The sequence below is a fragment of the Aromatoleum aromaticum EbN1 genome (assembly GCF_000025965.1).
Taxonomy (GTDB): domain Bacteria; phylum Pseudomonadota; class Gammaproteobacteria; order Burkholderiales; family Rhodocyclaceae; genus Aromatoleum; species Aromatoleum aromaticum.
Window position 1 is genome coordinate 3,232,109 of record NC_006513.1, and the last position, 56,678, is coordinate 3,288,786.

Genomic DNA, 56,678 nt, shown 5'->3' on the forward strand with positions numbered 1-56,678 from the left:
CGACACGCGCGGCGGTACCCGACAGGGGTTTCCGCGCGAACACGGCGCAACGATCATGTCGCTGCTTCTCGAGCACGACCGGCGTTTTCCACAGTTCGAAAACGAGATCAGCCCCAACAATCACCGCTGGGGGAACGACGTGCGGCGCAGGGATTATGGTTGATCGGCGGCTTGCCGTTCGGGCGGATTGAAGGGGATCATGACGGGAGCTTCGGGCAGGTGGGCCCGAAGCTCCCGTTTCATTTCGGCATCTGGAGAACGACGATATGGCCGATTTCGAGCCGCTGCCTGCGGACCGGCTGCGCGTGGTCTGTGCCCCGGACGTATTCGAATTCGATTCGACAGCCGGTCTCCCCGATCTGCCGGGAGGGCTGGGGCAGGCACGGGCCGAGGACGCGCTGCGTTTCGGTCTTGCGATGCGCCAGCCCGGGTACCATGTTTTCGTTCTCGGTGAATCCGGCACGGGTCGCCATGTCGCGGTGCAGCGGGTGTTGCGCGAATTCGCGGACCAGGGCGAAGTACCCCGGGACCTGTGCTATCTGCACAACTTCGACGATCCGCTGCGCCCGCGGCTGCTGAACCTGCCGGCGGGGCGAGGTGCGATGCTGCGTGCCGACATGCAGGCGTTCATCCGCGAATTGCGGCCGGCGATCGACGCCGCCCTCGACAGCGACACTTACAGCAGCCGCAGCGAATCCTTGCAGGAAGCGCACAAGTCGCGCGAGGAAGCTGCGCTGCGTGAGCTCGGGCAGGCGTGCGCGGCGGAAGGAATTTCCCTGCTCCGAACGCCCGAAGGCTTCGTCTTTGCACCCATTCGCGACGGGGAAACGATGTCGCCGGAGGGGTTCGAGGCCTTGCAGCAGCCCGAGCGGGATGCGATCGAGGCGAAGGTCGGCGCCTGGAGCGAGCGGCTCACCGATCTGCTCGAGCAATTTCCCGGCTGGCGGAAGGAACTGCACGAGGCCATGAAGCGGGCCGCGCGCGATGCGCTGGCGCCGGCTGTGTCGCACCTGATGCGGGGCTTGCGCGAGCGCTATGCGGACCTGGAGCAGGTGGGGAGTTTCCTTTCGGCGATCAGCGCCGAATTGCTCGACAGCGGCGACGAGTGGGCCGGCGGCGAAAACGAGGAAGACGCCTCCGAGGACGAAGCACGGACGCGGTTCCACCGTTACCAGATCAACCTCCTCGTCGATCACTCGGCGACGCACGGAGCGCCCGTCGTATACGAGGACAATCCGAATTTCGTCAATCTTATCGGCCGCATCGAGCACGTCGCGCAGATGGGCACGCTGGTGACGCACTTCAACCTGATCCGTGCCGGAGCGTTGCACCGGGCCTGTGGTGGCTATTTGATCATCGATGTCGAGCGCCTGCTCGGGCAACCCTTTGCCTGGGATGGACTCAAGCGGGTGCTGCGAGGGCGCGAGATCCGCATCGAACCTCCGGCCGAAGCGCAGGGCTGGACCAGCATCGTGACCCTCGAGCCGGAGCCGGTGCCGTGCGACATCAAGGTCGTGCTGATCGGCGATCGCGAGCTGTTCTTCCTGCTGACCGAGCACGATCCCGATTTCCCCGAGCTCTTCAAGGTGGGCGCCGACTTCGATGACGATCTGCCGCGGACGGCCGAGAACGTCGTGCGTTACGCACACCTTCTGGCGACGCTGGCACGCTCCGCGGACCTGCTTCCGCTCGACCGCAGCGGCATCGCCGGCATGGTCGAACACGGCGCCCGCATCGCCGAAGACGGCGGACGGCTGACGCTGCAGACTCGCCTGCTCGCCGACGTGATGCGCGAGGCGGACTATCATGCGCGCAACGCGAAGCTGACGATCATCGGGCGTGCACAGGTCGATCTCGCCGTGGCTTCGCGTGCACGCCGTTATGCGCGCTACTCCGAGCGGGTGCTCGAAGCGATGGTCGAGGGGACGACACTGATTTCGACGTCGGGCGAGCGTTGCGGCCAGATCAACGGCCTGGTGATCGTCGACCTGGCGGGAGAGCGTTTCGGCCATCCGGTGCGGATCACCGCGACGGCGCGGCTCGGTGAAGGCGACGTCATCGATATCGAACGCGAAATCGAGCTCGGGGGGGCGCTTCACTCGAAAGGCGTACTGATTCTCTCGGCTTTCCTCGCATCCCGCTATGCCCGCCATCAGCCGCTGTCGCTGTCGGCGAGTCTCGTGTTCGAGCAGTCGTACGTGCCGGTCGAAGGCGACTCCGCGTCGCTCGCGGAGCTGTGTGCGCTGCTGTCCGCGCTCGCGCAGCTGCCGATCCGCCAGTCGTTCGGCGTTACCGGATCGGTCAATCAGCTCGGCGAGGTCCAGGTGATCGGCGGCGTGAACGAAAAGGTTGAAGGATTCTTCGACCTCTGCGCGATATGCGGACTGACCGGGGAGCAGGGCGTCGTGATCCCGTCGGCGAGCGTACGTCACCTGATGCTGCGCAATGACGTCGTCGAAGCGGCGCGAAACGGACAATTTCACATCTACAGCGTCGCAACGGTCGATGAGGCAATGACCGTGCTGACCGGGCTGGCCGCGGGTACGCCCGATGCGAAGGGCGTCCTGCCCAAGGAAAGCATCAATCAACGCGTCGCTTCGGCGCTCGCCACAATGACGGCAGCGAAGCATGCGTTTGCCGAAGGGCCTGGGCGTACGCATCGCCACCGCCGGCGGAGCGATCATTGAGGCACGGTCCCTGCCTTGGGGGCAAGGCAGGAGTGGAATTTGCTTCAGGTAGTGTCTCTGCCCATCCTGGAGCCTACGATGATCTCGAGCGCCATTGAATTGTCCAGGCCGGAACGGGTTCCCCATAGATGGCACGTTCTCAAGATATTGCGGGCGATGCGCTCGGGACATCCGTTCATACGCCTTCTGGACGTGTCGTGCCTGATGCACCTCGAAGGGGTTCCGCTGGCGGTGCATTTCTTCGGCTACCTGGAGCGCAACGGTTACATCGCTCCTCGCGCGAGAGTGGGCCTGCTCGCCCACTACTACACGCTCACTTCCGACGGCATCACGTTGTACGAGGAAGGGGAGCGCTGGTGGGGTTCGCTGGGGTGGCAGCAAAAGCTCTGGGTGATCTGGCGGGGGTAGATCTTGCGCAACCGGTCCCGTTTGCCTGGTCCTCGACGATCGACCCCGTTTCTCCAACAGGCTTGAATTCAGGCTACGGCATAGCGATCCGCGACGAGCCGGATACGGCCGGTTGCGAGAAGCGTGTCGAGCCGTTCACCCAGGACGCCGGCAATGTTGGCCGAGGCGCGCCCGAAGCCCAGGGCCTCGAGGGCGCTGGTGATGGCCGCATCCCGATCCATCGAGAAACCGGCCTGGATCGCCTGCAGCAGCGCGGCGTCCAGTTCCTCCGGTGAGACCCATTCGATCCGGCGCTCGCCCGGCGCGAAGGCACTGCGGCTTCTTGCCTGCACCTCGCCGCGGGGCTCGGTATGGAGGAATCCGCCCGCATGGTTGAACAGCCCGGAACGCACGCCGTGTTGGACAGCCCTCGAGACCGCTTGCGTAATGCGACTGCCGGCACGGCTCACGCCGAAGGCCTCCATGAGGCGCCGGGTCACCTCGGCTTCATGGACAGGCGCTTCGATCGCCACAACCTTCTGCATGAGGTCCGCCAGTTGCGGGAGGCCGACCTCATGGATCGCCTCGGTGCCTTTCCAGCGCGGCAGAACGGCTTTGCGGTAAGTCGCGACGCCGGGCGAAGTCGTTTCCGTGTCCGGCTGCGCACGCTCTATGAGCGGCGCGTTCACGGGCTTGACGGCCGGTTGAACGGGGCGGGCCGCCTTGCGTAGTGCGCACGCGGCCTCGATCGCGGCGATCGCGCGGTCGAGTTCACGCCCCGGGTCACGAAACCAGTCGGTGCTCCAGATCCGGTGGAAGATCCAGCCGAGGCCTTCCAGAACGCCCTGGCGCAGGCGGTCCCGGTCGCGAGCCGAACGTGAGCTGTGATAGGCCGCCCCGTCGCATTCGATCGCGAGGACGTAACGACCCGGCAGCTCCGGGTCCTTGACCGCCATGTCGATGAAATATCCGGCCGTGCCGACCTGGGGTTCGATCCGGTAGCCGCGCGCCTGCAGCGCGCTCATCACCTCCAGCTCGAACGGCGAGTCGGGGGTACGCCCCGTTTCCCGCGGGATGTCCAGCACGCGGGTCTCGGCGTACTTGAGGAAGTGCTTGAGCGCCCGCACGCCGTGACTCGCAGTCTCGTCGAGGTCGAGTTCCTCGCCGCGGAAGTTGCTGAAGACGGTCATGCCCATCTTCGCGCGGCTGATGAGTACGTTGAGGCGCCGCTCGCCACCTTCGCGGTTCAGCGGACCGAACTCTTTCGCGATACGTCCGGATTCGTTGCGCCCGTACCCGATGCTGATGAAGATGCGGTCACGCTCGTCGCCCTGCACGTTTTCCAGGTTCTTGACAAAGAACGGCTCGGTCGGATGGGCCTCGGTGAAGAACCGCTCCGGCCCGGGTGATTTGCGTCGCAACAACTCCAGCTCCACCTGAATCAGGTCGCGCTGCGCGACGCTGAATGCCACGACGCCCAGCGACAGGCCCGGGTGCGTTGTCGCATGGTCCATCACCGCCTGTGCGACCGCGCGGGCTTCCTCGCGATTGGTGCGCGTGCGCCCCCGGTCGTACAGCGCATGCGGAAGACAAACCATCTCCAAACCCGTAGCCAGCGCATTCGTGCCCGACGACGGGAAGATCGTGAGCCTGCGCTCGTAGAACTCGACATTGGATACGGCAATCAGCGATTCGTGGCGGCTGCGGTAATGCCAGCTGAGATAGCGCTCCTGGGCGCCGCGCGCGCGAAAGAGCGACAGCACGCTTTCGATGTCGGCGGTCACGTTGTCCTCTTCGTCGACTTCGACGTCGCGCCCGAAGAAATCGGTGGGCGGCATCTGGCGCGTGTCGCCGACGACGATCGCCTGCCGCCCCCGCAGCAGCGCGCCGAACGCATCGACCGCTTTCACCTGCGAGGCTTCGTCGAAGATGACGACGTCGAACTCGACTTTGCCGGGCGGCAGGAAGCTGGCGATGGACATCGGGCTCATCATGAAGACAGGCTTGATCGCCTGCACCGCGCGGCCGGCCTGATCCATGAGCTGGCGGATCGGCATGAGGCGCCGCTTCTTGTTGGCCTCGTTGCGCACGACGGCCATCTCTCCCGGATCGGAAAGACGCGGCTGGATCTCCCATATCCGCTTGGCGAGGCCGGCCTGCGCGTGGCCCAGGGACAGCTGGTCGAGGTGGCGGAAGCGGTCGATGAGGTGCGCCTGCTTGATCCGGTCGAACCGGGCGAGCGCAGGCGAGGCGCCGTAGGCCTGGGCGACGAGCCCCGCGTACCAACTGTAGTCGAACGCATGAACGAGGTCGTCCGCGTCGCGCTCCCAGTCCGCTGCCGCCTGCGCCACCTCGGGCAATCCGAGCGCGGCGAGTTCGTCGTGAAGGGCGTTGAAGCGGATCGTCTCGTAGATCGTCGGCACCGCCTCGAGCCACGTCGAAAGCTGCTCGCGCAGCTCGGCACAAGGGGAGTCGAGGAGCGTGGACGCCGGCCGGTTCCGGGCGAAACCCAGAAGGGCGACGATCGTCGTGAGCCGCGTCCGCAAGTCGCTGGCAGCGGCGAGGATCGTTGCGATCGAAGTGCCCGGACTGTCGGCATCGGAGTGGCCGGCAAGGAAGTCGACGATGCCGGCAGGCAGAAGCCCTTTGCCGATGTCGTCGTGGAGGGCGATGACCCATTCGCTCGACCGCCCGAGGGCTTCCCAGTCGGAACGTTCGCCCACCCATTGGGCGCCGAAAAGCGTTTCACCGAGCGCGAGATGCTGGTCGTAGCTGCGCTTGCCCAGCTGGTAGCCGAGGATGTGGTCTACCAGTGCGAGCGCCGAGGCGTTGTCCTTGGGCGGCGGCTTTTTGCACAGGCCCTGAAGGCGGGCACGGGCACGTCGATAGGCGCCCGAGAAAACGCGCCACCACTTTTCGCCCAGCTGCGCGAGGTGCTGGCGCTCGGTCAGCAGATCCTGCTCCCATGCCTGTTCGATCAGCATCCCGTCGTGCGCGGCGCGCATCGAAGCCATCAGGCGGCCAGCCGCGACGAGCGCCCGAATGGACTCCGGCGCCGCCTTCCACGCTGCGCTATCCAGCCGCATGCCGCTGAGCGGGGGCGCTTCGGCCGCACGCCGCGCCGTGCGACAGATCACGTCGACATCCTGGAGCGTGGCCGGGTGTTCGAGTCCGAAGCGAGCAGCCAGCTGCCCGGCCGACTCCAGCAGGCGCGCCAGCACCGTGACGATGTGCCGGAGCTCCTCCGTGACCTGCGCCTGCTGGACGGGCGAGAACGTCGTGCACGCAGTCCCGTGGAATGTGTTGAGCGACGGCCGGCCGTTTTCCCGCACGTGACGCGCCAGCTCCGCGACCTTCTCGCGGGCGCGGGCGTAGTCTCGCTGGGACCAGGCCTTCATCGGCTCGAAGGACCATGCCGGCAAGCTCTCATGCGTGCGCCTGATGCGCAAATAATGGCCCAGCGCGGTGATGAAGGGGATTGCGCGCGTGCCGGTGGCCGTATTGACTGCTTCGCAATACGCATTCAGCTCGTCGCGCACTGTCTTGAGCGCCGCCAGGTCGTCCGCGCCGTCGGCGGCCAGCGGTCGACCTTGCTGCAAAGTGCGTTCGAGCTCCCGAATCACCGATTGCTTGGTCGCCTTGTGGCTGTGCAGTTCGAGAACCGCGTCGCCCAGGTGACACTCGTCGAGGCGGCGCTTGACCACTTCGAGCGCCGCCATTTTCTCGGCAACGAAAAGCACTTTTTTGCCGCCCGCCAACAGCTCGGCGACGATGTTCGTGATGGTCTGGGATTTCCCTGTGCCCGGTGGCCCCTGGATCACCAGGTTGCGGCCTTCCCGCGCCTCGAGGATCGCCATCGTCTGGCTGCTGTCGGCGTCGCGCACGAAGCGCACTTCGCCCGGCTCGATGATCGTGTCGAGGCGGGTGTCCTCGGCGACGAAAGCCACTTCGTTCGAAAAGCCTTCGCCGAGCAGGCGCCCGAGAACCGGATGTTCGCTGGGCCGCTTGTCCTCGGGCCAGACTGCCTCGTCGAGGTCGTTGAACATCAGGAATTTGCCGAACGAGAAAAAACCGAGGTGGATCTCGTCGCGTACCACTTTCCAGCGGGGCTGCTTCGAGATGCACGCGGAAACGGCCTCGTGGAACGATTCGGTGCCCGGCATCTCGGAGGCGTCGGCGTTCGCATCAGCCATGTACTGCGGCAGATCGAGCGCAAAGTCCGTCTTGAGCTTCGCCGCCAGCGACAGGTTCTGAATGAGGTCGTCGTCGCTGTAGCGCAGCCGGAAGACATCCCGGGTGCCGGTCCGGGACAGCTCGACGGGCACGAGCAGCAACGGCGCCTTGCGAAGCTTGTCGGAGGATTCCGCCTCGTACCAATGCAGGAAACCCAGCGCAAGAAAAAGGATGTTTACCCCTTGCTCCTGGATGAAGGCCTGCGCTTCGGTGTGAATTTTCAGCAGGCTGAGGAATAGCCGTTCCTCGGAAAGAGCCGTCTGCAGCTTGGTATCCGTGTGCTGCGCGGTGATACTGCCGGCGACGTCCTCATCCGGCCAATCGACGCCGTCGAGTTCTGCGACGAGGGCCATCGTCGCCGCGTCCGGGGCCGGCGCATCGACTTCCTCGCGCTCTTCACCCGACTCCACGGCCGGGCCCTGAACGGAGTCTGTCCTGACGACGCTGTTCCCGGTCTCTTTCCCGCCCTTCGTTTTTTTCTCGGGTGCGGGCACGAACGTCATGGCCTTGTTCTGCCGGTACAGGAGCTGAAGGATCTGCTCGGAGCGCTCACCGATGATCGCCAGGCTCCTGGGGCCGCTGCGAAAATTGATCATCGTGTTGCGCAGCCCAATGTCGAGGAGGTCCTTTCGACTACTGGCAAGCTTTCTTTTAATCTCTGCGTGCGACATTTCACGTTACCTATTCACCGTCAGCCCGGGCACAGGATACCGGACCCATAAAGCCGATCAATGGTAAGCGAATACGCGCTGTCTCCGAGGTCCGCTGCCGAAGTCCGGACGACCCCGAAGCCATCGATCGGGCGAAGCCGCGGCAGCATATCAACGTGAGTCGGCCGGAAACGGGCCGCGGAAAAAGAAAAAGGCCAACCGGTGAAGGCTGGCCTTGTCCTGCTTTTTCTGGCTCCCCGACCTGGGCTCGAACCAGGGACACACGGATTAACAGTCCGTTGCTCTACCGACTGAGCTATCGGGGATCGGTAAGGTGTCCGGCGAAAACCGCCGGACCGAATTTTTGGCTCCCCGACCTGGGCTCGAACCAGGGACACACGGATTAACAGTCCGTTGCTCTACCGACTGAGCTATCGGGGAATTGAGCGGCGCAGTATAGATATCCGACGCGGACCCGTCAATATTTGACCAGGAGGATTTTCACGCCTTCGCGACCGACGCGATCGCCTTCGCGACGTAGCCGATATTGCGCGAGTTCAGCGCCGCGAGGCAGATCCGTCCCGTCGACACCGCGTAGATGCCGAACTCGTTCTTCAGCTGCTCGACCTGAGCGGCGGACAGGCCGGTGTAGGAGAACATGCCGCGCTGCTCGATGACGAAAGAGAAATCCTGGGCGACGCCGGCGCCTTTGAGGCTCTCGACCAGGCCAACGCGCATCGCGCGGATGCGATCGCGCATGCCGGCGAGCTCGTCTTCCCACATCTGGCGCAGTTCGGGGGCGTTGAGCACGGCAGCGACGACTGCGCCGCCGTGGGTAGGCGGGTTCGAGTAGTTCGTGCGGATGACGCGCTTGACCTGCGACAGGACGCGACCGGCTTCGTCCTTGTCCGCAGTGACGATCGACAGCGCGCCGACGCGCTCGCCGTACAGCGAGAACGACTTCGAGAACGAACTGGAGACGAAGAACTGCAGGCCGCTGGCGGAGAACAGGCGCACCGCGACTGCATCCGGCTCGATGCCGTCGGCGAAACCCTGATACGCCATGTCGAGGAAGGGCACGAGGCCGCGCGCGCGGCAGGCCTCGACCACTTCGCCCCACTGCGCTTCGGTGAGGTCGGCGCCGGTCGGGTTATGGCAGCACGCGTGCAGCACGACGACGGCGCCGGCAGCCAGTTCGCCGAGCTTCGCTTTCATGCCCGCGAAGTTCACGCCGCGCGTCGCCGGATCGTAGTACGGGTAGGTGTCGACCGCGAAACCGGCGGACTCGAAGATCGCGCGGTGGTTTTCCCAGCTGGGATCGGAAATGTAGACGGTTGCAGCCGGATTCAGCCGCTTCAGGTAGTCGCCGCCGACTTTCAGCGCCCCGGTGCCGCCGAGCGCCTGTATCGTCACCACCTGACCGTTTGCAATCAGTGCGGAATCCTTGCCGAACAGCAGGTTCTGCACCGCGTTGTTGTAGGCCGGAGCGCCTTCGATCGGCTGGTAGCCACGCGGCGGCATGGCCTCGAGGCGCGCCTTTTCGGCAGCCTTCACTGCGGCCAGCAGCGGAATCTTGCCGTTGTCGTCGTAATAGACGCCGACACCAAGGTTGACCTTGTCGGTGCGGGTGTCGGTGTTGAAGGCCTCGTTCAGGCCGAGAATCGGGTCACGAGGCGCCATCTCGACGGCGGCGAAGATCGAAGGCATATACAACTCCAGGTTGGGCGGGCGCGCGGTCCGGCCCGAAGCCTCGTCTCGAGATCCGGGTCCAGTGTGCCGTGCTTTGAGCCGCGTTTTGGGAAATAATAGGCCTCTTGTCGCGGCCATTCCGTCCTGGACGGCAACCCGGCAAGCGCCTGAAACAGCCGGAAATTTTAGCATGACGAGTTCGACCGACAGCGTTCCGGTGATCACTTTCGCGGATAGCCCGTTCCGCCTTCACCAGCCATTCCCGCCCGCCGGTGACCAGCCTGCGGCGATCGAGCTGCTCACCGAGGGCATCGGCGACGGACTGATGTACCAGACCCTGCTCGGCGTCACCGGCTCGGGCAAGACGTACACGATGGCGAACGTCATCGCCCGTTGCGGCAGGCCGGCGCTCGTGCTCGCGCCGAACAAGACGCTGGCCGCGCAGCTCTACGCGGAATTCCGCGAGTTCTTCCCCGAAAACGCCGTCGAGTATTTCGTCTCGTACTACGACTATTACCAGCCCGAAGCCTACGTGCCGTCGCGCGACCTCTTCATCGAGAAGGATTCGAGCATCAACGAGCACATCGAGCAGATGCGCCTGTCGGCGACGAAAAGCCTGATGGAACGGCGCGATGTCGTCATCGTCGCGACCGTGTCGTGCATTTACGGCATCGGCGACCCCGTTGACTATCACGCGATGATCCTGCACTTGCGCGAAGGCGAGCGCATCGCGCATCGCGACCTCGTGCAGCGTCTCGTCGCGATGCAGTATACGCGGTCGGACATCGATTTTCGCCGCGGCACTTTCCGCGTGCGCGGCGACGTCATCGACGTATTTCCGGCCGAGAACGCCGAACTTGCGGTGCGCATCGAGATGTTCGACGACGAAGTCGAGCACCTGACGCTGTTCGACCCGCTCACCGGGCACCTGAAGCAGAAGCTCGTGCGCTTCACGGTGTATCCGTCCAGCCACTACGTGACGCCGCGCGCGACGGTGCTGAAGGCGATCGAGGCGATCAAGGACGAACTGCGGGACCGGTCGGCCTGGTTCCAGACTTCGGGCAAGCTCGTCGAAGCGCAGCGCATCGAGCAGCGCACCCGCTTCGATCTCGAAATGCTCAACGAGATGGGCTTCTGCAAGGGCATCGAGAACTACTCGCGTCACCTCTCGGGACGCGGGCAGGGCGAGCCGCCGCCGACGCTGATCGACTATCTGCCGTCGGATGCGCTGCTGTTCGTCGACGAGTCGCACGTGTCGATTCCGCAAGTCGGCGGCATGTACAAGGGGGATCGTTCGCGCAAGGAAAACCTCGTCGGCTACGGTTTCCGGCTGCCGTCCGCGCTCGATAACCGTCCGCTCAAATTCGAGGAATTCGAGCGCCTGATGCCGCAGACGATTTTCGTCTCGGCGACGCCCTCGACCTATGAAGCCGAACACCAGGGACAGGTGGTGGAGCAGGTCGTGCGTCCGACCGGGCTGATCGACCCGGCGATCGACGTGCGGCCGGCGACCACCCAGGTCGACGACCTGCTGTCCGAAGCGAAGCGCCGCATCGCAGTCGGCGAGCGCGTGCTGGTCACGACGCTGACCAAGCGCATGGCGGAGGATCTGACCGACTATCTCGCCGAGAACGGAATTCGCGTCCGCTACCTGCACTCCGACATCGACACGGTCGAGCGCGTCGAGATCATCCGCGACCTGCGCCTCGGAAAGTTCGATGTGCTCGTCGGCATCAACCTGTTGCGCGAGGGGCTGGACATCCCTGAGGTGTCGCTGGTCGCGATCCTCGACGCCGACAAGGAAGGCTTTCTGCGCTCGGAACGCTCGCTGATCCAGACGATCGGGCGGGCCGCGCGGCACATCAACGGCCGTGCCATCCTCTACGCGGATGTCGTGACTCGGTCGATGCGCGCGGCAATCGACGAGACCGAACGACGGCGAGTCAAGCAGATCGCGTTCAACCAGGCAAACGGCATCGTGCCGAAGACAGTGAGCAAGCGGATCAAGGACATCATCGACGGTGTCTATGGAGGTGACGTGGAGCGCGACGGGCGGAGCGTGGCCGAACCGCCGCCCGAGTACTTTTCGATGAACGAGAAGACCGTGGCAAAATCGATCCGTAAACTGGAAAAGGAAATGCAGGAGCACGCCCGCAACCTGGAGTTCGAGAAAGCGGCCGCCGCACGCGATGAGCTGTTCCGCCTGCGGCAGCGGACGTTCGGTGCCGACCAGCACGGCACCCCATGAAGGAGAAAAGATTGACGAAAGTCCTGTTTGTCTGCACGGGCAATATCTGCCGGTCTCCGACCGCCGAAGGCATAGCCCGTCACCGGATCGAAGCTGCCGGACTGTCCGCGACAATCATGGTGGACTCCGCCGGAACCTACGGCGCCCATGTCGGGGAGCTTCCCGACCCGCGCGCCCGAAAAGCCGCAGGAAAGCGCGGCTACGATCTTTCCTCGCTGCGGGCGCGAAAACTGGAGATGGCCGATTTCCAGAATTTCGACCTGCTTTTGGCAATGGATGCGGCCCATCTGGAGACCATGCGCGGCCTCTGCCCGGAAGTTTATCGGCCGAAACTGCAGCTGTTCATGGACTACGCCCGCAAGCACCAGCTGAGCGAAGTGCCCGATCCCTACTTCGGGGGCGAGAACGGTTTCGAGGCGGTGCTGAATTACTGCGAGGATGCCGTCGAAGGTCTGCTCGAGGAGATTGTCGGGCGTTGAGGTGAATCAGAGCCCGCCTGCCGCTTCCGGCATTGCGGTATTCCCGGGCTGCAGCGCGAAAAAATGGGGCCGTCCGCGAGGAGGGCCCCATTTGCGCCAAACGCCGCAAGGCTTATTTGGAGTGGGTTTCGACCTGCTGCAGCGGTTCGTTGACGATGACCGGTGCCGGACGCGGGCGGCGTCCCAGCGGCCGGGCAGGCGTCTCGTCCGCCGTGCTCGCCAGCTCCTGGACCTTGTCGCGGCTGGTCTCGATCATCACCAGGCCGCTTTCGGCCAGGTTCACCCCCAGGTCGATCGGAGCGGAGGACAACCGGGACTCGGCCGTCCTGACTTCGGCTTCGGTCACGGCGACTTCGGTTTCCGGCGCGACGACATTTTGCGCGGGAGCCGCAGTAGGCGCCTGCTCGGCCTCGGCCTCGGCCTCGGCCTCGACCAATTCCTCGCCCGCGGATACCTGTACCGGTTCGGTGTCTGCATGGACGAGAGGTTCCATGAGGCCGGCCTGCAGCGATTCGCGCGCACGCTCGGCAGCTTCGATCGCTGCTTCCGGTGCAATTTTCGCTTCGAGTGCCGGTTCAATTGCAGCTTCTCTTTCGGCGACCGGTTCTGCGGCAGTTTCCAGCGTCACCGGCTCGGCTTCCGCCGGCGATTCAGCCTCGATGCTGGTTGCCGGATGCAACGAGACAGGCAACGGTGCAGCTTCGGCGGTGACCGCAATGGATTCCGGCGAGGTGACGGCGACAGGCAGCGGGGCGGTAGTTTCCGCGGCAGCCAAGGGCAGCTCGGCAGCCACTTCGGCAACCGGCTCGGCACTGGTGGCTTGTGTCGTTTCCGGTGCTGTTTCGATGCTCGGCACAGCCGTTTCGGCCCAGGTATCTCCGGTTTCATCGCCCGATGCAGCGACTTCTGCCTGCTGTTCAGTCCCGCGCCGGTCGCGGCGGCCACGGCTGCGGCGACGGCGCTTCTCGGGGGTGCCGTCTTCGGCTGCGGGAACGATGGCGGCAGCCTCCATCTGTGCGAGCGGGGCGGGGGCGATTGTGATAGTACTGGCCGGCGATTCCACGACGTTGTCCACTACCGCGGCCTCACCCTGCTTCGGCTGGGTGCGCTGACCACGGCCCTGGCGTGTACGCCCGCCGTTGTCACGCTCCGGACGTGCCGGCCTGTCGCCGCGGTCGACGCCGGTGTCGGATCGTTCCGTACGCTCGGACCGTTCGGGCCGCTCCGCGCGTTCGCCGCGCACCGGCCCTCTTGCAGTTTGGGCGGCCGATGTCGACTCGTCACGCTCACCCCGTTCGGTGCGTTGCTGGCCGTCGCGACGGTTGCGATTGTTGCCGCGGCGAGTATCGCTGCGCTCAGCCCGCGGACGGGACTCCGGCTTCGGGGCAATTTCCGGAGCCATTTGCGGCGTCACAGCAGGCTTCTCGCTGCGCAGCCAGCCGAACAGCCGCTGGAACAGTCCGGCGGGCTTTGGGGCGAGGCCGGGCGCCACCACCGGCTCGGTTTTCGGTTCGACGATCGGGGCAGGCTGGGCCGGCGAGATTCCCTTCACGACCGCTTCCGCGCGGGGCGGCTTGGTGTCCTCCTTCGACGGCAGCCGCAGATCGATTTCCGCAGGTTTGCCGACCATCTGGTAGCTCGCCAGCGCGACCTCTTCCTGGTTCAGCTGGTCATGGCGCAGACGAATGATTTCGTGGTGCGGTGTTTCCAGGTGGCGGTTCGGGATGATGATCAGCTGGATCTTGTGGCGAACCTCGATATGAGCGATGTCCACGCGCTTCTCGTTGAGCAGGAAGGTCGCGACGTCGACCGGGACCTGCAGATGCACGGCGCCGGTGTTTTCCTTCATCGCCTCCTCTTCCAGGATACGCAGGATGTGCAGTGCCGACGATTCCGTGCTGCGGATGTGGCCGGTGCCGTTGCAGCGCGGGCACGGGATATAGCTGGTTTCGGCAAGCGCCGGGCGCAGGCGCTGGCGCGACAGTTCGAGCAGGCCGAAGCGGCTGATCTTGCCAGTCTGGACGCGCGCGCGATCGTGCCGCAGCGCGTCCCGCAGCAGGCCTTCGACTTCGCGCTGGTTCTTTTGCGACTCCATGTCGATGAAGTCGATGACGATCAGGCCGCCGAGGTCGCGCAAACGCAGCTGGCGCGCGATTTCCTCGGCCGCTTCGAGGTTGGTTCGAAACGCGGTTTCCTCGATGTCCGCGCCTTTGGTCGAGCGCCCGGAGTTCACGTCGATCGATACCAGCGCCTCGGTGTGGTCGATGACGACTGCTCCGCCGCTTGGCAAGGTGACCTGGCGCGAGTACGCGGATTCGATCTGGTGCTCGATCTGGAAGCGCGAGAACAGCGGCACGTCATCGCTGTAGCGCTTGACGCGGTTTACGTTGGCCGGCATCACGTGTGACATGAACTGCCGCGCCTGTTCATACACGTCGTCGGTGTCGATCAGGATTTCGCCGATCTCGGGCTGGAAATAGTCGCGGATCGCGCGGATCACGAGGCTGCCTTCCTGGTAGATCAGGAACGCGCCGGATTGTGACTGTGCTGCGCCATCGATCGCGCGCCACAGTTGCAGCAGGTAGTTCAGGTCCCACTGCAGCTCTTCGGCATTGCGCCCGATCGCGGCCGTGCGTGCGATCAGGCTCATGCCGGAAGGAATCTCGAGCTGATCCATGACGTCACGCAGCTCGGTGCGCTCGTCACCCTCGACGCGGCGCGATACGCCGCCGCCGCGCGGGTTGTTCGGCATCAGGACAAGGTAACGGCCCGCCAGCGAGATGTAGGTGGTGAGCGCCGCGCCCTTGTTGCCCCGTTCGTCCTTTTCGACCTGGACGATGAGTTCCTGCCCTTCCTTCAGGGCCTCCTGGATTCGGACCTTGCCAGCATCGGCACCGGGGGCAAAATAGGTGCGGGAAATTTCCTTGAACGGCAGAAATCCGTGTCGTTCGCCGCCATAATCGACGAATGCCGCTTCAAGACTCGGTTCGATGCGGGTGATGACGGCCTTGTAGATGTTGCTCTTGCGTTGCTCCTTCGCGGCCGATTCGATATCGAGGTCGATCAGTTTCTGACCGTCCACGATCGCGACGCGCAATTCCTCGGCCTGCGTCGCGTTGAAAAGCATGCGCTTCATTTATGTCGTTCCCCCGCGCGGAACCCACGGGCAGGACGAACGGCGCGCACCATCGCGCTTACTACGAGATCAGGAGCGGGTAGTGATGCCTACTTTTTTCTGGTCGGTAATGGGCAGTGATGGGTCGGCTGGTCGAATTCTCGCGTGTTCCCGCCGAAGGCCGGAACCCTTGATCCTGCGTGTGCGTTACGCGTCTAGATTCAATCAAATGGATCGAAGTTTGTCGATTGCGTTACCATCAATGCCTTTTTTGGCAGCGCTGGCACGTTTTGGTTGCCCGGGAGCTCGCATTCGGGCTCGTTGTCGTCCGTCCGCATCCGCTTTCGTGCGCGAGGGACTTCGACTGCAACCGGGGCTAACCGGGACCAAGTATATTTCAGGATGATGGAACAAGGCAAAGCGATTGCGGTGCGGCGCGAGCGGGTGGACGAGGCAGCTGCCGGCCAGCGTATTGACAACTACTTGTTGCGGATCTGCAAAGGCGTGCCGAAGAGCCACGTCTATCGCATCCTGCGCAGCGGCGAGGTCAGGGTGAACGGCGGGCGAGTCGCCCCGACGTACCGTCTCGCGGAGAACGACGAAATCCGTATTCCTCCGATCCGTCTCGCGGAGAAGACGACAAGCGGGCCCGCTCCGGCCGGAGAACCGCTGCCGGTTGTATTCGAGGATGAAGCGCTGCTGGTGGTCGATAAACCGTCGGGCAAGGCGGTGCATGGCGGCAGCGGCGTGAGCTTCGGCGTCATCGAGCAGCTGCGCAGCCAGCGCCCCGACGCGCGGCTGCTCGAACTCGCGCATCGCATCGACCGCGAGACCTCCGGTTTGCTGGTGATCGCGAAGAAACGCTCGGCGCTGACCGCCCTGCACGACATGATGCGCGAGGGGCGCGTCGAAAAGCGTTACCTGACGCTCGTCCCCGGCCGCTGGGCGAACCCGCTGCAGCACATCAAGGAACCGCTGTTCAAGTACCTCACCGCCGAAGGCGAACGGCGCGTGAGGGTGAGCGGCGACGGAAAGGCCTCGCACAGCATCGTGCGGTTGGTCCGGCGGTGGTCGCGGTTCAGCCTCCTCGAAGTCGAACTCAAGACCGGACGCACGCACCAGATCAGGGTCCACCTCGCCCATCTGGGTTTTCCGCTGTGCGGCGACGACAAGTACGGGGATTTTGCGCTGAACAAGTCCCTCGAAGCCGAAGGCCTGAAGCGGATGTTCCTGCACGCCGCACGGCTGTCCTTCGCCCACCCGCTGACGGGCGAGGCGATCACGCTGACAGCTGATCTGCCCGCCGAATTGCAGTCCTTCCTCGTCCACCTCGACACCACGGAGCCGCGCAAGCATGCCTGACCGCTACGACCTCATCGTTTTCGACTGGGATGGTACGTTGATGGATTCGGCGGCGGCGATCGTCGCGGCAATCCTGGCCGCATCGCGCGACCTGAACCTGCCCGAGCCGTCGGAAGAGCGTGCACGCCACGTGATCGGCCTCGGTCTGTCGGACGCGTTGCGCCATGCGGTGCCTGAACTGGCCGAAAGCGACTATCCGCTGATGGTCGAACGTTATCGCTTTCATTACCTGTCACGCGATCACGAGCTGACGCTTTTCCCCGGCGCCGCCGCGATGATTGCGCAGCTTGCGGCGATGGGACGCAGCCTTGCGGTTGCAACCGGCAAAAGCCGGCTCGGGCTCGGGCGGGCGCTGGAGCAGACCGGCTTGGGACCGTATTTCCACACCACGCGTTGCGCCGACGAATGTTTTTCGAAGCCTCATCCGGCAATGCTCGAAGAGATCATGGACGAACTCGGAATTGCGAAGCACCGCACGCTGATGGTGGGCGACACCACGCACGACCTGCAGATGGCGAAAAATGCCGGCGTCCAGTCGCTGGCGGTGGCGTTCGGCGCCCATCCGCGCGCGGCACTCGAGGCGGAGGCGCCCGTCGAGGTCCTCGCGACTCCCGAAGAGCTGGCAGCATGGCTGCGGGACAACGCCTGATTTACTGATCCATGCGTCGGCGGAGTTGCTCGAAGGGGGGCGGATCAGCGGGCCAGAATGAGGAAGAGAGCAGGGCGCCGCGCAAGATCCGGCTTCGGCGCGCGCTGCCATTCAGCGATGCTGCGGGTGCGGATCCATTCGTCGTCGGTCGTCAGGTTGCGTGCGACACAGAGGCGCGAAGTGGGGTGGCAGACCGCGAGCAGCGCTTCATGGAGCCGCTCGTTGCGGTAGGGCGTCTCGATGAAGATGTGCGTGCGCTGCAGCCGGCGTGACTCGTCTTCGAGTTGGCGAATGCTCCGGTCGCGCTCGCCTTCGGCCACCGGGAGATAGCCGTTGAACGCGAAGCTCTGGCCATTGAGCCCCGAGGCCATCAGCGCGAGCAGGATCGACGAAGGCCCAACCAGCGGACGGACCGGGATCTCGAGCGCATGCGCGCGGGCCACGAGCCGCGCTCCCGGATCGGCAACGGCCGGGCAGCCGGCTTCGGACATCAGCCCGATGTGTTCCCCGGCAAGCGCCGGCTGGAGCAGCGCGTCGAGCTCGGCGTCGCTGTCCCGCTCGGGCAGGACGCGGATGTCGAGCTCGCGCAATGGTGTCGGATGTTCGAGGCGCTTGAGTTCGGCTCTCGCCGTCTTGGCGTTTTCGACGACGAAGTGACGGATGCCTGTCGCGATGCGCTGCGCTTCGGCCGGCAGGAAGCGCGTCCACGACGTGTCGCCGAGGCTCACGGGCACCAGGAACAACGTTCCCGATGGCGGCTTCATGGCAGCAGGAGGCCTTCGGCCCGCAGCATGCGCGACAGCGCGATCAGCGGCAGGCCGACCAGCGCCGTCGGATCGTCGCCGGACAGCGAGTCGAGCAGCGTGATTCCCAGCGCTTCGGACTTCGCGCTGCCGGCGCAGTCGAGCGGACGCTCCTTGTCGACGTAACGAACGATCTCGTCGTCGGACAGCTCGCGAAACTTCACCCGCGTCGGCACGTTCTCGCAGCGGACCTGTCCAGTGCGTGCGTTGACCACGGCCACTGCGGTATGGAATATCACCGTCGCCCCGCGCATGCGCTGCAGCTGTCCGATGGCGGCCGCGACCGTTCCGGGCTTGCCGAAGATTTCGCCGTTCAGGGCGGCGACCTGGTCACTGCCGATGACCAGCGCATCCGGATGGCGCACCGCGACCGCGCGCGCTTTCTCGACGGCGAGGCGATTCGCAGTATCCGGCGGCATCTCGTTGGGCAAGGGCGTTTCATCGACGTCGGGGCGGGCCGTCTCGAACGGTAGCTGGAAGCGCTCGAGCAGCAGGCGCCGGTACGCGGAGGTCGAGGCGAGGACGAGTTTCGAATATCGCACGGCTGCGTCAGCTATTTTGACAGGGCAAGCCGAAAATAATATCATGCGCGCCTTATGTCGCAACGATGCCTTATCCCGGATCCGTTCAAGTTTGCCGCCGAGGGGCGCAAGCTGTCCGGCACAATCCCGTCTGCGGATCTGGAGCGGCTCGTGGATGTGATCGTCGACACCTCCGGGGAAGTCGCCTATGAACTGTCCGGGGAGCTGGGAGTGGATCGCAAGTCGCGCCTCAGGCTGCGCGCGAGCGGTGTGTTCCCGTTGCGGTGTCAGCGGTGCCTGGGGCGGATGGATTGGCCGTTGAACGTCGAGACGCTGCTCGAACTGGTCAGGCCGGGGCAGGCGATCCCGGAAGGCGAGCTGGAAAACGATGAATTCGATGCGATCGAAGCGACGCCGGATCTGGATGTCCTGGCGCTCGTCGAGGACGAAATCGTACTCGCGGTGCCCATAGCGCCGCGGCATGAAAAGTGTGACGTGCCACGTCCGTCGGACGGGGCGGAAAAGAAATCGCCTTTTGCTGCGCTCGAGAAGCTTCGCAAGAGCGATAGCGCAACTTAGGCGCGATATTTGTATTAGGAGCGTTTCATGGCTGTTCAGCAGAACAAGAAGTCCCCTTCGAAGCGTGGCATGCACCGTGCGCACGATTTTCTGACCGATCCGCCGCTGGCGGTCGAGCCGACCACCGGTGAAGTGCATCTGCGTCACCATATCAGCCCGAGCGGCGTGTATCGCGGCAAAAAGGTCGTCAAGGCCAAGGGCGAATAAGTCCGGTCACCGGAAACGGCGCGGCGCCTTGTGCGCCTGCGCCGTTTTTTCATCCGAATCAATTGTTTGAGCCACGCGAGAAGCCGATGGGTGTCACCGTTGCGATCGACTGCATGGGTGGCGATCATGGCCCGGCCGTGACCGTTCCTGCTGCGCGGGCGTTTCTGCGCAATCATCCCGAAGCCCGCATCGTCCTCGTCGGGCGCCAGGATGCGCTCGAGCAGGCGATGGGCGCCATCGGGAACGGATTCGGCGAGCGGCTTTCGCTCCGTGCCGCGTCGGAAGTCATCGCAATGGATGATCCTCCAGCCATTGCGATGCGCTCGAAGAAGGATTCGTCGATGCGCGTCGCGATCGACCTCGTCAAGTCCGGCGAGGCGCAGGCTGCAGTGTCGGCCGGCAACACCGGCGCGTTGATGGCGATTTCGCGCTTCGTGCTGAAAACCTTGCCGGGAATCGACAGGCCGGCGATCGCGACGATTCTGCCGACGCGCAAGGGACAGACGTACGTCCTCGATCTGGGTGCCAACGTCGACTGCCTGCCCGAGCATCTGCTCCAGTTCGGCATCATGGGCGCAATGCTGGTGTCGGCTGTCGAGCATCTCGACCGGCCAACAGTTGGCCTCCTCAATATTGGCGAGGAAGCGATCAAGGGCAACGAGGTGGTGAAGCGGGCCGCGGAGTTGCTGAAGACGAGCGGCCTGAATTTCTACGGCAACGTCGAAGGTGACGACATCTACAAGGGTACGACCGACGTCGTGGTGTGCGACGGATTCGTCGGCAATGTCGCGTTGAAGACCTCCGAAGGCCTGGCGCAGATGCTCGCGACTTTTCTGCGCGAGGAATTCAGTCGCAATCTCCTCAGCAAGGCGATGGCACTGATCGCGATGCCGGCGCTCAAGCGCTTCAAGCATCGTGTCGATCACCGCCGGTACAACGGGGCGGCGCTGCTCGGATTGCGCGGCGTAGTCGTCAAGAGTCACGGCTCGGCCGATGCGTTCGCGTTCGAGCAGGCAATCCACCGCGCCGCCGAAGCGGCATCGAACCGCTTGATCGAGCGCATTACCGAACGGATGACGGCTATGGGGGTAGCAGCATGATCTACGCACGGATCGCCGGAACTGGCAGCTTTCTGCCGGGCGAGCCGATAACCAACGATGACCTGGTGGCGCGCGGTATCGATACGTCGGACCAATGGATCATCGAACGGACCGGAATCCGCAGCCGACATCTGGCGTCGGCGGAAATGTCGTCGAGCGATCTGGCCAAGACGGCGAGCGAGCGCGCCCTCGACGCGGCAGGAGTGCGGCCCGACGACATCGACCTGATCATCGTCGCGACCTCCACGCCCGACTGCATCTTTCCCAGCACCGCCGCACTGCTCCAGTCGAAGCTCGGCATTCGCAATGGCGCTGCCGCGTTCGACGTGCAGGCGGTTTGCAGCGGTTTTGTCTATGGGCTGACGATCGCCGAGAAGTTCATCCGCTCCGGTAGCCACAAGCGCGCGCTGGTCGTCGGCGCCGAAGTGTTCTCGCGCATTCTCGACTGGTCGGATCGCGGCACCTGCGTCCTGTTCGGTGACGGCGCCGGCGCGGTCGTGCTCGAAGCGGCCGAGGCGCCGGGAATCCTCGCGAGCGCGCTGCATGCCGACGGAAGCCATCATCCGATTCTCTGCGTTCCGGGTGCGGTGGCGGCCGGCCAGGTCGTCGGCGACCCGTTCCTGCGCATGGACGGCCAGGCCGTGTTCAAGTTCGCGGTCCGGGTGCTGGGCGACGTCGCGCTGGAAGTGCTCGATCAGGCAGGTGTCACGGTGGACTCCGTGGACTGGCTGATTCCCCATCAGGCGAATATCCGCATCCTGCAGGCGACTGCGCGCCGTCTCGGCGTTTCGATGGACAAAGTGATCACGACCGTCGATCACCACGGCAACACTTCCGCGGCATCGATTCCGCTGGCGCTCGACCTCGCCGTCCGCGATGGCCGTATCCGGCCGGGGCACCGCTTCATCATCGAAGGGGTAGGCGGGGGCTTCACGTGGGGCGCGGCGCTGCTCCAATTCTGATACAGGACGGATACGATGGTTTTTGCGCTGGTTTTTCCGGGACAGGGGTCGCAATCGGTCGGCATGATGTCGGCCTACGGTGAGCGGGCCGAGATTCGCGACACCTTTGCCGAAGCATCGGATGCTCTCGGCGAGGATTTGTGGCAGATGGTGAGCGAGGGGCCGGCAGAGCGGCTCGCGCTGACGGTGAATACCCAGCCGCTGATGCTCACCGCCGGGGTCGCCGCGTACCGCGCGTGGCTGGCCGCCGGCGGGCCGAAGCCCTCGCTCGTCGCCGGCCACAGCCTCGGCGAATATTCCGCGCTGGTCGCCGCCGGAGCGCTGAGCTTCAAGGACGCTGTGCCGCTGGTGCGCTTTCGCGCGCAGGCGATGCAGGAGGCGGTTCCGGCAGGCGAAGGGGCAATGGCAGCGCTGCTCGGCCTCGACGTCGATGCGGTCCGCGAAGCATGCGCCGAGGCCTCCCGCGGCGAGGTCGTCGAAGCGGCGAACCTGAACGCGCCGGGGCAGATCGTCATCGCCGGAGCGAAAGGTGCAGTCGAACGCGCGATCGAGGCAGCGAAGGGGCGCGGCGCGAAGCGCGCGATGCTGTTGCCGGTCAGCGCTCCGTTCCACTGCGCGCTGATGAGGCCGGCAGCCGAGCGGTTGGCCGAGCGCCTCGCGACGGTCGCGATCGCGTCGCCCGAGATCGCGGTGCTGAACAACGTCGATGTCGCAGTGTGCAACGATCCGGCAGCAATCCGCGACGCGCTGGTCAGGCAGGCGTTCTCGCCGGTGCGCTGGATCGAGATCGTGCAGGAAATTTCCCGTCGTGGCGTCGGCCACGTCTTCGAATGCGGCCCCGGCAAAGTGCTCGCGGGGATGACCAAGCGGATCGCAGGCGATCTCCAGGGCGGCTCGATTCACGACGCCGCCAGTCTCGAACTCTCGATCGCGGCGGTCAAATGAGCGCAACAAATTCAACCCTGAACGGGGCAGTGGCGCTGGTCACGGGCGCTTCACGCGGTATCGGCCGCGCAGTCGCGCTCGAACTCGGTCGTCTCGGCGCCACGGTCGTCGGGACCGCGACTTCGGAAGCGGGCGCGGCGGAAATCGGCAAAAGTCTGCGCGAAGCCGGCACCGAAGGCTGCGGTCTGGCGCTCGATGTGACCGACGGCGCTGCCTGCGAGGCAGCGGTCAGAGAGGTCGAAAAGCGTTTTGGCGCGATCGGCATTCTCGTGAACAATGCGGGCATCACGCGCGACAATCTCGCGCTGCGCATGAAGGACGATGAATGGGAGGTGGTGATCGACACCAATCTCAAGTCCGTTTTCCGTATGTCACGCCTGGTCATGCGCGGGATGATGAAGGCGCGCGGCGGGCGCATCATCAACATCACTTCGGTGGTCGGCAGCGCCGGCAATCCGGGACAGGCAAACTATGCGGCAGCAAAGGCCGGAGTGGCCGGCATGAGCCGCGCACTCGCGCGCGAACTGGGCAGTCGCAACATCACAGTCAATTGTGTTGCCCCCGGATTCATCGACACCGACATGACCCGGGCACTGCCAGAAGCCGCGCGCGACGCGCTGTTGGGCAACATTGCGCTCGGTCGTCTGGGCCGACCGGAGGAGATCGCCGCGGCGGTCGCCTTCCTCGCTTCACCCGCCGCTGCTTACGTTACCGGGACGACCCTGCACGTGAATGGTGGTATGTACATGTCGTGAGCGCCGGCCGCGATAGCGGTTGCCATCCTTTTTGGTAGAATACGCCGGCTTTTTTATTCATATCTGGATCATTCAGGGAAGGAGTTTGTTCATGGAGAACATCGAACAGCGCGTCAAGAAGATTGTCGCCGAGCAGCTTGGCGTGAACGAATCGGAGATCAAGACCGAGTCGTCTTTCGTCGACGATCTGGGCGCGGATTCGCTGGACACCGTGGAACTGGTCATGGCGCTGGAAGAAGAATTCGAGTGCGAAATCCCGGACGAAGAGGCCGAGAAGATCACCACGGTTCAGCAGGCGATTGACTACGTCACCGCTCATCTGAAGAAATAAATCTGATTACCGGAGCGAACATTGACCCGTCGCAGAGTCGTCATTACCGGTCTCGGAATCATCTCGCCGGTCGGTAATACCGTTCCGGAGGCCTGGGACAACATTGTCAACGGCCGCTCCGGCATCGGCGAAATCACGCGTTTCGATGCTTCCAGCTTCCCGGTCAGGATCGCCGGCGAAGTGAGGGGTTTCGACATTGGCGCCTACCTGTCTCCGAAGGAGGCGCGTCGTATGGATGTTTTCATCCACTACGGCCTGGCCGCAGGCATCCAGGCGTTCAGGGATGCCGGGCTGGACGTTACCGCCTCCAATGCGGAACGCATAGGGGTCAACCTCGGGTCGGGAATCGGCGGCTTGCCGATGATCGAAGCGACCCACGACGATTTCCTCAAGGGCGGGGCACGCAAGATTTCCCCTTTCTTCATTCCCGGCACGATCATCAACATGATCGCCGGCAACCTGTCGATCATGCTCGGACTGAAGGGTCCGTGCCTGGCGATGGTTACCGCATGCACCACGGCGACGCACTGCATCGGCGAGGCAGCGCGGCTCATCCAGTACGGGGATGTCGATGTGATGGTGGCCGGCGGCGCGGAATCCACCGTCACTCCGCTCGCCGTTGGCGGCTTCGCCTCCGCGAAGGCGTTGTCGACGCGCAACGATGATCCGCTTACTGCCAGCCGTCCATGGGACAAGGGGCGCGACGGTTTCGTGCTCGGCGAAGGGGCCGGCGTGCTGGTCCTCGAAGAGTACGAGCACGCGAAGGCGCGGGGCGCCCGGATCTACGCCGAAATATCCGGCTACGGCATGAGCGCCGATGCCTATCACATGACTGCACCGGCCGAGGACGGTGACGGCGCCGCGCGCTGCATGGCGAACGCGATGCGCGATGCGCGCATGACGGTCGAGGAGATCGACTACGTCAACGCCCACGGCACTTCGACGCCCCTTGGAGACTTGGCCGAAACGACCGCGGTAAAGCGCTGTTTCGGCGATCGGGCAAGATCGATCGTGGTGAACTCCACCAAGTCGATGACCGGCCATCTGCTCGGCGCCGCGGGAGGTGTCGAAGCGGTGTTCACCGCGCTGGCCCTGCACAACCAGATCGCTCCGCCGACGATCAACATTTTCGAGCAGGACGAGCGGTGCGACCTTGATTACGTCGCGAACAAGGCGCGTCCGATGGAGATCCGGGCAGCGCTTTCGAATTCGTTCGGCTTCGGTGGCACGAACGGCACGCTGGCGTTTCGTCGCATCTGAACGGACGGGATAGCGCTGCGCATGCGCTATCCGCTCGAACTGCCGCTCAGGCCATCCCGGCAGGCACTGGTCATGATCGCCGCGATCCATACGATCGCGGCGATCGCGTTTCTGCGTTCATCGCTTTCGGCGCTGGCTCTCTATCCTGTTCTTTTCGTGCTTGCCGTATCGCTCTTCGCCGGCCTGCGCGTCGAGTGGCGCAAAACGGGCCGAGTGCTGACCCTCGAGAACGATGGAACGCTTCGCGACGGCTGCGAAGTGGCGACGCTGGCGCCGGAGACAGGCTGCACCGATTTCGGATGGGCAGTGTGGCTGCAGTGGCGACGCGACGAGGCGGAGGGGGTCGGTTCGCGCTGTCGCGGGTCGATCATGCTGCTACCTGATAACCTGCCTCGTGGACACTGGCGTGGGCTGCGTATCTGGTTGCGGCAGAAGATTCGCGCCGCCCCGGAAGGGGCGCAGGTGCGCGAAAACCCGAGCGGTCGATCGTAGGATCAGGTTTTCTGGGGCTGCAGGATCGTCGGGAGAGCCTCGTCGAGCATTTCCGGATAGTCGCGCGAGAAGTGCAGGCCGCGGCTTTCCTTGCGCTCGAGCGCGCAGCGCACGATGAGATCGGAAGTGACGACCAGATTGCGCAGTTCGATGAGATCGTTGGTCACGCGGAAGTTCGAGTAGAACTCATTGATCTCGCTCGTCAGCAGGCGGATCCGGTGCTGAGCGCGCTGCAGGCGCTTCGTTGTCCTGACGATGCCGACGTAGTCCCACATCGCTCGCCGCAGTTCTGCCCAGTTGTGGGCAATCACGACCTCTTCATCGACGTCGGTGACCCGGCTCTCGTCCCACTCGGGCAGTGCCGCGATCGGGTCGCGGGGACGCGCCTGGATGTCTTTCGCGGCAGCTTCCCCGAATACCAGGCATTCGAGCAGCGAGTTGCTCGCGAGCCGGTTCGCGCCGTGCAGGCCGGTGCACGCTGATTCGCCCACGCAATAGAGGCCGGCGACGTCGGTACGAGCGGCGAGGTCCGTGACGACGCCGCCGCAGGTGTAATGGGCCGCCGGGACGACGGGAATGCCTTCGTGCGTCATGTCGATGCCGAGTTCGAGGCAGCGCGCGTGGATATTCGGGAAATGTTCCCGCAGCCAGTCGGCCGGCTTGTGGCTGATATCGAGATAGACGCAGTCGAGGCCGCGTTTCTTCATCTCGAAGTCGATTGCGCGGGCCACGACGTCGCGCGGGGCAAGCTCCGCCCGAGGGTCGTGCTCCGGCATGAAGCGTGTGCCATCAGGGAGCCTCAGGATCCCCCCTTCGCCGCGGACAGCCTCCGAAATCAGGAACGACTTGGCTTGGGGATGGTAGAGGCAGGTCGGATGAAACTGGATGAACTCGAGGTTCGCGACGCGACAGCCGGCGCGCCAGGCCATCGCGATCCCGTCGCCGGTGGCGACGTCCGGATTCGTCGTGTAGAGGTAGGCCTTGCCGGCGCCTCCGGTCGCGAGTACCGTGCTGCGCGCCGCGATCGTGATCACGCGTCCGTCGGCGATGTCGAGCACGTACGCCCCGAGACAGCCTTCGCCACTGCGTCCGACCTTGTCGCCGAGGATCAGGTCGATCGCGATATGGTTTTCGAGGATGTGGATGTTCGGATGGGCGCAGACGCGTTCGGTGAGCGTGGCCTGGACGGCGGCTCCGGTGGCATCGGCAGCATGGATGATGCGGCGATGGGAGTGCCCGCCTTCGCGCGTCAGGTGGTATCCGATCGCGGACTGGTCTTCCCGGGTGAAGGGAACGCCCCAGCGTATGAGCCATTCGATCGCAGCTTTGCCGTGTTCCACGACAAAGCGGGTCGCAGCCGGGTCGCAAAGGCCTGCGCCCGCCGTGAAGGTGTCCTGTATATGAGCTTCGATGCTGTCGGTGGCGTCGAGTACCGCCGCAATGCCGCCCTGGGCCCAGGAACTCGCGCTATCCGCGATGGAACGTTTGGTCACCAGCGCAACGCGCAGGTGGTCCGCAAGGCGCAGCGCCAGCGATTGGCCGGCAGCGCCACTGCCGAGAATGAGTACGTCGTATTGTATTGACAAGGTCGTGAGCATCCAGGATCGGTCGCGCGCCGAAATATAGCACGTCGCAGGCAGAGGCCGGAATCCGCGCTTACATCGGATCCGCCCGAATCACAAGACCCCTTCACCGTCTGAACTATTCCTGGAAGGCTGTGTCTCTTGCAATAGCTTCGGCTTTGCCGGACTCATGGGCGGTCGTTATACTGGCGCGGATTTTGCCCAACCTAGAGAAACGACCCGCTCATGAGCGATCGCGAAATTGATCAGCAGCTTGTCGAACGCGTTCAGCGCGGCGACAAGCAAGCCTTCGGCTTGCTGGTAACAAAATACCAACGCAAGCTGCACAGGCTGCTTTCGCGGTTGATTCGCGATTCTGCCGAGGTGGAGGACGTCGCCCAGGAGACGTTCATCAAGGCTTACCGGGCCTTGGGTTCTTTCAGGGGCGACAGTGCTTTTTACACTTGGCTTTACCGGATCGGAATCAACACCGCTAAGAACTACCTGGTCTCCCAGAGCCGTCGTGCCCCGACTTCGACCGGATTCGATTCGGAAGAGGCGGAAACCTTCGAGGAAGGCGACAACCTGCGCGACATCAATACGCCCGAACGGCTGATGATGACGCGCCAGATCGGGCAGACGGTGGACGAGGCGATGGAGGCGCTGCCCGAGGAACTGCGCACCGCGATCATGCTGAGAGAACTGGAAGGCCTTAGCTACGAAGAGATCGCGAGCATCATGGACTGTCCCATCGGGACGGTTCGGTCCCGGATTTTCCGGGCGCGCGAGGCAATTGCTGAACGACTGCGGCCGCTGCTGGATACGGCTCCTGACAAACGTTGGTAGGTGGGTGGTACTCATGAAGGACAAACTGTCGGCACTGCTGGATGGCGATCTGGACGAACAGGCGATGAGCCCGGTGTTTGACTCGATTCGTCGAGATCGGTCTTTGCGCTCCGACTGGGAAACATACTGCCTCATAGGCGACGTCCTGCGCGGGGACCGGAACACTTCTCCGGGCCTGGTCGCCCGGGTGATGGCCGGGATCGAAGCTGAGCCGACCGTGCTTGCCCCTCCCGCTTCCGGCTCCGCCAGTGCGCCGCCGGGGGCTGCACAGCCTCGGGCGGGACGGTCGCTGATGCCGCTTGCCGCGTCGATCATGGGCGTCGCCGTTGTCGGGTGGGTCGCCTACACACTGAATGCCGAGCCCGAAGGAGACGTCCGCACGGCGAGCGCCGCCAGCGGCCTTCAGGCAGTGGAGAAGGTTTCCGTTCCGGGGGGGGCCACAGCTCCCTCACCCCAGGTCGACCGCCAGCGCGAATATCTCTTCGCGCATCAGGCGATGACTTCCGGCGGACCGCTTTCGGGCGTCATTCAGCACGTCCGGACAGTTTCGGATGTGAGACAGGACGTCAATCGATGAGAGGTTTTGCCGCTGCGTTGAGTCTGTGTCTGCTGTTCGCCCAGACCCAGGTTCTGGCGCAGGCACCGAGTGACCCGGTGTCCTGGCTCGAGCGCATCGCCACGGCGGGACAACGTCTGACCTACTCCGGGACTTTCATTTATCAGTCGGGCAAGAATTTCGAAACTTCCCGGATCTCGCACATGGTCGACGCAGGCGGGACGGAGCACGAGCGGCTCGAAGTACTCGACGGAAGTCCTCGTGAGGTGATCCGGACCAACAGCGAAGTGCGGTGCGTCCTGCCCGATCAGAAGATCGTCATAATCGATCAGCCGGGCGGACAGCGCGCGTTTCCGGCCCGGCTTCCCGCGTCGTTCGGCAGCCTCACCGAAAATTACCGCATCCGCAAGGGCGAACCGAGCCGCGTGGCGGGACTCGACGCGCAGCTCATCATCCTGGAGCCGAAGGACGACCTGCGCTACGGCCATCTGCTGTGGGCCGAAGTCCAGTCCGGCCTGTTGCTCAAGGCTCGCACGGTTGACGAGCGCGGCGAGATCATCGAGCAGTTCACTTTCAGCGATGTGAAGATCGGCGGCGAGATTGCGACTGAGGCCTTCAAGCCGCGCTATGTCAAGGACGACCGATGGCGCGTCGTCCGTGCCCATGGGGTCGAGGTGGGAAAGGAAGAGAGCGGCTGGGTGTTGACGACGCCGTTGCCCGGGTACTCGATGATGTCGATCGTGCGACGCCCGATAGGGCGTGACCGCGCTGAAGTTCTCCATCTCGTATTCAGTGACGGCCTTGCCGCGATCTCGGTATTCGTCGAACCGCTGCCTCCCAATGATGCTGTCAACAGCGCGGGGCCGCTGGCACCGAGCGGGGCGATCAACACGTACAAGCGCGTCGTTGCCGGCCATCTGGTCACGACGCTCGGCGAGGTTCCTCTGCGGGCAGTCCAGAGGGTGGGCGACGGGATCGAGCCGGTCGCACGATGATCGAAGCCAAGGCTGTGGTAACCCGCGCGGAAAGTGGCGAGGCGTGGGTGCGCATCGATGATCGTCCGGGAGGATGCGGTCGCTGTGACGAACCGGGCGGGTGCCGCTCGACCGGGCTTGCCTATGCGCTGAAAGCGCCTGACAAAGTGTTCAGGCTGCCGAACCGGATCGGTGCCGAAGCGGGCGACGCCGTACGCCTGCGTATCGACGACGCTGCTCCCCTGCGCGGTGCCTTGCTCGGCTATGGCCTGGGCGTCGTGCTGCTGATCGCCGGTGCGGCGCTCGGGACAGGCCTGGCGGCCGAAGGGCAGGGCGATCTGTTCGCGCTGACTGGAGGCCTCGGCGGTCTCGCTGCCGCCGTGGGGTTGAATCGCTTCGTGCTGCGCAGTTCTAGGTTGCGCGAGGCGTTCGACGTCGAGATGGTGCATGAGCCGGCGTCCTGCAGGCACTCGGCGGGAACGTCCTCATGACGTCGTGGAGCACGGTGTTTCGTTGTCTGGTCGCGGTCCTGATGGCATCGCTGATGCCGATCGCCGCCGCCATGTCGCTGCCGGACTTTACCGAGCTGGTGCAGCGGCAGGGCGCCGCTGTCGTGAATATCAGCACGAGCCAGTCGCCGAAAGAGGGTACGACGTTGTTTCCGGGTTTCGACGAAAACGATCCGATGTTCGATTTTTTTCGTCGCTTCATCCCCCGCAAGCCCGAGCTGCCGAGGGCAGATCCCGAAAACCGCTCGCTCGGCTCGGGGTTCGTCATCAGCCCCGACGGTTACATCCTCACCAATGCACACGTCGTCGATGCGGCAGACGAGATCCTCGTCCGGCTCGTCGATAAGCGCGAATTCCGCGCGCGGGTGATCGGCGCGGACGCGCGCAGCGATGTCGCTCTGATCAAGATCGAGGCGACGGACTTGCCGAAGCTGGTGATCGGCGATCCGGACAAGCTGAAGGTGGGCGAATGGGTCGTCGCGATCGGATCGCCGTTCGGTTTCGATCACTCCGTGACGGCAGGGATCGTCAGTGCGACCGGCCGCAGCCTTCCTGACGAGAACTTCGTCCCGTTCATCCAGACCGATGTCGCGATCAATCCCGGCAATTCCGGTGGCCCGTTGTTCAATCTCCAGGGCGAGGTCGTCGGCATCAATTCACAGATCTACAGTCAGACGGGCGGGTTCATGGGATTGTCGTTCGCGATCCCGATCAACGTCGCGATGGATGTCCAGCAGCAGCTGCGCACCACCGGCCGCGTGCAGCGCGGGCGGATCGGGGTCGCGATCCAGGAAGTGACGCGGGGACTCGCGGAGAGCTTCGGCTTGCCACGGGCTGCAGGGGCGCTCGTGAGCGCGGTCGAGCCCGGTGGCCCGGCAGCCAGTGCCGGGGTGGAACAGGGCGACGTCATCGTGAGTTTCGCCGGCAAGAGCGTGGAGGCTTCGGCTGATCTGCCTCGTATCGTTGCAGCGAGTCGGCCTTCCACGCGCGTCAACGTGCGGGTGTACCGCAATGGCGAACCGCACGAACTGAGCGTGACAGTCGGCGAATGGCAGGACGACGCGCCGGCCCGAACACGGCGCAGCGAGCGCCCGCAGGTGGCGCCGAACAAGCTGGGTCTGGTGGTTGCCGAGCCGACGCCCGCCCAGCGGCGCGAGCGCGAGGTCGAACACGGCCTGATCGTCGAGCGCGTGCAGGGGGCTGCCGCGCGCGCCGAATTGCAGCGCGGCGACTTCATCCTCGCGCTGGTGTCGGGAGGCCGGCAGGTCCCGCTGAATTCGGTCGCGGCCTTCACGCGCGTCGTTGGGGGACTCAAGGACGGCCAGCAGGTGACGCTGCTCGTGCAGCGCGGCGAGGGGATTTCCTACGTGACACTGCAGGCGGGCGAGTGAGCGTGCGCGAGCTCGTGGTCATGAGCCGCGAGTGGTGCCACCTGTGCCACGATCTGCTCGATGAGCTCCGGCCGCTGGCGGCGGAGCTCGGCTGGACGCTGCGCGTTCTCGACGTCGATGCCGACCCCGAACTCGAGGCACGCTGGAACGAACTGGTCCCGGTAGTGCTGGGCGGCAACACCGAACTGTGCCGCTACCGGCTCGACGCAGCGGCCGTTCGTGCCTATTGCCGACGTTTTCCGCTAGAATCCGCGCCTTAGCCAGGTCAACCAATTCATTCAAGGTGCCGCACGGCACCTTTCTTTTGTTGTCGCTGCAACATATCCGAAATTTCGTCAAGCACGTTCAGCAGGGGCGCGGGTTCTAGCCCGATTTCGGAAGTTGCGAGTTCCAGGATACCCGCAAATCTACCCGCATTCGCGGGCGCTACCCGCAGCCCTCAAGCCCTCAACCCACCTCAGAATCCAGGGCGCGACTGATGCCGGCAAGAGAGGCTGAAGCGTTCTGCAGTTGCATGCTGGCCATGCCCAGCCCGCTTACGTCCCCGGACAGCTCCGAGAGCAGGGTTCCTAACTGCTTCACTGCCGCGCTCAGATCGACGGCCGCTTGCTTCTGCGCGGCGACGGTGGACTCCGCCGAAGCCTCGACGGACGGCAACGGTGCGACGCTCAGACGGGCCTGCGCCCGTGCTTCGGCCTCATACAAGCGATTAATGAACCCCGTGGCCTTGGCCTTCTGCCCGTCCGCGTCGAGCAGGTTGAAGGCCTGCATGGTCTTGCTGTTGATCTGCTCGAACAGCCCTTGCACAGTCGCCGGGTCGAACGATTCGTTGAGTTGCGTCAACAACGACTCAATCTCGTTGTCGAGGTAGTCGTACTTGCCCGCGTCGTCCAGTATCGACATCTCGATATCGCGCACGGACGCTGCCGTGGTCTTGCTGATCGAGGCGAAAGTTTGCTCGACAGCGCCGGCAACGGACAAGAAGGCGGGGGCGATGTTGAGCAGGCCGTTGTACAGCGTCGCCCCGGCGTCGGTCGTCGCGTCGATACCGGAGAGCAGCGAGACGAATGCATCCGTGCTGCCGGGCATCGCCACGCCGAGCTTGGCGAACTGTTCCTGTAGCGACTTCTGCGCAAGCCCGAACCGCTCGCTCTCGTCAATCGACGCAGCGAGGACCGTGTTCAGGCCGGCGACGACGCCCTCCCAGGTGCCGGACTGGTCTACGAGCTTCGCAATGGTTTCAGCGGTCAGGCCGAGTTCAGGCCCGGCGACCTTCGCCGCGTCCTTGATCGCGCCCATTGCCCTAGCCGCAGCGTCGAGCGCCTGCATGCTGGGCTTGTCGCCCAGGCTTGTAAGGATGTTGTCAGCCCAGCCCGGCAGGTCGGCAGCGACGAGGGCATCACGCAGTTCTGGAGCCACGTCCGCAGCAAAGTCCGCAAAGCCCTTTTGCGCATCCTTGGAGAACTTGCGGACGAACTCGTTGACCTCGTCCCCGGCGTTGTCGAGGATCGACAGGCGCCCCCGCGATTTGTCGGTCCCATCCGCCGAGAAGGCCATCCCGACTTGATAGCGCGCCTCTTGCCCGAAGTCGGCAAGGATGCCGTTGAGCATCCCCGCTGCGCCTTCGGCGAGCGGTGCGAGCGCATCCGCCGTACCTTGTTGCCGGCGCCGATAAAAATCCTTTGCACCGAAGCCGTTCGCGTCGAGCGGGTCAGCATAGATCGCTTGAGTCTCTTCCCACGACTTGGGTTGCTTGACACCATCTGGCCCGCCAAACACTGCGGCCCCGGCGTGCGGCGTCCCTGCTCCGCCCGCTGCCGTCTTGTCGACCCAGCCGCCGACCTCGCCCCCGACCCAGCCGCCGACCGGCCCACCGAAATACGTGCCGACAGCCGTACCAATTGCCCGTGCCCATTGCCCTTCGGTCGCGGCATAGAGCGCGTTGGCGTAGGACATGTAGGTGCCGGCGGTGTTCAGCGTGCTACCCATGCTGTTACCGGCGTTGATGCTGCTACCGATGTCGGTGTATCCGGCAGCGTTGTACGCGTTCGCGGCGGCCGTGGCTTCGGCTGAGGTCATCGTCATGCCCGAGCCGTAGGCGCTCATCGTGGCCGATCCGGTCACGTTGCCGAATGCCGAAATGTAGGAGCCGCCCGAGCTCAGGTTGTACTGTTGCAAGCTGCCGAAGCCGGGACCGTTGCTTGGTCCGTTCATGCCGAAAGCGTTCGTTACCGTGCCCGCTGCGCTCTGCGCGACGGTGCGAATCATCGGTTCGAGCACAAGAGCCTTGAACGTGCGCTTGAGCACGTCCCCGGCGTCTTCACCGCCCGAGACGATCGCGTCATAAATCGACTGCTCGATGAACTTTGAGGTGTCTTCCCAATCGCGTTGCGCTTGCTCTGCTGCGGCTTGGTTCGCTTCGAGCGATTCCATGCCTCGTGACGCTTCGGCGATACGGCGACGCTGTACGACTTCCTGCTCCAGGGCCTCGATATAGGCCTTCTCCACGCCCGTGGATTTGGCGACCTGCAGGCGCTCTTCGGCGCGGGCAAGGGAGAGCCGCGCGAGCTGCGCGTCGCTTTTGCCGAACAGCTTTACTTGATTCTCCAGCGCTTCGGCTTGGTCCCACAGCGTATCAAGGTGCGTTGCCCACGCGTCGTTGTACGCGTCGACAGCCTTTGCCGCTTCCTCAAGTTCCTTGGCTTCCAGCTTCTCGATCAGGTCGCCGATGGCGTCCCCGGCCTGCTTCGCCCTCTTGCCCGTCTTCTCTAGCGCTTGATTCAGCGGGGTCAGCGTCGGCGTGGTCGCCGTAACGGCGACGGCAAGCGGGCGTATCGTTTCCCCAGCCTTGCCGACGCGCTCCATCGATGCGGCGGCGGAGAGCGCGATACGGTCCAGGTCATCGACCAGCATGCTGATGATGTCCTTGGCCTGTCCCAGTTCTCCACTTGCGACGGCGGCAGCGGCAGCGGCCACGCCCCCGATAGCGGTGCCTGTGAGCTTGAACGCGGTCGCTGCGCCGAGCGCAGTGTTGAACACGCCGACGAGGGCGGAGTTAAGGCCATCGGCGATGCCGGCGAACCCTTCGGCCTCTTGCGACGCGCGCAGGATCTCGCCCGCCATCGCGGACACGGTCGGAATAACGGCGTTGCCCAAGGTCACGCCCAAACCTTGCGACACGGCATTGAGCTGCTTCACGTTCCGATCAAGCTCGGCGGTCGCAGCGAGCAGGGTGTCGTTCATGACGAGGCCCAGCCGCTCCGCTTCCTCGCCCGCTTCCTTGAAGCCCTTGGCGTTGTCGCGCAAGAGCGGGACCAGCAAGCTCGCGTCGCTCGCCAGCGCTTCCATATAGAACGTCGTCTCGGCGTGCGAGAGGTTCGCTTTCTGCAAGGTCGAGTGGTACAGGCCCAGGGCTTGCGGCCCGGAGAGGTTGCGGAAGGCTTCGGCGGTCACGCCGACTTTCGGGGCGACCTTCTCGAAGAAGTCCTTCATCTCGCCCCCGCCCGTTGCGGCGAATTCGCCGAAACGCTCGTTAACGTCCTTCATGATGCCGGCGAACTTGTCGGTCTCCAAGCCCGCTTTCGTCGCGCCGTAGGCGTACTTCTGGAACTCTTGCGCGTTGCTGCCGGCCATCTTGGCGAAGCGGTCGACTTCGACGGCGGCGGTGCGGATGTGCTGGACAAATCCGGTGACTGCAGCCACGGAGAAGGCGGCGGCGATGGGCGCGGCGATCGACGAGGCCATGTTGCTGAACGCGTCCTCGATTGCTTTCGTGCGCTGCTTCGCGGCGAACTCGATGGCGCGTAGCTTCTTGTCGGCTACGCGCTCGGCCTTGGTCATGCCGTCTTCGAATCCGCCGACGTTGGCGACGATGTCAAGGGTCAGTTGACCCAACGATGAACTCATTTCCTAATCCCTCTTGAACAGAGCCATCAGCTCATCCATGAACTGCTCCTCGCTCATGGGTTTTTCTTCTACCGGGATGAAGTCGGAGAGCTTCGCTTTGCCGCCCGTGGCCCGATTGACTTGCACGCACAAGGTCGCTAACAAGCGGTCCGTGTGACGTAGTCCCTTGCGGCTCAGGTAGTCGAACCAGCGCAGCGCCTCTGGATAGCTCAGATTCGCTTTGGCTTCTGCGATGGTTCGACCCCCGACACCAGCTAGAACTAGTTCGTGCCAGAGGTCGTCGCTTTTGGGTCGGCGGCGTCCCCCTCTTGCGCGCGCATCACGGCGGCATACAGCGCGTTGGCCAGGGCAGGGTCCAGCTTGAACGCGTCGTCAAAGCTCAATTGGCCGTCGCTGAACAGCACGCATTCGGCGATCAGGCGCGTATTGAACGCTTGGCTACCGGCCTTGTGCAGGGTCTCGATGGCGCCATAGGACAGGCGCTTGATCTGTACTTCAAAGGTCTGCTCTTTCCACTCGATTTGCGCGGGGACGGGCTCGTTGTTGACGATGCCGCCTTGGCTCTTGATGGTGTAGATGTTCATGGTTCAATCCTTTCTAGTTGGTGGTAGTGCAAGGTGATGCGGTACAGCCGGGCTTCGTGATCGAACGTGTTCTGAAAGAACGTCACGATGCCTACGGAATCAATGGCGCGGCGAATGGCTTTCCCAAGTGCTCGGGCTTCAGTCGCCGTCGTGCTCCAGAGGTCGATCTGGTACTTGACGTGATCGGTGCTCGGCGCGCCTTCCAGCACGTTGGCAGGGCGCACGTAGAGTTCCTGATACGTGGCGTAGGGCAGGGTCTGGAGTTCGGGCGCGGTGCCGAACTCGAACAGCCGGACCGGGTTCGCGCCGAGCAGGGCCGTGCAGGCGGGCGAGGCTTTGACAAGGGCGAAGAGGCTCATAGCTTTTCCAGCCTTTTCTTGAGTTCAGCAGTGATCGCGTCGAACACTTCCTGAGCGTTGGATTCGAGGGCGGGTCCCATGAACGGGCGGGCGGCGGTGTCCTTCGAGCCGAACTCGACGAAGCGCCAATGGGCCGTGCCCTTGCCGGGGTTCTTCTCGTCGCCGGGGTCTTTCTTCGCGCCGCCACGGATGCCGACGCGGTACATGATTTCGCCCGTGGCCTTGTAGCGTTTCGGGCTGAAGCGCACGGCGACGTTCTTCTCGATGTCGCTCGGGGTCGCTTCGTCATCGATGGCGGCGGCGCCTTCCTTGATGGCGTCCGCGACGATAACCGCGCCCTTGCGCACGGCGCCCATCACGGCTTTCTTGCCGACCTTCTCTTTGAGCACGTCGAGCTTCGTCTTCAGTGCGGCGAGTTCGACGGGGTTGAACTTGACGGCCATGTTCAAGCCTCCACGCTGCAAGGGATGGTCAGCCACTCTTTGCCGCTGTTCGGGTCGGGCAGGAAGCCTTGCGGGATGTAGAGGGTTCCGTCCGGGCCGATCAAGCGCATGTCGTGCTTGAGGTCGGCGCGGTAGCGGATGACGATTCTCACAGCGACCTTGCTTTTCAAAGTCTGCGCGGCGATGTAGTCTTTGACGCTCAGCGGTTCGATTGCAGCGGCGACCGTGGCAAGGGCCGTCCACGTCGTCGTCATGGCGCCGGTCTCCGGGTCTTGCGTGCGGGTCGGGGCTTGGATGGTGACGCGATGGCGCAGGCGTCCGGCGTTCAGGCCCATGACGGCCCCCGGATCGTGTCGAGGATATTGCGCACGGACGGGCTCAGCGGGTTCCCGGTGCTGCTCTCGCGGTTCGCCCACAGTTCGCCGAGCACGAGCAAGGTAGCGGCGTCGCGGATCGGGTCTTCCGTCGACGGGTAGGCGTCGACGAATCCGCGATACGTCCTCACGATCATCTCGGCGTGGTTCAGCTTCGTGTTCACCTCGGCGTCTTGCTCGCTGCCGTCGATTCGGAGGTGATACTTCGCGTCTGCAAGGCTGATAGTCATTGCGCGTCCTCCTTGAGGTCAGCGTCCGGGGCAAGCGGTACGTCTTGCATCTGGCGGAAGATTTCGTCCCCGCCATCAACCGGGGCAAGGTTCAGCTCGGCACGCGCTTCGTTGATCGTCCGCAGGCCGGATTTGACGGCGGTGCTCAGGACGTTGATGCGGGTCGCGCTGTCGAGACGGAGCAGCGAGCTTTCGTCGAACTCAGTCCGCACGTCGGGGGGCAGGTCCAGGCCATCGTCGAGGGCGAGTTCCAGCGATTCGATATGGACTTGCAGGCAGTCGCTCAGGTACTGCAGGTTCGTCGCTTCGGACGACGTGTAGGGCGCGGTCGGGCCGGCGCCGATTTTCCACGCCGGAACGTGGAATGCTCGGGCCACGTCTTGGGCGCTGAACGCCAGTTGCTCGATCAGTTGCGAGTCGACGGGCGTTGTGCTCATCGCCTCATAGCGCAGGCCGTCGCCGAGCACGGCGGTCTTGCCTGCGTTCGCTCCGGTATAGTTGGCGTCCCAGTGCGCTTTGAGGCGTTCGGCAGTCTCGGGGCTGATTGCGCCGGGTGCCGTCAGGATGCCGCCCGGCTGTGCGCCGTTCTGGAAGAACTTGGCGCTGTTGTGCTGGATCGCAAGCCCTTGGGTCGTGGCAGCGGCGGCGGCTTGCAACGGGCTCAGGCCAATCAGCGGATGGAACGGGGCGATGCCTCGATCATGGATGATCTCGCGAGCGGGAACCGTGACATCAGCGGCGATGCCCGACAGTTGCGACGCCTTCAGTTCGTAGAAGACCGCGCCATCGTCCGCGATCATCGGGCGGACGGTCTTCGCGTCCAGGACGTGGAGTGCGGTAATGCGGCCTCGGTTGTCCCGGACCTTGAGCACGTAGGTGTTGCCGAAAATCAGTTTCGACGCGATCCACTGGCTTATAAATTGAACGCGATTTTGGAAGCCGTTCGGCTTCCGCAAGAGGCGCGAATATTCGTGCGTGATCGGCGACCAGTAGTCTGTGCGCCGGCTGATGCTGATAGGCAGCTTCGCCACGTCGGACGCGATCAAGTTCACGCACGCGAACACGGCGCTATGTGCAAGCGCGGTCTCGACAACGATAGGCTCAGAGCGTTGCCATGCGCCCGAAGTCGGCTCAGCGACGATCGGAAACCAGCCCCGATTGCTTACGGGCTGCAAGGCCTTCTTGGTGATCTCGAATCCGAATAGCTTCATAGTGCTGCCTCTTCTTGTTCTAGTTGGCGCCCGCCTCGTGAGCGGGCGCCCGCACTACGCCGGGTTAGGCGTATTTCGCAGCGGAGATGCGGTAGACGGCGGTCGGGCGGCGGGTGGTCCAGGTGATGCCACGGATCACGCGAATTGCGACACTGCCGGTCTGCCACAGCGAGACCAGCGAGGCAGCGGTCGGCGTCTTCGAGTCATGAACCGGTGCTCCATCCATTTCGAGCGAGGCCTCGCGCGATGCGTCGATAGCAAGGCCGCCTTCGGCAAGTAGGATTTCGTTCTGCACCGCGAGGACCAGGTCGTATCCGGCGGTCGCGTCGCCCGGAACGTTGGTGCTCAGGACAACGGGCAGGCCTTCGAAGGTGCCCCCGTTCATCGAAATGCCGGGGAATTCGCGCTGGCCCGACGTGATGGTGGTGACGTCTTGAGTCACCGAATCAACGTTGGTGGTGAAGCTGAACGGCACAACCATCATCGACAGCGACAGGGCGGTGCTCGGGTGCATAATCCAAGCCGCAGAAGCGAGCGGCTGATTTGCGAGCACGGCGTTTGCATAGGCCTTCTTCACGTCGGCGCGCACGGCATCTGCCGAAGTGCCCGAAGCGGCGGCAGTGGTCGCGCCATTGGCGATCGATGCGGGCTTGACGCCAGCCACGCCGGCGTTCGTCGAGGTGATGAATGCCACGTCGATGGCGTTGGCCGTGACCGCGATCAGGTCATCGCGCACGAGGTTTTCAGCGGCGGGTTCCGAGCGACGCAAGAGCTGCTCAGTGAAGACTGCGATTGCGCCCAGCTTGTGATCGCCCAACTCCAGGTCACCGAACGCTGCGTTGGTGACCGCAGCAGGGCGGCCTTCCCCAATCCAGGACGCCGACGTGCCGGTGGTCTGGCGCGGGATGCGGATGTTCGAGGGGACGTGGCGCACTTGCGTCAGCTTCGACACGATGAGCGACGGGCGCAGCAAGTCGATGAATTCTGCAGTCATCATCTGCGGTTCGATCAGCGAGGCGAAGTCCGCGCTCGTGGTCGTGCCGGCAGCGACAGCCGCTTTCAGGACGGTCTCGACGCGGTTACCGTAGCCCAGGTGCTTGGCCATTTCCACGGCCTGCATCGGGTTGCCACGGGCAAGGGCAAGCGCCTTGGTGAAGCGGACGAAGTCCGAGCCCTTCGGCGCGTTGTCTTGCACGGTCACGTTCACGCCTTGGACCGGGCGAGCCGATTTCGCTTGACGCGCTTCGGCGGCTTTCAGTCGTTCGATGTGTTGATCCAGCGAAGCGACTTCCGTTTCGGCGGCCTTGTATTGCGTGTCCTCGTCCTGCGACAGGGTCGCGCCCTTGGTCACGAGAGCGTCCATCTTGCCCAGGGCTTCGGCGCGGGCGGACTCAAACTGCTTCAGTTGTTCAGCGATGGTCATGGTGTTTCCTTCAATGTGAATAACGGGATTTGCTGCTTGGTGCTGCTTCGTGGTCAGGATTCGTGCATCCTGATGTGCTGGAACAGTCACCAGTGACAATTCCAAAAGCTCGACTTGCTTGTAGTGATACCCACCGGCAGCAAGTGGGGCGTATTCGAGTGGGCGGAATCCGATGGACAGGGACACGGCGCCCGCCTTGACGAACTCCCAATAGCTCTTTACTTCGGCGCTCGCGTCCTTCAGGACACGACACACCACAACAAGGCCCTTGGCGGTCGGGGTCATGCTCTCGACGATGCCGGCGGGTTTATCGTGGTCGTGCTGCCACAGGAGCGGGACGGGTAGGTGCTTTGCCGTAATGCCTGCGGTCTCGACGATGTCGCCGACTCGGTCCGTAGACGGCGTCGAGGCGATGCCCGTAAAGACGCCTTCGTCCTCGTCGAAACTCTTTACCGTCAGGGTGCTGAATAGCTTGTTCATGTTGTTGTTCTCAGAGAAAGATCATCTGGTATTCGGGTTCGCGCTCTTCTTCTTCAACCTTGAACGCGGCGCTGAAGCACATCGCAAGGGAGACAATTCCGTCTATTCGGGCCGTGGCTTTCCGCTTCGAGAAGCGGCGCTGCCCTTCGGAGTTGATCTCGGTCACCGCGCCCGCTGCGGCCATCGTCAGAACCGGGTGCATTCCGTGGCGCAGGCGCTTGTTCAATAGCTCGGCCTCAAGGTTGCAGATGCCCGGATTCACGCCGTTGAACCCTTGGTGACACATCAGCAAGGGGACGGAGCAGCCGATCCGCTCGAACTCTTTTTTCAGGAAGTCGATACGGTGCGGGTCAAAGGCAATGGCCTTGATGTCGAGCCCGTCGCAAATCTCGGCGATGTCGCGGGCCACATATTCGTAATCGACCGTCTTGCCCGGTGTCGCGCGCAGGAAGCCTTGGTCGCGCCAGAGGTCATACGCGACGCGGTCGACGCGGGCCCGGTCCATGATTCCCTCTGCCGGGGTCCAGAAGAAACTCTTGACGTGCCAGATCCCGGACGAATCGCGGCCGGTAAGCACAAGGCTCGTGAGGTCCGTACGCGTCGATAGGTCGAGCCCGCCCCACACTTCCAGGCCTTCGAGGCTATCGGGCATGGCGCCGCAGGACTCCCACACGGAGCGCGACACGAACGGGTTGCCGACTTCACAGCGCTGGTTCAGGCGGAAATTCCGGTGCGCAGGCTCGGCAGAGGGCATGCGCATGGCCTCTTCCGCCGAGTGCTTCAGGTCGTCGAAACTGGAAAACACGCCGGCTGCAGGGTTGGCGGCGCGCATCGCGTCTTCGTCATCAAGCGTGCAGTCTTTCGGCGCTTGATGGACGTGGCAGACTACGCGCGGGTCTTGGCTCTTTTCGGCGTCGTCGATGATGATTGAGAGCAAGTCAGCGTCGCTTGCCGCTTGCGTACTGATGATGAACGTGAGCGGGTTCTCGTACGCGGCTTGAGCAGAGAAAAGGGCTTCGGCAAATTCGGAGCGGGGTCCGCGCACGCTGCCCAATTCATCGAACAGGACGAATACCGGGGACAGGCCCAGGGCGGTCGAGCCGACAGCGGCCAAGGCCTTGAAATGGGTTCCCATCGGCAAGCCGAAGAGTTCCTTGGTCGAGTCCTTGATGCGGACGAGGGCCGCCAGTTCGGGATTCAGCCGGACCATTTTGGCGGCGAGCTTGAAGACTAGCGACGCTTGATCGCGCGAGAGAGCGCCCGACACCAGTTGGGAATTTTGGACTGCTTCAGGTCCCACCAGATGCACCAGAATAAGAGCAGCCACCAGCGCAGATTTCCCATTCTTTCTCCCAACACTTAGGATCGCGCGGCGGGTTCCTACCGGATTGTCATAAACGGCCCTTACCCAGGCGGTCTGGAAAGGTTGAAGTTCCAGGCGATTGCCCACCAACGAACCCTCGGGCACGCGAATGTGTTTCTCGATGAATGCAATGGCGAGGTCGGCGCGAGTCATGGTCAATGTCTCGGACGGGCAAACAGCGGGTCGGCCGCTTCAAGTTGCGCGGCGATCTCTCGGGCCTTTTCGTTCTTCTGGCCTTGGTGATCGCTCTTGCCTTGGGTGGCCACGCTATGGATCTGGAGACCGCGCGTTGCAGCCAGAATGCGGCGCTGTGCTTGGTCGAGCAGGTTGTACGCGGGGTTGCTGTAGCGGCGGTTCTTGTCCCCGACCAGGACCGGGCCGTGGTCCGCGATTTCCTTCTGCAGCACTTCGACTGCGGATTCCGACCCAACGTGACCGCTGACTCCGAAATAGTGTGACCGGTGAATCCGCGGTCGTGACCGCGGATTCCGATTTGATCGTGACCGATTTCGGCGAGTTGTCGGAATGGGCGGTCACGATGTCGGAATCAATGGTCACGATCAAATCGGAACGGGTTTGTGAGGCCAAGCGTGGCAACGTCGTTTGTCAGGCCGGCTACCCTCGCGCGCTTTGCGCGGAGACCGAGGATGCCGGCGGAGCGGATTGCCATGCACAAGATCAGGGAGCTGTTACGGCTCAAATACGACTGCGCGCTGTCGCATGAGCGCATTGCCCGCGCGCTGTCGATTTCCAAAGGCGTGGTCGCCAAGTATGTGAAGGCGGCCGAGGAGTGCGGCCGTAAGCGGTAACTGACGAGCGTTCTTGACTACTTCGAGATCCCGAAGAGATCGGATCGCAGCGGGTTGGCAGCGAAGTGCTGCTTCCACAGACGGGGGGTGAGTTGCGCGACGTCGGCAGCGGGGTGTTGGCCGACACGCTGCAGCACATCGACCAAATATTCGTACGGATCGATGTCGTGCAGCCGGCAGGTGGCGATCAGGCTCTGCGCGATGCCGACGTATTTGGCGCCGACCTCGGTCCAGCAAAAGAGCCAGTTGCGACGTCCCATGGGCACCACGCGCAACGCCCGCTCGAGATGGTTTGTGTCGATCGACACTTCGGGGTCGCGCAGGTACACCTCGAGGGCGGCACGGCGCTCCCGCACATAAGCCATGGCGGTGGTGAGCGGCGAACTGGGCAGCAAGCCGTGGGTGTCGAACTGGGCATCGACCCAGGCGAAGAACTCGTGGACCACGGGCTGTGCATGCTCGATCCGGTACGCCCGGCTCGCCTCGCCGACGAGCGTGGCCTCGCGGATGCGTTTCTCGACTGCATAGAGCTTGCCGATCATCTCCAGCGCCCGGCCCGCACGCTCGGGCTCGACCGACTGGGCGTCGAAGAACTTCCTCCTCGAATGCGCCCAGCATTGAGCGTGCGTGAGTCCGCACTTCTCGGCATAGCGTTCGTAGACTCCATAGCCATCGGTGAGGAGCACCGCCCCCTCGGGGGGCGGGTCAGTGCCCAGGATCTGCTCGATGTGCTGCGCCTTGCGGCTCTCGTGATAGACGAAACAGATCTCGTCACGTTCGCCATAGACCGGCCAGAAATAGCCGCCTTTCATCTTGCCGGGGCCAGCACGGCCGGCCTTGATCGGGGTCTCGTCCATCGCCTTGACCCGCGACAGCCGAATCGAGCCGAGCTGTGCGGTGAAGACGGGTTCGAGCAGCGCGAGCGCGCTATGGGTGAGCTGCGTGAGCCACGGGCGCGACACCCTGATGCCATTGTCCCCCAGTCGCTGGTGCTGGCGGTAGAGCGGCTGGTGATAGCAGAACTTGTCCGTGATGAGCCCGACGACAAAGCTCACATCAGCGCGGCTACCCTCGATGACACCCCTGGGCGCCGCGGGGCAGGAGATGAGCTGCGTGTTGCGAAGCTTGATCACCGGGCGCACGTATTTGAGGATGACGTAGCTGCCCGGGCGCTGCGCGAGCCGGAAACTCGTCTTCTCACCGATCACCTCGAACTGACCGGGAGCGAGCCCCTCGGCCTCGGGGTTGGGCACCTCGATCGTCTCGACCGGCACCCGGGCCTCGTCGAAGAACAGCGCCGACTCGTCGCCCTTGGCGCAGTCGCTGGTCCGGGCCCGTCGGGTATGGGCGGCAATGTCCTGGGCGGGGGGCGGCGGCGAGGATCCGGGCACCGGCAACTCGCCCAGACTCATCTGATGTGGGTTGGCGTCCACGATGCGCTTCTCGCTCTTCTGGCCGAAGAGCTGCCGACGGAACCAGTCGAGCTGGTGGCGCATCGCCTCGAATTCGCCTTTGATGACCTCGAACTGGCGCTGCTGCGCCAAGTGCGCGCCCGCCAGTTCGACGACCTGATCGGCCGTCCACTGGGCGGCTTCTTCACGGGTCGGCAGCTGCGTCAAAGGCGTCTGAGGCATGGCGTCATTTTACCAAAAACGCCAGCATTCATACGGGTTTGCGGTTACTTTCTGGAAGCGCAAAGCGCTTTTTGAAGCGTGCCGGCTCGATGCCCTCGAGCAGCAGTTTCAGCCCCGTCCAGTCCATCTCGCGGGTGGCCACCCGCGACCAATCCGACACGAAACGGCCCGACTCGAGCCGCTTGGCCCAGATGCAAAAGCCGCTGCGATCCCAGTACAGGACCTTCATCTGGGTCGCGCGGCGGCTGATGAACACGAACAGATGCCCCGACAACGGATCCTGTCCCACGCCGTGGCGGGCGAGCGCATACAAACCGTCGAAGGATTTGCGCATATCGACCGGGCGCCCGTACAGATGCACCCGCACCGCGCCTTCGGGAAAGAACATCAGCCGCGCACCAGATGCAGCACGACGCCGTCACCCAGATCAAGCTTCAACTCCCAGCGCGAAGTACCGCCCGACCCCAGCACTCCCAGATCAACGAAGGCCTCTTTCCGAGTCGCCCCGCCAGCGACTGCCTTACCGCACACCGGACCGACCGTCGCTCGCCAGCGCTGAAAGCTCGAGACGCTGATCGACTCGCGCGCGCAGAATGCCGTGACGCTCAGCCCACTCGAACCGTGTCGGGCGAAAACCTCCTGCCACTCCTCTCGGCTGCGCCGGCGCCAATTGCGCTTGAGCACTCCTGCCATGAACGATCCCTCCATTGCTGAGCCTGGAGGCAATTGTCCACGTCGATCACGGGCCCAGGAATAACGCCGGTCAGTTACCGCTTACGTGCGGCCGGCCGTGGGCCGAGTTGTCGGCGGCCGACGAGGCCGAGTTGCGCCGGGTGCTGGGGGTCGCCCGGCGTGGACGTGGCGCGAGCGTCGCGAATGTGCCGCCGGATCTGGCGGCGGTGCATCAGGGGCTCAAGCGAAAGAACGTCACGCTGGCGCTGCTGTGGGAAGAGTACGTGCAGACGGCCGACGGGCCGAGCTATCAGTACTCGCGCTTTTGCGACCTGTACCGCGCGTTCGCCCGCACGCTCAAGCGCTCGATGCGCCAGGTGCACCGCGCCGGCGAGAAACTCTTCATCGATTACGCGGGCGACACGGTGCCGATCGTCGACGCCGACACGGGCGAGATTTCGCGCGCGCAGATCTTCGTCGCGGTGCTCGGCGCCTCGAGCTATACGTTCGCCTGCGCCACGGCGACGCAGTCGCAGGCCGACTGGCTGGGCTCGCTCGCGAAGGCGCTCAGCTTCATCGGCGGCGTGCCCGAGCTCGTGGTGCCCGACAATACGCGCTCGCTCATCGGTCAAGCCGACCGCTACGAGCCGCAACTGCAGCGCACCACCGCCGAGTTCGCCGCGCACTACGGCGTGGCGATCCTGCCCGCGCGCCCCTACAAGCCGCAGGACAAGGCCAAGGTCGAAGTCGGCGTACAGATCGTGCAGCGCTGGATTCTGGCGCGGCTGCGGCATCAGCGTTTCTTCTCGCTGGGAGAGTTGAACGAGGCGATCGCCGCGTTACTCGAGCCGCTGAACACGCGTGCCTTCCGGCGCCTGCCAGGCTCGCGCCACGAAGCGTTCGAGACGCTCGATCGGCCGGCGCTGCGCCCGTTGCCCGCCACCGCGTTCCAGTTCGCCCAGTGGAAACGGGCCAAGCCCAATATCGATTACCACGTCGAGTTCGACGGGCATTACTACAGCGTGCCGTATGCGCTCGCCGGCCAAGCGGTGGAGTTGCGCATCACCGCGAGCAGCATCGAATGCTTTGCCGCGGGCCGTCGCGTCGCGGTGCATGCGAGAAGCCACCGGCCCGGCGTCTACTCCACGCTCACCGAGCACATGCCCGCATCGCATCAGGCGCACCGTCAGTGGTCCCCGGGCAAACTCATCGCCTGGGGCGCCACGGTCGGGCCTCACACCGAGCAGGTGGTCAGCCACCAACTCGAACGCATGCCGCACCCCGAGCAGGGCTACCGGGCGTGCCTCGGGCTGATGCGCCTCGGTCGTCAATACGGCAACGAACGCCTCGAAGCCGCGGCGACCCGCGCCGTCACCCTCGGGGCGATGCGTTACCGCAACGTCGCCTCGATCCTCAAGAGCGGGCTCGACCGCGCGCCGCTCCCCGCATCCACTGCGCAGCAAAGCGAGCTCGCGCTACCGGCCGCTCACGAGAACCTGCGCGGGGCGCGCTACTACCACTGATTCCACCCACCGGAGAACATCGATGCTGATGCAACACAGCCTGCAACAACTGCGCACCCTGCGCCTGGAAGGCATGGCCCGCGCCTTCGAGGAGCAGCTCACCCAGCCCGCCATCACCGCGCTCAGCTTCGAGGAGCGTTTCGCCCAGCTCATCGATCGCGAGATCCTGCTGCGCGACGGCAAACGCATCGATCGGCTGCTCAAGGCCGCCCGCATCAAAGCCGCTGCCGCCTGCCTGGAGGACGTCGACTACCGCGCCGGCCGGGGCCTCGAGCGCAGTCAGATCGCCGCGCTCGGAACCGGCCAGTGGATTCGCCACCACCAGAACTGCCTCATCACGGGCCCCACCGGCAGCGGCAAGACGTGGCTCGCCTGCGCGCTCGCCAACGCGGCGTGCCGGCAGGGCCTCGCGGCCTACTACGTGCGTCTGCCGCGGCTCTTCGAAGAGCTGCGCATCGCGCATGCCGATGGCAGCTTCAGCCGACGCCTGATGCAGCTCGCGCGCATGGATCTCATCGTCATCGACGATTGGGGCCTGGCCGCGCCGTCGGCGCAGGAGCGAAGCGACCTGCTGGAGCTGCTCGACGACCGCGTCGGCACGCGTTCGACCGTGATCACCAGCCAGCTGCCGATCGAGCACTGGCACACCTACCTGGGCGACCCGACCTTCGCCGATGCGATCCTCGATCGCGTCGTGCACGCCGCGCACAAGCTCGCCCTCAAGGGCGAGTCGATGAGGAGAAAGGAAAAGGCATGAGGCCGTGCGCGCGAGACGCCTTACCCACAGGCGCCCGCCCGCCAGCGTATGAGGCGCGCTGGCGGCCGCCTGTGGATAAGCCTGCGCCGTGCCCCGAATTGACCGTGATCGTGACCGACACGGTTAGAATCTGAACCCCACGCTTGCGCGCGCCCCCCCCGGTCACGTTCGTCGGTGCAGGCGGTCACGTTCGTCGGAATGCGCATTCGACTGCAGCAAGGTCGCGGCAGAGCGCAGCGGCGATATACAGGTCGCTCGGCGTCCAGGCCGTGGCGCGCTTGGAGCGGATGACGTCATCCCAGAAGAGGAGGGCATCGTCATCGAGCGGGACCGGCGACACGGGCAGGGGCAAGCTCGCTTCCTGCGCGGCGGCAGCGGCGAACTTCAGCGAGTTGGCGTCAACCTTGCTCATTTTTTCAGCCTTTTTTTCCGAACGAAGAAAAAGACGACTCCGGGCGCGCTTGACAAATCATAAAAAGTGTGGAACATTTTTCGCCCCCCTAGGAGCGGACACGTCGGCCACGCGCAGGTTCTCGATGCGGTCGTCAAGTACATCGTCATTCCGGCGACCGAGCACGCGGTCAGGCCATACGCCGTAGTGCCAAGCCCAGGTCAGTTGTCCGCGTGTGTAGCGCACGCGCTTGTACTGAATGACGTGCTGCTCGCGGCCTCGATCGCACGGGCGGCGACGTTGAACTGCTCCGGCAAGGGTTCCCGCGCGGGTGCCCTTGCTCGGCTGGATGCGCCAGTACAGGGCGCCGTCGCGATAGTCGAAGATGTCGCGCACTTCGGCGGCGTTCAGGGCATAGCTCATTCCCATCCCCTTTCCGCGCCATGCGGTGCGGTCCACGCAAGGTTGCCGGCAGTGAATGACGGCTCGCGCTTGACGATGCTCACGGCCTCGTCCGCGCCGGGCCACTTGATCGGATGCCCGAGCTGGCGCTCAGCGATCCCGCGCAGGTGCGCGAGCTTGTCGGCGTCGCTCTTACCTTCGAGTCCGGGCAGTGCAGCTTCCAGGCGCTCGGCAAGGGCCCGCAGGCGGGACTGGCCGGTGCGGGCCTCATCACGTCGCTGCGCAATGCGCGTGCGCTGGTAGTGTCACCGATCGCCGTAATGGCGCCAAAGCGGGATCGGCGTAAAGGCGCCACGTGGTGATCGGCGTTATGGCGCCAGTGCCGGATCGGCGTAAAGGCGCCAGCCGGTGATCGCCGTATAGGCGCCACCGCAAGATCGCCGTAAAGGCGCCAGGAGGCGGCGCCGAGAGGAAGAAGTCAGCGTTTCGAACGTCCACCCACCGGGCTTAACCTGCCGAGTTTTTTCGGCCGGAAGAGTCCATGAGCAAACGGAGGTTCGAGATGTATCAATACCGACAGGTCCTGGTGCGCATGCGCCAGGGAGACGCCGACCGCGACATCGAGCGCTCGGGGCTGATGGGGCGCAAGAAGCTCTCACGACTACGCAAGACCGCGCAGGATCACGACTGGCTGGCGGCGGAGCGTCCGCTCCCCGAGGACGCCGAGCTGGCGGCGGTGTTCCAGGAACGGCCGCTACCGGCGAGCTGCGTATCGAGTCTGGTCGATCACCGCGAGCGGATCACCGCATGGGTCGAGGCTGGCGTTGCCGGCACTGCGATTCATGCCGCATTGGTCAGGAACCACGGTTACGCGGGGAGCTACTCCTCGGTCCGCCGCCTGCTTCAGTCGATCGACGCGAGCACGCCGCCGGCCTCGACTTGTCGCCTCGATTTCGAAGCGGGTGAGGCCGGCCAGGTCGATTTCGGCGCCGGCCCGGTGATGACCGACGTGATGACTGGGGCCAGCTTCAAGACCTGGTTCTTCGTCATGACACTTGCCTGGAGTCGCCACCAGTACGTCGAGTTCGTCCGCGACCAGACGGTCGAGACCTGGCTGGCCTGCCACCGCAATGCGTTCCAGTGGTTCAACGGCGTCGTCAGAGCGGGCCCCGGAAATTCGGACAGCCGGATAGGTGGTAGCCTTGCCCCAGCGATGGCCGCGTGAGCGGCCCTGAAATGGAGCAAGAGCATGACGAGAAGGAAACGGCGAAACCACTCGCCGGCGTTCAAGGCGCAAGTGGCGGTGGCCGCGCTCAAAGGAGACAAGACGCTGGCCGAGCTGGCGCAGCAGTTCGACGTCCATCCGAACCAGATCGCCGACTGGAAGAGCCAGTTGATGGAGCGCGCCGCGCACGTGTTCGGTGACGCCTCGGCGACCGCGACCGCCGCACCGGATCTGACGAAGCTGCACGCCAAGATCGGGCAGCTGACGCTGGAGAATGATTTTTTAGAAAGCGCGCTCACCAAGGCGGGCCTGCTGAGCGCAAGAAAATGATCGACCGCACCCATGAACTGCCGCTGACGCAGCAATGCCGGATTCTGCGTCTGGCGCGCTCGTCGATGTACTACACGCCGCGAGAAGTGTCGGCGCACGATCTGGCGCTGATGCGCCGGATGGACGAACTGCATCTCGAGCACCCGTTTGCCGGAGCGCGGATGCTGCGGGATTTGCTGCGCGCCGAGGGGCATGCGATCGGGCGCAAGCACGTCGGCACGCTGATGCGCCGCATGGGCATCGAGGCGCTCTATCGCAAGCCCAACACGTCCCGGCGCCGCCGCGGTGACGAGATCTATCCGTACCTGCTGCGGGATCTGAAGATCGAACGCCCCAACCAGGCGTGGGCCGCCGACATCACCTACATCCCGATGCGCAAGGGTTTCGTGTATCTGTTCGCCATCATCGATTGGTCCTCGCGCCGAGTGCTGGCGTGGCGGCTGTCGAACACGCTGACCACCGACTTCTGCCCATGTCGTTATACACAACTCAGGCCGCCTCATCGCGTAGCGCCTGTATGGTGGCGGCGGCATCCATGACGCGCTGCAAGCCCAGCCAGATGGTCTTCACACCCGGCTCGCCGTCGCCCTTGCGCGCCAGGAAGCCGCCGAGGGTGGCGATCAGGCGCAGCACTTCGTTGATGGTGGGCGGGGTGGCGGGCGGTTTCTTCTTCGTGAGCAGATACGCGCCGCGGATCTCGTCGGGGTCGAAGAAGAGCGTGGCATCCAGCTCGGGGCAGGTTCGGCCGGTGCGCATCAGATGCGCGATGCGCCAGGCGACGACCATGAACAACGCCAGCGCGCGCTCCAGGCGCTCGATGGCGGACAGTTGCAGCGCTTCGATCCGACAGCCGTTCTTGAGCACGTGAAAGAAAGTCTCGATCTCCCAGCGCGCCCGATACCAGTCGATCAGCTCGACCACGTCGGCAGCCGTCGCAGCTTCCCGGTTGGTGAGCAGGCGCCACTCCACGGGCTTGGTGCCGGCCGGCGCGCCGATCTCGCGCGCCACGATGCAGGTGGCCGATACCGTGCCCGCCTTGCCCGCAGGCAGGCTGACCCGTCGGGCCCACAGTTGCTGGCGCACCTCGCGCGCCTTCTGGCCGTGGCGCGAGCCCATCGTGAACACGATCTCGCCCAGCGGCTCGCCTGCGCAGGTGTGCGACCACAGCTTCGCGCCCTCTGGCAAGCAACGGTTGTGCTTGGCCCGCACCAGCCAGTCGGCCGGCGTGCCCAGCGTCTGGGCGCGCAGCATCATTTCCATCAGATCCGCTTCGCGGTCGGCTACATACACCAGGCGGGTGGTCGCCATCCCCGTGGCCAACTCCGCGACCCGCTCGTAGCCTTCGGGCCAGCGCGCGCTCTCCTTGATGCTGGTGCGCTCGCCTGGTTCATCGACATCCTCGCGCGCCCACATCCACGCATCGAGCACGCCCAGCGGTTCGCGCTCGGGCGTCACCGCATAGGTCGGGTGCAGGTACATGCCGCGGCGCGCCTCGTAGTTCAGCCGCCCCAGACCCGCGATGCCCTGCCCGTTGAAGTCCAGCTCGGTCGTGTCCTGCAGGCACAACACCACCGGATGGGCACGCATGCGGCTGCGGGTGCGCTCCCAATGCGGCGCCAGGATCGCCTGCCAGTCGACCTCGTCGTTGCCCAGGAAGCGGTACGCGCCAACCGTCTCGCCCCAGCCCCGGCACGCCATCGGAATGCCCGCCGTCGGCTTCGCCGACAACCGCTCCATCAGCACCTTCGCCCGCTTGTTCAGTCTCTCGTCGCCCAGCGCCATCCCCGCAAACTCCTCCACCACCCAGCTCTTCGTCGCCAACAGGTCACCCAAATTGCAAAAGTAGACGCGTTTTTATATGGGTTTACAAGCACTTCGTGTAAGTCATTGAAGGTCAACGATTATTCAGATCGGCGTGCCGGCGGTGCGGAGTTGTGTATAACGAGATGACTTCTGCCTCGATGCGGTGCGCGAAGCGCTGCATCGCTACGGCCGCCCGGAGATCTTCAACACCGATCAGGGATGCCAGTTCACCAGCACCGATTTCACCGACCTGCTCAAAGACAACGGCATCCAGATCAGCATGGACGGCAAGGGCTGCTGGCGCGACAACGTCTTCGTCGAGCGGCTGTGGAAGAGCGTGAAATACGAAGAGGTGTACCTCAAGGCCTATGACAGCGTCGCCGAGGCCAAGGCCCACCTGGGCGCCTACCTGCGCTTCTACAACGAACGCCGGCCGCACCGCGCTCACGACGGGCGCACCCCCGACCAGGCGTACTTCGGCGCGCTCCGCGATGAGACGCCGCTGGCGGCATGACGGCACAAAGGCTGGCTCCGTGGATTTATGGACGATGCGCTTCGCGCACCGGGCCGCTTGCCGTGGAAAAGTCTGACGACTTTCCCACCGCGCAGCCCTTCGCCCACAAGCTCCACCGAGCTCGAACCGATTTTTATAAAATATGAGAAAGTCAAAACCAACCCAGACCTCGGGCCCCCGGCCCTAACCGGCAAGGCTCCACTTATCGAACCGGATTCCCTGTCCAGACAATCGGGGCCACCTCTGTCGCCCGGGTCATCATCGACAACCCCAAGTGCGCGATCACCCGCGCCTGCACCCGCGACCCGCAGGTGCAGCGCGCCTACGCCGAGTGTGCCGAAGGATTCGGTTTCAGGATCTCCCCGTGTCCGCCGGCCGATCCCCGTAAAAAAGGGATCGTCGAGTCGGGAGTAAAATATGTCAAACGCAACTTTTTGCCGCTGCGCGAGTTCAGGAGCCTCGCCGACGCCAACCGGCAGGTGGCCGACTGGGTCATGGGCGAGGCCGGCAACCGCTGCCACGGGACGACGCGCGAGAAGCCGCTGACGCGCTTTGCCTCGGTCGAGAAGGCGCTCCTGCTGCCGCTGCCGACGGTGCCGCCGGTCCTGGCCACTTGGGTGAAGGTGACGGTCCATCCCGATACGCACGTCAAATTCGGACTCTGCCTCTACTCGGTGCCGTTCCGCCTCGTCGGGCAGGAACTGTGGCTACGGGCGACGCACACCTCGGTACAGGTGTTCCACGAGCACCAGCTCATCGCCAGTCATCCGCGGCTCAAGGATCCGGGGCGCCGCTCGACGGTGCGCGACCATCAGCCGCTCGAGGCGCAGGCCTATCAGCTGCGCGATCCGCAGTGGTGCCTCGAGGCCGCGACCCGGATCGGTTCGGCCTGCGCGGCGCTGATCGAGGCGCTCTTCGCCGACCGCGTCCTCGACAACCTGCGGGCCGCCCAGGGCATCGTCCGCCTGGCCAAGACCTACGGCAGCGCGCGCCTGGAGGCCGCCTGTGTCCGGGCGCTGTCCTTCGGCAGCCCGCGCTACCGCACGGTCAAGACGATCCTTGCCAAGGGGCTCGACCAACAGGCGGCGCAGAGCTCGTTCGATGCGCTGGCCGAGACCTATACCCGCGGCGGGCGCTTCTGCCGCGATACCAAATCCCTGCTGACCCACTAAAGGCGCATCATCATGAATCCGATTCCCGAACTCACTGCGTTCCTCAAGCAACTGCGCCTGTCCGGCATCCTCGATTCGCTCGATCTGCGGAACCGCCAGGCGATCGAGGGCAAACTCGCCTACACCGAATTCCTCTCCATCCTGATCGGCGACGAGGTCGCCCGGCGCGACCAGAAGAAGGTGGCGATGCGCCTGCGGCGCGCCAATTTCCGCGGCGAGAAGACGATCGAGGCGTTCGACTTCGACCGCCTGCCGAACCTCAATCGCAGCCTGATCCAGGATCTGGCGACCGGCCGCTACCTGAGCGAGAAGGTGGCCATCCTGATCGCCGGCCCGTGCGGCACGGGCAAGAGCCATCTGGCGCAGGCGCTCGGCCATTGCGCCGTGCGCCAGGGGCATGACGTCGTGTTCACGATGCAGACGCAACTCGTCGGCTCGCTGCACGCCGCGCGCGCCATCGGCAGCTTCGAGCGGCGCTTCCAGCAATTGGCTCGTGTGCCACTCCTGGTGATCGACGATTTTGGTCTGAAACCCCTTCGTCCACCGCACGACGAAGATTTCCACGACCTCGTCGCCGAGCGCTACGAGCGCGCATCAACGATCGTGACGAGCAACCTGGACTATGACGAATGGGGCGATGCCTTCCCGGCCAACCGCATGCTCGGCGCCGCCACCCTCGATCGGCTGCGGCATGGCGCCTACCGCGTCGTCCTCGACGGTGAGAGCTACCGCGCGCCGAAGCCATCGCCGGACTCGACCAGGGCGCCCGCGCGCTCGCCGGCGGCGGCCAAGGCGCGCTGAGGACGCCAGCCGTTTGCAGCGCCGTCCTCGGCGCTGCAAACCCCTTCAGCGGCGATCCCGCGGCCTCAACCCCCTGGGGCTCCGCCCCACACCCCGCGCTCGCCGCGGGGCAGCCGCCGGGGATGAAAAACATCCCCGGCACCTCCCCGGAGCATTGGCCACCCTCCACGGCGTCAAGGGGCTTTCGCGGCATAAACGGGCCGATGAAACCGGCCCATTTATTCCACGGTCCCCGTGACCCCGTTCCAGGCGAAAAGCCGGCCCCGCATCGTCCCGCTTTCGCCGGCGTCCGCCGGGTCCGTCCGCCCCTTTCTGAGCCTTCCATAACGCATATTTCGGTCCAATTCGACCCTTGCGCTTATGAGCGTTTTACCCCATCCTCCGCACCGTTCGAAACGCCACTTTCAAACCCCTCCAAGTGGCGCCATTACGCCGATCATGCCCGGCGCCTTTATGCCGATCCGTGACAGGTAGTGCACGCTGCAGAGGTCCTTGCAGTACACGGGGCGGTCACAGCCCGGTTCCGAGCAGGTGCGGGTCATTCGTCCACCTCACGCAGCCAAGGGTGGCGTGGGTCCAGGGGGAAGCCCTCAAGGGAGCTGCCGCGCAGGTGGCCCGACTTCTCGTAGGCTTGTTTACAAGACGAATGGCATGTAGCACAGAGAGACTGCAAGGCTCCCGTCCAGAAGCTGCGAATCGGGTCCTCGGCCTTGCGCCAGGGCTCGACGTGATCGGCGACAGTCGCAGGCTCGATACGTCCGGCAGCGCGGCAAAACGCGCACAGCGGGTGCAGCGCTAGCTGCGCTGCTCGTCGGCGTTGCCAGGCTCTGCTCGCGTAAAAGGCCACGTGGTCTCTCAAATGCAACTAAGTTGCACTAAGAATACCTGATATACGGTAGATGTCAAGCGCAAGGGCTTGAAATTGCTGATTATTTTGCTTGGGGTGGGGTCGAGGTCGAGGTCGAGGGCACACTCCCGCAGCGTTCCCAGCGTTCCCAGCGTTCCCAGCGTTCCCAGCGTTCCCAGCGTTCCCAGCGTTCCCGCAGCGTTCCGGGAACGCTCAAACCCGCGCCAGCAAAGGGATTCAGCCCGATTTTGCCCAGCGTTCCGGGGGAGACACGTGTACACAAGGAATTGCCCACAAGGGTGCTCTAACAAGGTGTGCTTTTGTTGGGAGGGTGTGTGTGTCTATATATATAGGTAAAAACAGCCTAGAACCCTTGTGGCTACTGGGGTTGAGCGTTCCCGGAACGCTCGGGAACGCTAGAGGGCAAATCGGCCTGAAACCCTTGTGGTTACTGGGTTTCAGCGTTCCCGTGAATTCCGGGAACGCTCGGAACGCTGGATGCGACCCCTCAAAGAAAAAGCGCCCCGAAGGGCGCCTTGTTGGGCTCGGACTCGATCAGAGCAGGTGTAACAGGCGGATGGACTTGTTCGGACCGGGCACGTCGTCCACCTCGTGGGCCAGCTCATCGAGAGCGACAAGGTGCTCGACAGCAGCATCGAACTCGCGTGCGGCCAACTTCGTGCGACGCAGCGCGGCGCTGCGTGTTACGCGGCTGGCAGGCTGGTACTTCGCCTCCTGCTTGCTCAGCGTGGCGGCGGGGCGCTCCAGCAACTCGGCGAGGGCCCTGCGCACCTTGGCAGCATTGGCCTGAACCTCGCCCTCGTGCATGTGCTCGCTCACGAACGCGAGCATCGTGCGGTCGGACGCTTCAACGAGCTTGTTTGCCCATAGTACGTGCTCGGCGCGAATTTCGGGCGCTTCAGGGTGATCCCACACTGCCAGGACGCCCGCCACGCGGAACGTCTTCTCGAAGCTGCGAACGAGCAGCGCCTTGCCGGTCGGGTCCGCTGCATCCGCCTTGTGGGAGCAGGCGATCTGACGCTCCTTGAGCATCGCCACCGCCTTGTGATGAATCGCGATGCCCATCGGGTTGCGGCCCGCTTCGCTGATGCGCTCGGCTCGGCGCTCCACCTCCCACGGCATGTCGGGTGCGCTCATTGTCCACTGCGGCACGACGTTGTCCCGGCCTCGGGCCATCAGGAAGCGCCCCAGCAGGCCGTCCGTGATGTTGCCCGCCTTGAGCTTTTCGCCGAGCGTGTGCGGGGTGCTGAACCCGATGATGTTCATGCACGGGTTCTGCAGGCTTCGCGCCTCGCGCCCCTTCACCCGGGCAAGTGCTCTGGTTGTGTATTCGCGTGCGGACGCCGAGAAGAGGCGCAGCAGGTTGCCGGCAAGGCTCACGAGGTAGGGCGGGGCTTTGCTGCCATTGACGGCGGCGAGCAGGTGCGCGACTTCGTCCACGTCGGTCAGCATCGCGCCAACATCGGGCAGCGCGTCTTCCAGTCCCTCGCCCGAGCCCGGCAGGCCGATGCAGGCCGTCCCGGCGTGGCGGGCAATGGAGCGGGCCACGCCGAGCGGAACATCCTTGCCTGCGCCCGTTTCAGCGATCCCAGCAGCATACAGATTCAAGCGCATGCCGTTGGGTAAGCTGTACGTTCCCGGAATGCTTGCGGCCATGCCGATGAGTGCGGCCAGCGTCGTTAGCTCGGGCTGGGGCTTGGTCGCCGATCCGAGCGCAGCGTTGACCGCTTCGGCCATCAGGCCTGGGTAGGGGTGCGGGAAGTCGGGCTCGGTCGTGGGCTCGATCTCGGTCGTGGGCTCTACTTCGGCCAGCGTTGCAATGTCGCCCTCGTTCTCGTCCTCAGCCGCACCGAAGGCTTGGATGGAGAGCAGGGCTTGTGCGCCGTGCAGGTCGTGGGCGGGGGCGTCCAGCAGGCCAATGATGCCGGGGATGCTCGGCGCATAGGCGGGGTTGCCGTCCAGGTAGCGGTACTGCACGCGCAGTTCCCGTGCTCGCTTCTCGGCGCTGCCGTAGCGGCTCGAATCACCCTTGTGGACGGCGATCAGGCCTGCGGCCTTGTGCAGGGTCTCGGCCTCGCTCCAGCCCCTAGCAAGGGCCAGCAAGGCGATCTG

At 64.4% G+C, this 56,678-nt stretch carries 50 protein-coding genes, 2 tRNA genes and 4 pseudogenes (2 of these 56 running past the window's edge); 31 read left to right on the plus strand and 25 right to left on the minus strand.

What is annotated here, in order from left to right:
- From EBN1_RS15355 to EBN1_RS15365, 3 genes are all read left to right on the plus strand, one after another.
- Positions 1-163, plus strand: partial view of a hypothetical protein gene (locus tag EBN1_RS15355; RefSeq protein WP_241762744.1) — the 3' portion only. Its footprint begins 11 nt before the window's first position; only the last 163 of its 174 coding nucleotides appear in the window; its start codon lies beyond the left edge, outside the window; it ends in the stop codon at positions 161-163.
- Between the two features lie 103 nt (positions 164-266).
- Complete coding sequence (locus EBN1_RS15360; protein ID WP_011238890.1) at positions 267-2,687, plus strand: Lon protease family protein; 2,421 nt, start codon at positions 267-269, stop codon at positions 2,685-2,687.
- A gap of 156 nt (positions 2,688-2,843) precedes the next feature.
- Positions 2,844-3,095: a hypothetical protein gene (locus tag EBN1_RS15365; RefSeq protein ID WP_241762745.1), complete on the plus strand. Its 252-nt coding sequence runs from the start codon at positions 2,844-2,846 to the stop codon at positions 3,093-3,095.
- Between the two features lie 68 nt (positions 3,096-3,163).
- Here EBN1_RS15365 and EBN1_RS15370 read toward each other — a convergent pair whose 3' ends face one another.
- From EBN1_RS15370 to EBN1_RS15385, 4 genes are all read right to left on the minus strand, one after another.
- Complete coding sequence (locus EBN1_RS15370; protein WP_011238892.1) at positions 3,164-7,978, minus strand: DUF3320 domain-containing protein; 4,815 nt, start codon at positions 7,976-7,978, stop codon at positions 3,164-3,166.
- 229 nt (positions 7,979-8,207) lie between these two features.
- Positions 8,208-8,283: transfer RNA gene (locus tag EBN1_RS15375), tRNA-Asn, on the minus strand.
- A gap of 39 nt (positions 8,284-8,322) precedes the next feature.
- Positions 8,323-8,398: transfer RNA gene (locus EBN1_RS15380), tRNA-Asn, on the minus strand.
- Positions 8,399-8,458: 60 nt separating this feature from the next.
- Complete coding sequence (locus tag EBN1_RS15385; RefSeq protein ID WP_011238893.1) at positions 8,459-9,664, minus strand: amino acid aminotransferase; 1,206 nt, start codon at positions 9,662-9,664, stop codon at positions 8,459-8,461.
- Positions 9,665-9,836: 172 nt separating this feature from the next.
- On the opposite strand from EBN1_RS15385, the gene uvrB reads away from it, so the two are divergent.
- Positions 9,837-11,894, plus strand: a complete 2,058-nt coding sequence (gene uvrB / locus EBN1_RS15390; RefSeq protein ID WP_011238894.1) for an excinuclease ABC subunit UvrB — start codon at positions 9,837-9,839, stop codon at positions 11,892-11,894.
- 11 nt (positions 11,895-11,905) lie between these two features.
- Positions 11,906-12,373, plus strand: a complete 468-nt coding sequence (locus EBN1_RS15395) for a low molecular weight protein-tyrosine-phosphatase (protein ID WP_041646484.1) — start codon at positions 11,906-11,908, stop codon at positions 12,371-12,373.
- A gap of 112 nt (positions 12,374-12,485) precedes the next feature.
- On the opposite strand, the gene EBN1_RS15400 is transcribed toward EBN1_RS15395, so the two are convergent.
- Positions 12,486-15,509: an Rne/Rng family ribonuclease gene (locus EBN1_RS15400; protein ID WP_011238896.1), complete on the minus strand. Its 3,024-nt coding sequence runs from the start codon at positions 15,507-15,509 to the stop codon at positions 12,486-12,488.
- Between the two features lie 381 nt (positions 15,510-15,890).
- On the opposite strand from EBN1_RS15400, the gene EBN1_RS15405 reads away from it, so the two are divergent.
- Together EBN1_RS15405 and EBN1_RS15410 are read left to right on the plus strand one after the other, a co-directional pair.
- Positions 15,891-16,850, plus strand: coding sequence for an RluA family pseudouridine synthase (locus EBN1_RS15405; protein ID WP_041646486.1), 960 nt, complete (start codon positions 15,891-15,893; stop codon positions 16,848-16,850).
- A complete protein-coding gene (locus EBN1_RS15410) occupies positions 16,843-17,499 on the plus strand; it encodes an HAD-IA family hydrolase (protein WP_011238899.1) in 657 nt (218 codons plus the stop codon). The genes EBN1_RS15405 and EBN1_RS15410 overlap by 8 nt, the downstream gene beginning before the upstream one ends.
- A gap of 44 nt (positions 17,500-17,543) precedes the next feature.
- Here the strand turns inward: EBN1_RS15410 and EBN1_RS15415 are convergent, their stop codons facing one another.
- Together EBN1_RS15415 and EBN1_RS15420 are read right to left on the minus strand one after the other, a co-directional pair.
- Positions 17,544-18,263 carry an SAM-dependent methyltransferase gene (locus EBN1_RS15415; RefSeq protein ID WP_011238900.1) on the minus strand — a complete coding sequence of 240 codons (720 nt, stop codon included), beginning with the start codon at positions 18,261-18,263 and terminating at the stop codon, positions 17,544-17,546.
- Positions 18,260-18,889, minus strand: a complete 630-nt coding sequence (locus tag EBN1_RS15420; protein WP_011238901.1) for a Maf family protein — start codon at positions 18,887-18,889, stop codon at positions 18,260-18,262. Before EBN1_RS15420 ends, EBN1_RS15415 begins: the two co-directional genes overlap by 4 nt.
- Positions 18,890-18,994: 105 nt before the next feature.
- Here EBN1_RS15420 and EBN1_RS15425 point away from each other — a divergent pair, with 105 nt between their 5' ends.
- The 9 genes from EBN1_RS15425 to EBN1_RS15465 all read left to right on the plus strand — a co-directional run bounded on the left by EBN1_RS15425 (position 18,995) and on the right by EBN1_RS15465 (position 25,454).
- A complete protein-coding gene (locus EBN1_RS15425; protein ID WP_338390402.1) occupies positions 18,995-19,402 on the plus strand; it encodes a YceD family protein in 408 nt (135 codons plus the stop codon).
- 27 nt (positions 19,403-19,429) lie between these two features.
- Positions 19,430-19,609: a 50S ribosomal protein L32 gene (rpmF, locus tag EBN1_RS15430; RefSeq protein ID WP_011238903.1), complete on the plus strand. Its 180-nt coding sequence runs from the start codon at positions 19,430-19,432 to the stop codon at positions 19,607-19,609.
- Between the two features lie 86 nt (positions 19,610-19,695).
- Positions 19,696-20,709 (plus strand): phosphate acyltransferase PlsX, encoded by a 1,014-nt coding sequence (plsX, locus tag EBN1_RS15435; RefSeq protein ID WP_011238904.1) that lies wholly within the window; start codon positions 19,696-19,698, stop codon positions 20,707-20,709.
- Complete coding sequence (locus EBN1_RS15440) at positions 20,706-21,671, plus strand: beta-ketoacyl-ACP synthase III (RefSeq protein ID WP_011238905.1); 966 nt, start codon at positions 20,706-20,708, stop codon at positions 21,669-21,671. Before plsX ends, EBN1_RS15440 begins: the two co-directional genes overlap by 4 nt.
- 15 nt (positions 21,672-21,686) lie before the next feature.
- Positions 21,687-22,616 (plus strand): ACP S-malonyltransferase, encoded by a 930-nt coding sequence (gene fabD / locus EBN1_RS15445; RefSeq protein ID WP_011238906.1) that lies wholly within the window; start codon positions 21,687-21,689, stop codon positions 22,614-22,616.
- Positions 22,613-23,371, plus strand: a complete 759-nt coding sequence (fabG, locus tag EBN1_RS15450) for a 3-oxoacyl-ACP reductase FabG (protein WP_011238907.1) — start codon at positions 22,613-22,615, stop codon at positions 23,369-23,371. The genes fabD and fabG overlap by 4 nt, the downstream gene beginning before the upstream one ends.
- 91 nt (positions 23,372-23,462) lie before the next feature.
- Positions 23,463-23,702: an acyl carrier protein gene (acpP, locus tag EBN1_RS15455; RefSeq protein WP_011238908.1), complete on the plus strand. Its 240-nt coding sequence runs from the start codon at positions 23,463-23,465 to the stop codon at positions 23,700-23,702.
- A 21-nt stretch (positions 23,703-23,723) separates the two neighbouring features.
- Entirely contained in the window at positions 23,724-24,962 is a 1,239-nt protein-coding gene (gene fabF / locus EBN1_RS15460) for a beta-ketoacyl-ACP synthase II (RefSeq protein WP_011238909.1), read from the plus strand.
- Positions 24,963-24,983: 21 nt separating this feature from the next.
- Complete coding sequence (locus tag EBN1_RS15465; protein WP_011238910.1) at positions 24,984-25,454, plus strand: protein YgfX; 471 nt, start codon at positions 24,984-24,986, stop codon at positions 25,452-25,454.
- A 2-nt stretch (positions 25,455-25,456) separates the two neighbouring features.
- On the opposite strand, the gene nadB is transcribed toward EBN1_RS15465, so the two are convergent.
- Positions 25,457-27,052 carry an L-aspartate oxidase gene (gene nadB / locus EBN1_RS15470; RefSeq protein ID WP_041646491.1) on the minus strand — a complete coding sequence of 532 codons (1,596 nt, stop codon included), beginning with the start codon at positions 27,050-27,052 and terminating at the stop codon, positions 25,457-25,459.
- Between the two features lie 210 nt (positions 27,053-27,262).
- Here nadB and rpoE point away from each other — a divergent pair, with 210 nt between their 5' ends.
- From rpoE to EBN1_RS15500, 6 genes are read left to right on the plus strand one after another with little or no spacing between them, the layout of a single operon-like run.
- Positions 27,263-27,862, plus strand: a complete 600-nt coding sequence (gene rpoE / locus EBN1_RS15475) for an RNA polymerase sigma factor RpoE (RefSeq protein WP_011238912.1) — start codon at positions 27,263-27,265, stop codon at positions 27,860-27,862.
- A gap of 13 nt (positions 27,863-27,875) precedes the next feature.
- A complete protein-coding gene (locus tag EBN1_RS15480; RefSeq protein WP_041646493.1) occupies positions 27,876-28,439 on the plus strand; it encodes a sigma-E factor negative regulatory protein in 564 nt (187 codons plus the stop codon).
- The gene (locus EBN1_RS15485) at positions 28,436-29,413 is read left to right on the plus strand and encodes a MucB/RseB C-terminal domain-containing protein (RefSeq protein WP_011238914.1); all 978 of its coding nucleotides are present in this window, start codon (positions 28,436-28,438) and stop codon (positions 29,411-29,413) included. The genes EBN1_RS15480 and EBN1_RS15485 overlap by 4 nt, the downstream gene beginning before the upstream one ends.
- Positions 29,410-29,883 (plus strand): SoxR reducing system RseC family protein, encoded by a 474-nt coding sequence (locus tag EBN1_RS15490; RefSeq protein ID WP_049780293.1) that lies wholly within the window; start codon positions 29,410-29,412, stop codon positions 29,881-29,883. Before EBN1_RS15485 ends, EBN1_RS15490 begins: the two co-directional genes overlap by 4 nt.
- Complete coding sequence (locus EBN1_RS15495) at positions 29,880-31,292, plus strand: DegQ family serine endoprotease (protein WP_011238916.1); 1,413 nt, start codon at positions 29,880-29,882, stop codon at positions 31,290-31,292. The genes EBN1_RS15490 and EBN1_RS15495 overlap by 4 nt, the downstream gene beginning before the upstream one ends.
- A 20-nt stretch (positions 31,293-31,312) precedes the next feature.
- Complete coding sequence (locus EBN1_RS15500; protein ID WP_041647446.1) at positions 31,313-31,552, plus strand: glutaredoxin family protein; 240 nt, start codon at positions 31,313-31,315, stop codon at positions 31,550-31,552.
- 187 nt (positions 31,553-31,739) lie between these two features.
- Here the strand turns inward: EBN1_RS15500 and EBN1_RS15505 are convergent, their stop codons facing one another.
- The 10 genes from EBN1_RS15505 to EBN1_RS15550 all read right to left on the minus strand — a co-directional run bounded on the left by EBN1_RS15505 (position 31,740) and on the right by EBN1_RS15550 (position 42,072).
- Positions 31,740-35,186 carry a hypothetical protein gene (locus EBN1_RS15505; protein WP_049780294.1) on the minus strand — a complete coding sequence of 1,149 codons (3,447 nt, stop codon included), beginning with the start codon at positions 35,184-35,186 and terminating at the stop codon, positions 31,740-31,742.
- A 272-nt stretch (positions 35,187-35,458) separates the two neighbouring features.
- Entirely contained in the window at positions 35,459-35,782 is a 324-nt protein-coding gene (locus tag EBN1_RS15510) for a phage tail assembly chaperone family protein, TAC (RefSeq protein WP_011238919.1), read from the minus strand.
- A complete protein-coding gene (locus EBN1_RS15515; RefSeq protein WP_011238920.1) occupies positions 35,779-36,141 on the minus strand; it encodes a DUF3168 domain-containing protein in 363 nt (120 codons plus the stop codon). Before EBN1_RS15515 ends, EBN1_RS15510 begins: the two co-directional genes overlap by 4 nt.
- The gene (locus tag EBN1_RS15520) at positions 36,138-36,584 is read right to left on the minus strand and encodes an HK97-gp10 family putative phage morphogenesis protein (RefSeq protein ID WP_011238921.1); all 447 of its coding nucleotides are present in this window, start codon (positions 36,582-36,584) and stop codon (positions 36,138-36,140) included. Before EBN1_RS15520 ends, EBN1_RS15515 begins: the two co-directional genes overlap by 4 nt.
- A 2-nt stretch (positions 36,585-36,586) precedes the next feature.
- Positions 36,587-36,919 (minus strand): phage head closure protein, encoded by a 333-nt coding sequence (locus tag EBN1_RS15525; protein ID WP_011238922.1) that lies wholly within the window; start codon positions 36,917-36,919, stop codon positions 36,587-36,589.
- Positions 36,910-37,188, minus strand: a complete 279-nt coding sequence (locus EBN1_RS15530; protein WP_011238923.1) for a head-tail connector protein — start codon at positions 37,186-37,188, stop codon at positions 36,910-36,912. The genes EBN1_RS15525 and EBN1_RS15530 overlap by 10 nt, the downstream gene beginning before the upstream one ends.
- Positions 37,185-38,399 (minus strand): phage portal protein, encoded by a 1,215-nt coding sequence (locus EBN1_RS15535; RefSeq protein WP_011238924.1) that lies wholly within the window; start codon positions 38,397-38,399, stop codon positions 37,185-37,187. Before EBN1_RS15535 ends, EBN1_RS15530 begins: the two co-directional genes overlap by 4 nt.
- A 64-nt stretch (positions 38,400-38,463) precedes the next feature.
- On the minus strand, positions 38,464-40,302 hold the full coding sequence (locus tag EBN1_RS15540) for a phage major capsid protein (protein WP_011238925.1): 1,839 nt from the start codon (positions 40,300-40,302) through the stop codon (positions 38,464-38,466).
- 10 nt (positions 40,303-40,312) lie between these two features.
- The gene (locus EBN1_RS15545) at positions 40,313-41,818 is read right to left on the minus strand and encodes a terminase large subunit (protein WP_011238926.1); all 1,506 of its coding nucleotides are present in this window, start codon (positions 41,816-41,818) and stop codon (positions 40,313-40,315) included.
- 2 nt (positions 41,819-41,820) lie between these two features.
- Entirely contained in the window at positions 41,821-42,072 is a 252-nt protein-coding gene (locus EBN1_RS15550; protein WP_049780295.1) for a hypothetical protein, read from the minus strand.
- A gap of 261 nt (positions 42,073-42,333) precedes the next feature.
- On the opposite strand from EBN1_RS15550, the gene EBN1_RS15555 reads away from it, so the two are divergent.
- Positions 42,334-42,474, plus strand: a complete 141-nt coding sequence (locus tag EBN1_RS15555; protein ID WP_241762886.1) for a hypothetical protein — start codon at positions 42,334-42,336, stop codon at positions 42,472-42,474.
- Positions 42,475-42,491: 17 nt separating this feature from the next.
- Here the strand turns inward: EBN1_RS15555 and EBN1_RS15560 are convergent, their stop codons facing one another.
- From EBN1_RS15560 to tnpA, 3 genes are read right to left on the minus strand one after another with little or no spacing between them, the layout of a single operon-like run.
- Positions 42,492-44,108, minus strand: coding sequence for an IS66-like element ISAzo21 family transposase (locus tag EBN1_RS15560; protein WP_011238929.1), 1,617 nt, complete (start codon positions 44,106-44,108; stop codon positions 42,492-42,494).
- A 28-nt stretch (positions 44,109-44,136) separates the two neighbouring features.
- Positions 44,137-44,496 (minus strand): IS66 family insertion sequence element accessory protein TnpB, encoded by a 360-nt coding sequence (gene tnpB / locus EBN1_RS15565; protein ID WP_011237649.1) that lies wholly within the window; start codon positions 44,494-44,496, stop codon positions 44,137-44,139.
- Entirely contained in the window at positions 44,496-44,801 is a 306-nt protein-coding gene (tnpA, locus tag EBN1_RS15570; RefSeq protein ID WP_041646090.1) for an IS66 family insertion sequence element accessory protein TnpA, read from the minus strand. Before tnpA ends, tnpB begins: the two co-directional genes overlap by 1 nt.
- A 14-nt stretch (positions 44,802-44,815) precedes the next feature.
- On the opposite strand from tnpA, the gene istA (EBN1_RS15575) reads away from it, so the two are divergent.
- Together istA (EBN1_RS15575) and istB (EBN1_RS15580) are read left to right on the plus strand one after the other, a co-directional pair.
- On the plus strand, positions 44,816-46,303 hold the full coding sequence (gene istA, locus EBN1_RS15575) for an IS21 family transposase (RefSeq protein ID WP_011238931.1): 1,488 nt from the start codon (positions 44,816-44,818) through the stop codon (positions 46,301-46,303).
- Positions 46,304-46,325: 22 nt separating this feature from the next.
- Positions 46,326-47,060: an IS21-like element ISAzo4 family helper ATPase IstB gene (gene istB, locus EBN1_RS15580; protein WP_011236010.1), complete on the plus strand. Its 735-nt coding sequence runs from the start codon at positions 46,326-46,328 to the stop codon at positions 47,058-47,060.
- A gap of 184 nt (positions 47,061-47,244) precedes the next feature.
- On the opposite strand, the gene EBN1_RS15585 is transcribed toward istB (EBN1_RS15580), so the two are convergent.
- Both EBN1_RS15585 and EBN1_RS15590 read right to left on the minus strand, forming a co-directional pair.
- Positions 47,245-47,472 (minus strand): hypothetical protein, encoded by a 228-nt coding sequence (locus tag EBN1_RS15585; protein WP_011238932.1) that lies wholly within the window; start codon positions 47,470-47,472, stop codon positions 47,245-47,247.
- 57 nt (positions 47,473-47,529) lie between these two features.
- Positions 47,530-47,874: a hypothetical protein gene (locus EBN1_RS15590; RefSeq protein WP_157866627.1), complete on the minus strand. Its 345-nt coding sequence runs from the start codon at positions 47,872-47,874 to the stop codon at positions 47,530-47,532.
- Between the two features lie 113 nt (positions 47,875-47,987).
- Between EBN1_RS15590 and EBN1_RS15595 the strand changes: the two genes are divergently transcribed.
- The 3 genes and pseudogenes from EBN1_RS15595 to EBN1_RS15605 all read left to right on the plus strand — a co-directional run.
- Positions 47,988-48,215 (plus strand): hypothetical protein, encoded by a 228-nt coding sequence (locus EBN1_RS15595; RefSeq protein ID WP_041646495.1) that lies wholly within the window; start codon positions 47,988-47,990, stop codon positions 48,213-48,215.
- Between the two features lie 200 nt (positions 48,216-48,415).
- A pseudogene (locus EBN1_RS15600) lies at positions 48,416-49,012 on the plus strand (transposase); the annotation flags it as partial.
- Between the two features lie 90 nt (positions 49,013-49,102).
- Positions 49,103-49,878: pseudogene (locus EBN1_RS15605) on the plus strand (IS3-like element ISAzo18 family transposase); the annotation flags it as partial.
- A gap of 19 nt (positions 49,879-49,897) precedes the next feature.
- On the opposite strand, the gene EBN1_RS15610 reads toward EBN1_RS15605, so the two are convergent.
- Entirely contained in the window at positions 49,898-51,241 is a 1,344-nt protein-coding gene (locus tag EBN1_RS15610; RefSeq protein WP_083782911.1) for an IS4-like element ISAzo5 family transposase, read from the minus strand.
- Positions 51,242-51,356: 115 nt separating this feature from the next.
- On the opposite strand from EBN1_RS15610, the pseudogene EBN1_RS15615 reads away from it, so the two are divergent.
- The 3 genes and pseudogenes from EBN1_RS15615 to istB (EBN1_RS15625) all read left to right on the plus strand — a co-directional run.
- Positions 51,357-51,725 (plus strand): annotated as a pseudogene (locus EBN1_RS15615) (transposase); the annotation flags it as partial.
- Between the two features lie 245 nt (positions 51,726-51,970).
- A pseudogene (gene istA, locus EBN1_RS15620) lies at positions 51,971-52,897 on the plus strand (IS21-like element ISAzo12 family transposase); the annotation flags it as partial.
- 12 nt (positions 52,898-52,909) lie between these two features.
- Positions 52,910-53,698 carry an IS21-like element ISAzo12 family helper ATPase IstB gene (istB, locus tag EBN1_RS15625; RefSeq protein WP_011237347.1) on the plus strand — a complete coding sequence of 263 codons (789 nt, stop codon included), beginning with the start codon at positions 52,910-52,912 and terminating at the stop codon, positions 53,696-53,698.
- A gap of 1,402 nt (positions 53,699-55,100) precedes the next feature.
- Here istB (EBN1_RS15625) and EBN1_RS15630 read toward each other — a convergent pair.
- Positions 55,101-56,678 carry the 3' portion of a YfjI family protein gene (locus EBN1_RS15630; protein WP_157866628.1) on the minus strand. The gene runs 177 nt beyond the window's last position, so only the last 1,578 of its 1,755 coding nucleotides appear in the window; its start codon lies off the right edge, out of view; its stop codon occupies positions 55,101-55,103.

Coding starts and splice junctions, on each gene's coding strand:
- EBN1_RS15515 (WP_011238920.1), bottom strand. CDS start 36,141: ATGAGCCTCTTCGCCCTTGTCAAAGCCTCGCCCGCCTGCACGGCCCTG.
- EBN1_RS15440 (WP_011238905.1), top strand. CDS start 20,706: ATGATCTACGCACGGATCGCCGGAACTGGCAGCTTTCTGCCGGGCGAG.
- tnpB (WP_011237649.1), bottom strand. CDS start 44,496: ATGTTCTTTCCCGAAGGCGCGGTGCGGGTGCATCTGTACGGGCGCCCG.
- EBN1_RS15540 (WP_011238925.1), bottom strand. CDS start 40,302: ATGAACAAGCTATTCAGCACCCTGACGGTAAAGAGTTTCGACGAGGAC.
- EBN1_RS15545 (WP_011238926.1), bottom strand. CDS start 41,818: ATGACTCGCGCCGACCTCGCCATTGCATTCATCGAGAAACACATTCGC.
- EBN1_RS15585 (WP_011238932.1), bottom strand. CDS start 47,472: ATGAGCAAGGTTGACGCCAACTCGCTGAAGTTCGCCGCTGCCGCCGCG.
- EBN1_RS15495 (WP_011238916.1), top strand. CDS start 29,880: ATGACGTCGTGGAGCACGGTGTTTCGTTGTCTGGTCGCGGTCCTGATG.
- acpP (WP_011238908.1), top strand. CDS start 23,463: ATGGAGAACATCGAACAGCGCGTCAAGAAGATTGTCGCCGAGCAGCTT.
- rpmF (WP_011238903.1), top strand. CDS start 19,430: ATGGCTGTTCAGCAGAACAAGAAGTCCCCTTCGAAGCGTGGCATGCAC.
- nadB (WP_041646491.1), bottom strand. CDS start 27,052: ATGCTCACGACCTTGTCAATACAATACGACGTACTCATTCTCGGCAGT.
- EBN1_RS15510 (WP_011238919.1), bottom strand. CDS start 35,782: ATGAACATCTACACCATCAAGAGCCAAGGCGGCATCGTCAACAACGAG.
- EBN1_RS15415 (WP_011238900.1), bottom strand. CDS start 18,263: ATGAAGCCGCCATCGGGAACGTTGTTCCTGGTGCCCGTGAGCCTCGGC.
- EBN1_RS15360 (WP_011238890.1), top strand. CDS start 267: ATGGCCGATTTCGAGCCGCTGCCTGCGGACCGGCTGCGCGTGGTCTGT.
- tnpA (WP_041646090.1), bottom strand. CDS start 44,801: ATGGCAGGAGTGCTCAAGCGCAATTGGCGCCGGCGCAGCCGAGAGGAG.
- istB (WP_011237347.1), top strand. CDS start 52,910: ATGAATCCGATTCCCGAACTCACTGCGTTCCTCAAGCAACTGCGCCTG.
- EBN1_RS15365 (WP_241762745.1), top strand. CDS start 2,844: ATGCGCTCGGGACATCCGTTCATACGCCTTCTGGACGTGTCGTGCCTG.
- EBN1_RS15500 (WP_041647446.1), top strand. CDS start 31,313: ATGAGCCGCGAGTGGTGCCACCTGTGCCACGATCTGCTCGATGAGCTC.
- EBN1_RS15595 (WP_041646495.1), top strand. CDS start 47,988: ATGCCCGAGCTGGCGCTCAGCGATCCCGCGCAGGTGCGCGAGCTTGTC.
- EBN1_RS15480 (WP_041646493.1), top strand. CDS start 27,876: ATGAAGGACAAACTGTCGGCACTGCTGGATGGCGATCTGGACGAACAG.
- EBN1_RS15530 (WP_011238923.1), bottom strand. CDS start 37,188: ATGACTATCAGCCTTGCAGACGCGAAGTATCACCTCCGAATCGACGGC.
- EBN1_RS15465 (WP_011238910.1), top strand. CDS start 24,984: ATGCGCTATCCGCTCGAACTGCCGCTCAGGCCATCCCGGCAGGCACTG.
- EBN1_RS15535 (WP_011238924.1), bottom strand. CDS start 38,399: ATGAAGCTATTCGGATTCGAGATCACCAAGAAGGCCTTGCAGCCCGTA.
- EBN1_RS15370 (WP_011238892.1), bottom strand. CDS start 7,978: ATGTCGCACGCAGAGATTAAAAGAAAGCTTGCCAGTAGTCGAAAGGAC.
- fabD (WP_011238906.1), top strand. CDS start 21,687: ATGGTTTTTGCGCTGGTTTTTCCGGGACAGGGGTCGCAATCGGTCGGC.
- EBN1_RS15385 (WP_011238893.1), bottom strand. CDS start 9,664: ATGCCTTCGATCTTCGCCGCCGTCGAGATGGCGCCTCGTGACCCGATT.
- EBN1_RS15560 (WP_011238929.1), bottom strand. CDS start 44,108: ATGCCTCAGACGCCTTTGACGCAGCTGCCGACCCGTGAAGAAGCCGCC.
- EBN1_RS15405 (WP_041646486.1), top strand. CDS start 15,891: ATGATGGAACAAGGCAAAGCGATTGCGGTGCGGCGCGAGCGGGTGGAC.
- rpoE (WP_011238912.1), top strand. CDS start 27,263: ATGAGCGATCGCGAAATTGATCAGCAGCTTGTCGAACGCGTTCAGCGC.
- fabG (WP_011238907.1), top strand. CDS start 22,613: ATGAGCGCAACAAATTCAACCCTGAACGGGGCAGTGGCGCTGGTCACG.
- EBN1_RS15420 (WP_011238901.1), bottom strand. CDS start 18,889: ATGATATTATTTTCGGCTTGCCCTGTCAAAATAGCTGACGCAGCCGTG.
- istB (WP_011236010.1), top strand. CDS start 46,326: ATGCTGATGCAACACAGCCTGCAACAACTGCGCACCCTGCGCCTGGAA.
- EBN1_RS15525 (WP_011238922.1), bottom strand. CDS start 36,919: ATGGGCCTGAACGCCGGACGCCTGCGCCATCGCGTCACCATCCAAGCC.
- EBN1_RS15490 (WP_049780293.1), top strand. CDS start 29,410: ATGATCGAAGCCAAGGCTGTGGTAACCCGCGCGGAAAGTGGCGAGGCG.
- EBN1_RS15590 (WP_157866627.1), bottom strand. CDS start 47,874: ATGAGCTATGCCCTGAACGCCGCCGAAGTGCGCGACATCTTCGACTAT.
- EBN1_RS15485 (WP_011238914.1), top strand. CDS start 28,436: ATGAGAGGTTTTGCCGCTGCGTTGAGTCTGTGTCTGCTGTTCGCCCAG.
- plsX (WP_011238904.1), top strand. CDS start 19,696: ATGGGTGTCACCGTTGCGATCGACTGCATGGGTGGCGATCATGGCCCG.
- uvrB (WP_011238894.1), top strand. CDS start 9,837: ATGACGAGTTCGACCGACAGCGTTCCGGTGATCACTTTCGCGGATAGC.
- EBN1_RS15520 (WP_011238921.1), bottom strand. CDS start 36,584: ATGGCCGTCAAGTTCAACCCCGTCGAACTCGCCGCACTGAAGACGAAG.
- EBN1_RS15400 (WP_011238896.1), bottom strand. CDS start 15,509: ATGAAGCGCATGCTTTTCAACGCGACGCAGGCCGAGGAATTGCGCGTC.
- EBN1_RS15555 (WP_241762886.1), top strand. CDS start 42,334: ATGCACAAGATCAGGGAGCTGTTACGGCTCAAATACGACTGCGCGCTG.
- EBN1_RS15410 (WP_011238899.1), top strand. CDS start 16,843: ATGCCTGACCGCTACGACCTCATCGTTTTCGACTGGGATGGTACGTTG.